At 59.6% G+C, this 55,790-nt stretch carries 54 protein-coding genes and 1 pseudogene (1 of these 55 running past the window's edge); 35 read left to right on the plus strand and 20 right to left on the minus strand.

The genetic code is table 11. The features are described from left to right. Positions 1–189, plus strand: a 189-nt coding sequence (locus tag BLEFHOIH_RS27000) for a hypothetical protein (protein WP_210191843.1), incomplete at its 5' end; no start/stop codon positions are given. 27 nt (positions 190–216) lie between these two features. Here the strand turns inward: BLEFHOIH_RS27000 and BLEFHOIH_RS06820 are convergent. From BLEFHOIH_RS06820 to dndA, 5 genes are all read right to left on the minus strand, one after another. Continuing rightward, the gene (locus BLEFHOIH_RS06820) at positions 217–708 is read right to left on the minus strand and encodes a hypothetical protein (RefSeq protein ID WP_245296896.1); all 492 of its coding nucleotides are present in this window, start codon (positions 706–708) and stop codon (positions 217–219) included. Further along, complete coding sequence (locus tag BLEFHOIH_RS06825; protein WP_088343783.1) at positions 708–2,711, minus strand: AAA family ATPase; 2,004 nt, start codon at positions 2,709–2,711, stop codon at positions 708–710. The genes BLEFHOIH_RS06820 and BLEFHOIH_RS06825 overlap by 1 nt, the downstream gene beginning before the upstream one ends. After that, positions 2,711–2,956, minus strand: a complete 246-nt coding sequence (locus BLEFHOIH_RS06830) for a CxC ATPase DNA modification system associated small protein (protein ID WP_088343784.1) — start codon at positions 2,954–2,956, stop codon at positions 2,711–2,713. Before BLEFHOIH_RS06830 ends, BLEFHOIH_RS06825 begins: the two co-directional genes overlap by 1 nt. Positions 2,957–2,960: 4 nt before the next feature. Continuing rightward, entirely contained in the window at positions 2,961–4,847 is a 1,887-nt protein-coding gene (locus BLEFHOIH_RS06835) for a DEAD/DEAH box helicase family protein (protein ID WP_088343785.1), read from the minus strand. Positions 4,848–5,062: 215 nt separating this feature from the next. Next, the gene (dndA, locus tag BLEFHOIH_RS06840) at positions 5,063–6,232 is read right to left on the minus strand and encodes a cysteine desulfurase DndA (protein ID WP_245296897.1); all 1,170 of its coding nucleotides are present in this window, start codon (positions 6,230–6,232) and stop codon (positions 5,063–5,065) included. Between the two features lie 70 nt (positions 6,233–6,302). Here dndA and dndB point away from each other — a divergent pair, with 70 nt between their 5' ends. Genes dndB through dndE form a run of 4 tightly spaced genes read left to right on the plus strand, consistent with a single transcriptional unit; the run spans position 6,303 to position 11,305 of the window. Then, a complete protein-coding gene (dndB, locus tag BLEFHOIH_RS06845; RefSeq protein ID WP_088343787.1) occupies positions 6,303–7,400 on the plus strand; it encodes a DNA sulfur modification protein DndB in 1,098 nt (365 codons plus the stop codon). Then, positions 7,390–8,937: a DNA phosphorothioation system sulfurtransferase DndC gene (gene dndC, locus BLEFHOIH_RS06850; protein WP_088343788.1), complete on the plus strand. Its 1,548-nt coding sequence runs from the start codon at positions 7,390–7,392 to the stop codon at positions 8,935–8,937. Before dndB ends, dndC begins: the two co-directional genes overlap by 11 nt. Continuing rightward, complete coding sequence (gene dndD / locus BLEFHOIH_RS06855) at positions 8,934–10,922, plus strand: DNA sulfur modification protein DndD (protein ID WP_088343789.1); 1,989 nt, start codon at positions 8,934–8,936, stop codon at positions 10,920–10,922. Before dndC ends, dndD begins: the two co-directional genes overlap by 4 nt. After that, positions 10,922–11,305 (plus strand): DNA sulfur modification protein DndE, encoded by a 384-nt coding sequence (gene dndE / locus BLEFHOIH_RS06860; RefSeq protein ID WP_088343790.1) that lies wholly within the window; start codon positions 10,922–10,924, stop codon positions 11,303–11,305. The genes dndD and dndE overlap by 1 nt, the downstream gene beginning before the upstream one ends. 515 nt (positions 11,306–11,820) lie before the next feature. On the opposite strand, the gene BLEFHOIH_RS06865 is transcribed toward dndE, so the two are convergent. After that, the gene (locus BLEFHOIH_RS06865) at positions 11,821–12,051 is read right to left on the minus strand and encodes a helix-turn-helix transcriptional regulator (protein WP_245296898.1); all 231 of its coding nucleotides are present in this window, start codon (positions 12,049–12,051) and stop codon (positions 11,821–11,823) included. 169 nt (positions 12,052–12,220) lie between these two features. Here BLEFHOIH_RS06865 and BLEFHOIH_RS06870 point away from each other — a divergent pair, with 169 nt between their 5' ends. Next, positions 12,221–12,475: a hypothetical protein gene (locus BLEFHOIH_RS06870; protein ID WP_088343791.1), complete on the plus strand. Its 255-nt coding sequence runs from the start codon at positions 12,221–12,223 to the stop codon at positions 12,473–12,475. A 101-nt stretch (positions 12,476–12,576) separates the two neighbouring features. On the opposite strand, the gene BLEFHOIH_RS06875 is transcribed toward BLEFHOIH_RS06870, so the two are convergent. Both BLEFHOIH_RS06875 and BLEFHOIH_RS06880 read right to left on the minus strand, forming a co-directional pair. After that, the gene (locus BLEFHOIH_RS06875; RefSeq protein ID WP_088343792.1) at positions 12,577–14,319 is read right to left on the minus strand and encodes a DUF3363 domain-containing protein; all 1,743 of its coding nucleotides are present in this window, start codon (positions 14,317–14,319) and stop codon (positions 12,577–12,579) included. A gap of 290 nt (positions 14,320–14,609) precedes the next feature. Next, the gene (locus BLEFHOIH_RS06880) at positions 14,610–14,900 is read right to left on the minus strand and encodes a helix-turn-helix transcriptional regulator (protein ID WP_088343793.1); all 291 of its coding nucleotides are present in this window, start codon (positions 14,898–14,900) and stop codon (positions 14,610–14,612) included. 132 nt (positions 14,901–15,032) lie between these two features. Here BLEFHOIH_RS06880 and BLEFHOIH_RS26140 point away from each other — a divergent pair, with 132 nt between their 5' ends. Continuing rightward, positions 15,033–15,461: a hypothetical protein gene (locus tag BLEFHOIH_RS26140; protein ID WP_125461615.1), complete on the plus strand. Its 429-nt coding sequence runs from the start codon at positions 15,033–15,035 to the stop codon at positions 15,459–15,461. A gap of 566 nt (positions 15,462–16,027) precedes the next feature. After that, entirely contained in the window at positions 16,028–16,321 is a 294-nt protein-coding gene (locus BLEFHOIH_RS06890; RefSeq protein ID WP_088343795.1) for a hypothetical protein, read from the plus strand. 200 nt (positions 16,322–16,521) lie between these two features. On the opposite strand, the gene BLEFHOIH_RS06895 is transcribed toward BLEFHOIH_RS06890, so the two are convergent. The 4 genes from BLEFHOIH_RS06895 to BLEFHOIH_RS06915 all read right to left on the minus strand — a co-directional run bounded on the left by BLEFHOIH_RS06895 (position 16,522) and on the right by BLEFHOIH_RS06915 (position 21,237). Beyond that, positions 16,522–17,751: a cytochrome P450 gene (locus BLEFHOIH_RS06895; RefSeq protein ID WP_088343796.1), complete on the minus strand. Its 1,230-nt coding sequence runs from the start codon at positions 17,749–17,751 to the stop codon at positions 16,522–16,524. Between the two features lie 246 nt (positions 17,752–17,997). Beyond that, positions 17,998–19,314: an MFS transporter gene (locus BLEFHOIH_RS06900; protein WP_170937039.1), complete on the minus strand. Its 1,317-nt coding sequence runs from the start codon at positions 19,312–19,314 to the stop codon at positions 17,998–18,000. A gap of 391 nt (positions 19,315–19,705) precedes the next feature. Continuing rightward, positions 19,706–20,407, minus strand: coding sequence for an SDR family NAD(P)-dependent oxidoreductase (locus tag BLEFHOIH_RS06910; RefSeq protein ID WP_088343799.1), 702 nt, complete (start codon positions 20,405–20,407; stop codon positions 19,706–19,708). Between the two features lie 80 nt (positions 20,408–20,487). Next, positions 20,488–21,237, minus strand: coding sequence for a glucose 1-dehydrogenase (locus tag BLEFHOIH_RS06915; RefSeq protein WP_088343800.1), 750 nt, complete (start codon positions 21,235–21,237; stop codon positions 20,488–20,490). A gap of 418 nt (positions 21,238–21,655) precedes the next feature. On the opposite strand from BLEFHOIH_RS06915, the gene traG reads away from it, so the two are divergent. The 19 genes and pseudogenes from traG (at position 21,656) to BLEFHOIH_RS07010 (ending at position 40,917) form a co-directional block, all read left to right on the plus strand. Beyond that, entirely contained in the window at positions 21,656–23,614 is a 1,959-nt protein-coding gene (gene traG, locus BLEFHOIH_RS06920; protein ID WP_245296915.1) for an IncP-type conjugal transfer protein TraG, read from the plus strand. Positions 23,615–23,676: 62 nt separating this feature from the next. Further along, on the plus strand, positions 23,677–24,144 hold the full coding sequence (locus tag BLEFHOIH_RS06925; RefSeq protein WP_140421901.1) for a CopG family transcriptional regulator: 468 nt from the start codon (positions 23,677–23,679) through the stop codon (positions 24,142–24,144). Further along, positions 24,137–25,129 (plus strand): P-type conjugative transfer ATPase TrbB, encoded by a 993-nt coding sequence (gene trbB, locus BLEFHOIH_RS06930; protein WP_088344293.1) that lies wholly within the window; start codon positions 24,137–24,139, stop codon positions 25,127–25,129. Before BLEFHOIH_RS06925 ends, trbB begins: the two co-directional genes overlap by 8 nt. Then, entirely contained in the window at positions 25,126–25,545 is a 420-nt protein-coding gene (locus BLEFHOIH_RS06935; RefSeq protein ID WP_245296899.1) for a TrbC/VirB2 family protein, read from the plus strand. Before trbB ends, BLEFHOIH_RS06935 begins: the two co-directional genes overlap by 4 nt. An 11-nt stretch (positions 25,546–25,556) precedes the next feature. Further along, complete coding sequence (locus BLEFHOIH_RS06940) at positions 25,557–25,829, plus strand: VirB3 family type IV secretion system protein (RefSeq protein WP_088343802.1); 273 nt, start codon at positions 25,557–25,559, stop codon at positions 25,827–25,829. Next, positions 25,823–28,219: pseudogene (trbE, locus tag BLEFHOIH_RS06945) on the plus strand (conjugal transfer protein TrbE); the annotation flags it as partial. The gene BLEFHOIH_RS06940 and the pseudogene trbE, both read left to right, overlap by 7 nt. A gap of 150 nt (positions 28,220–28,369) precedes the next feature. Then, entirely contained in the window at positions 28,370–29,176 is an 807-nt protein-coding gene (gene trbJ, locus BLEFHOIH_RS27175; RefSeq protein ID WP_245296916.1) for a P-type conjugative transfer protein TrbJ, read from the plus strand. A 173-nt stretch (positions 29,177–29,349) separates the two neighbouring features. Continuing rightward, complete coding sequence (gene trbL / locus BLEFHOIH_RS06950; protein WP_088343803.1) at positions 29,350–30,624, plus strand: P-type conjugative transfer protein TrbL; 1,275 nt, start codon at positions 29,350–29,352, stop codon at positions 30,622–30,624. 13 nt (positions 30,625–30,637) lie between these two features. Next, positions 30,638–31,336: a conjugal transfer protein TrbF gene (gene trbF / locus BLEFHOIH_RS06955; RefSeq protein WP_088343804.1), complete on the plus strand. Its 699-nt coding sequence runs from the start codon at positions 30,638–30,640 to the stop codon at positions 31,334–31,336. Further along, the gene (gene trbG, locus BLEFHOIH_RS06960) at positions 31,333–32,340 is read left to right on the plus strand and encodes a P-type conjugative transfer protein TrbG (RefSeq protein WP_088343805.1); all 1,008 of its coding nucleotides are present in this window, start codon (positions 31,333–31,335) and stop codon (positions 32,338–32,340) included. The genes trbF (BLEFHOIH_RS06955) and trbG (BLEFHOIH_RS06960) overlap by 4 nt, the downstream gene beginning before the upstream one ends. Continuing rightward, positions 32,337–33,530, plus strand: a complete 1,194-nt coding sequence (locus BLEFHOIH_RS06965) for a TrbI/VirB10 family protein (protein ID WP_088343806.1) — start codon at positions 32,337–32,339, stop codon at positions 33,528–33,530. Before trbG (BLEFHOIH_RS06960) ends, BLEFHOIH_RS06965 begins: the two co-directional genes overlap by 4 nt. A gap of 15 nt (positions 33,531–33,545) precedes the next feature. Next, the gene (locus tag BLEFHOIH_RS06970; protein WP_088343807.1) at positions 33,546–33,866 is read left to right on the plus strand and encodes a DUF736 family protein; all 321 of its coding nucleotides are present in this window, start codon (positions 33,546–33,548) and stop codon (positions 33,864–33,866) included. Next, entirely contained in the window at positions 33,866–35,542 is a 1,677-nt protein-coding gene (locus BLEFHOIH_RS06975; RefSeq protein ID WP_088360656.1) for an MFS transporter, read from the plus strand. The genes BLEFHOIH_RS06970 and BLEFHOIH_RS06975 overlap by 1 nt, the downstream gene beginning before the upstream one ends. Next, positions 35,539–35,778 (plus strand): AlpA family phage regulatory protein, encoded by a 240-nt coding sequence (locus BLEFHOIH_RS27485; protein ID WP_088343809.1) that lies wholly within the window; start codon positions 35,539–35,541, stop codon positions 35,776–35,778. The genes BLEFHOIH_RS06975 and BLEFHOIH_RS27485 overlap by 4 nt, the downstream gene beginning before the upstream one ends. Before the next feature lie 1,147 nt (positions 35,779–36,925). Further along, the gene (locus BLEFHOIH_RS27490; RefSeq protein ID WP_088343811.1) at positions 36,926–37,165 is read left to right on the plus strand and encodes a helix-turn-helix domain-containing protein; all 240 of its coding nucleotides are present in this window, start codon (positions 36,926–36,928) and stop codon (positions 37,163–37,165) included. After that, the gene (locus tag BLEFHOIH_RS06995) at positions 37,162–37,665 is read left to right on the plus strand and encodes a S26 family signal peptidase (RefSeq protein ID WP_088343812.1); all 504 of its coding nucleotides are present in this window, start codon (positions 37,162–37,164) and stop codon (positions 37,663–37,665) included. Before BLEFHOIH_RS27490 ends, BLEFHOIH_RS06995 begins: the two co-directional genes overlap by 4 nt. 749 nt (positions 37,666–38,414) lie before the next feature. After that, complete coding sequence (locus BLEFHOIH_RS07000; protein ID WP_088343813.1) at positions 38,415–38,855, plus strand: ester cyclase; 441 nt, start codon at positions 38,415–38,417, stop codon at positions 38,853–38,855. 118 nt (positions 38,856–38,973) lie between these two features. Further along, positions 38,974–39,738: a response regulator transcription factor gene (locus BLEFHOIH_RS07005; RefSeq protein ID WP_088343814.1), complete on the plus strand. Its 765-nt coding sequence runs from the start codon at positions 38,974–38,976 to the stop codon at positions 39,736–39,738. A gap of 372 nt (positions 39,739–40,110) precedes the next feature. Beyond that, complete coding sequence (locus tag BLEFHOIH_RS07010) at positions 40,111–40,917, plus strand: metallophosphoesterase (RefSeq protein ID WP_210191577.1); 807 nt, start codon at positions 40,111–40,113, stop codon at positions 40,915–40,917. Positions 40,918–41,036: 119 nt separating this feature from the next. On the opposite strand, the gene BLEFHOIH_RS07015 is transcribed toward BLEFHOIH_RS07010, so the two are convergent. Next, positions 41,037–41,933, minus strand: a complete 897-nt coding sequence (locus tag BLEFHOIH_RS07015; RefSeq protein WP_088343815.1) for a LysR family transcriptional regulator — start codon at positions 41,931–41,933, stop codon at positions 41,037–41,039. Positions 41,934–42,035: 102 nt separating this feature from the next. On the opposite strand from BLEFHOIH_RS07015, the gene BLEFHOIH_RS07020 reads away from it, so the two are divergent. Together BLEFHOIH_RS07020 and BLEFHOIH_RS07025 are read left to right on the plus strand one after the other, a co-directional pair. Then, positions 42,036–42,713 (plus strand): peroxiredoxin-like family protein, encoded by a 678-nt coding sequence (locus BLEFHOIH_RS07020; RefSeq protein ID WP_088343816.1) that lies wholly within the window; start codon positions 42,036–42,038, stop codon positions 42,711–42,713. Positions 42,714–42,809: 96 nt separating this feature from the next. Next, on the plus strand, positions 42,810–43,556 hold the full coding sequence (locus BLEFHOIH_RS07025; RefSeq protein ID WP_348626029.1) for a class I SAM-dependent methyltransferase: 747 nt from the start codon (positions 42,810–42,812) through the stop codon (positions 43,554–43,556). 725 nt (positions 43,557–44,281) lie between these two features. On the opposite strand, the gene BLEFHOIH_RS07030 is transcribed toward BLEFHOIH_RS07025, so the two are convergent. The 3 genes from BLEFHOIH_RS07030 to BLEFHOIH_RS07040 form a co-directional block, all read right to left on the minus strand. Next, positions 44,282–45,577, minus strand: a complete 1,296-nt coding sequence (locus tag BLEFHOIH_RS07030; protein WP_088343818.1) for an epoxide hydrolase — start codon at positions 45,575–45,577, stop codon at positions 44,282–44,284. A 31-nt stretch (positions 45,578–45,608) separates the two neighbouring features. After that, a complete protein-coding gene (locus tag BLEFHOIH_RS07035; RefSeq protein ID WP_348626030.1) occupies positions 45,609–47,006 on the minus strand; it encodes an epoxide hydrolase in 1,398 nt (465 codons plus the stop codon). A gap of 184 nt (positions 47,007–47,190) precedes the next feature. Then, positions 47,191–47,997, minus strand: coding sequence for a mycofactocin-coupled SDR family oxidoreductase (locus BLEFHOIH_RS07040; protein ID WP_088343820.1), 807 nt, complete (start codon positions 47,995–47,997; stop codon positions 47,191–47,193). A 919-nt stretch (positions 47,998–48,916) separates the two neighbouring features. Here BLEFHOIH_RS07040 and BLEFHOIH_RS26145 point away from each other — a divergent pair. From BLEFHOIH_RS26145 to BLEFHOIH_RS07050, 3 genes are all read left to right on the plus strand, one after another. Continuing rightward, positions 48,917–49,132: a hypothetical protein gene (locus BLEFHOIH_RS26145; RefSeq protein ID WP_125461616.1), complete on the plus strand. Its 216-nt coding sequence runs from the start codon at positions 48,917–48,919 to the stop codon at positions 49,130–49,132. 58 nt (positions 49,133–49,190) lie between these two features. Further along, positions 49,191–50,789, plus strand: a complete 1,599-nt coding sequence (locus BLEFHOIH_RS07045) for a recombinase family protein (RefSeq protein ID WP_088343822.1) — start codon at positions 49,191–49,193, stop codon at positions 50,787–50,789. A 202-nt stretch (positions 50,790–50,991) separates the two neighbouring features. Next, positions 50,992–52,131: a site-specific integrase gene (locus tag BLEFHOIH_RS07050; RefSeq protein ID WP_088343824.1), complete on the plus strand. Its 1,140-nt coding sequence runs from the start codon at positions 50,992–50,994 to the stop codon at positions 52,129–52,131. A gap of 16 nt (positions 52,132–52,147) precedes the next feature. Here the strand turns inward: BLEFHOIH_RS07050 and BLEFHOIH_RS07055 are convergent, their stop codons facing one another. Then, entirely contained in the window at positions 52,148–52,405 is a 258-nt protein-coding gene (locus BLEFHOIH_RS07055; protein ID WP_088343826.1) for a DUF2285 domain-containing protein, read from the minus strand. Between the two features lie 123 nt (positions 52,406–52,528). Between BLEFHOIH_RS07055 and BLEFHOIH_RS07060 the strand changes: the two genes are divergently transcribed. The 3 genes from BLEFHOIH_RS07060 to BLEFHOIH_RS07070 are packed head-to-tail and all read left to right on the plus strand — an operon-like array spanning position 52,529 to position 53,472. Next, positions 52,529–52,786 carry a helix-turn-helix transcriptional regulator gene (locus tag BLEFHOIH_RS07060; protein ID WP_245296900.1) on the plus strand — a complete coding sequence of 86 codons (258 nt, stop codon included), beginning with the start codon at positions 52,529–52,531 and terminating at the stop codon, positions 52,784–52,786. A gap of 58 nt (positions 52,787–52,844) precedes the next feature. Further along, a complete protein-coding gene (locus tag BLEFHOIH_RS07065; protein ID WP_088343830.1) occupies positions 52,845–53,078 on the plus strand; it encodes an AbrB/MazE/SpoVT family DNA-binding domain-containing protein in 234 nt (77 codons plus the stop codon). Then, positions 53,065–53,472 (plus strand): PIN domain-containing protein, encoded by a 408-nt coding sequence (locus BLEFHOIH_RS07070; RefSeq protein ID WP_088343832.1) that lies wholly within the window; start codon positions 53,065–53,067, stop codon positions 53,470–53,472. The genes BLEFHOIH_RS07065 and BLEFHOIH_RS07070 overlap by 14 nt, the downstream gene beginning before the upstream one ends. Before the next feature lie 37 nt (positions 53,473–53,509). Here BLEFHOIH_RS07070 and BLEFHOIH_RS07075 read toward each other — a convergent pair whose 3' ends face one another. The 3 genes in view from BLEFHOIH_RS07075 to trbF (BLEFHOIH_RS07085) are tightly spaced (each overlapping or abutting the next) and all read right to left on the minus strand, a layout consistent with a single transcriptional unit that may run on beyond the window. After that, positions 53,510–54,730 carry a TrbI/VirB10 family protein gene (locus BLEFHOIH_RS07075; protein ID WP_088343834.1) on the minus strand — a complete coding sequence of 407 codons (1,221 nt, stop codon included), beginning with the start codon at positions 54,728–54,730 and terminating at the stop codon, positions 53,510–53,512. Continuing rightward, entirely contained in the window at positions 54,727–55,725 is a 999-nt protein-coding gene (gene trbG, locus BLEFHOIH_RS07080) for a P-type conjugative transfer protein TrbG (protein ID WP_088343836.1), read from the minus strand. Before trbG (BLEFHOIH_RS07080) ends, BLEFHOIH_RS07075 begins: the two co-directional genes overlap by 4 nt. Beyond that, a protein-coding gene (gene trbF, locus BLEFHOIH_RS07085) for a conjugal transfer protein TrbF (protein WP_088343838.1) crosses the window boundary here: on the minus strand, positions 55,722–55,790 show its 3' end. The gene runs 624 nt beyond the window's last position; the window shows 69 of its 693 coding nt (coding positions 625–693); the start codon falls outside the window, past its right edge; it ends in the stop codon at positions 55,722–55,724. The genes trbG (BLEFHOIH_RS07080) and trbF (BLEFHOIH_RS07085) overlap by 4 nt, the downstream gene beginning before the upstream one ends.

Below are 55,790 nucleotides of genomic sequence, written 5' to 3' on the forward strand. Positions count from 1 at the left end.
GTCAAAACCATCGCTCATGGACCGGCATTACGCCACCGCCTGAGCCCGGCCGATAGGTGGGAAAGAAGGCCCGCTTACGACAGACCGGGCTTCGATAAAGTCGCCGATGCCGTCGTCATCCCATGCATAATCCGAGCTAATATTTCGGCACCTGAAAAGTGTGATTTGTTCGAGTACCAGCTTGATTGAAGTGAGTTGACTTGATCGACCCGAGAATCAGGCTGCCTTTCCAAGTGAAAGCGCACCATCCAATTTGACCTTAAATGCACGGAGAAACGTTTCCAGGGATCGTGGGCGATCATCGAACCAATCGAGTAATACGTCATAGCCGCCGTGTGCATATTTGTTGAATTCGCGCACTCCGTCATCGCTAAGATGATTGGGCGCGCCCGGATCAACGAGCCTCGAAATCGCGGCATGGACTGCTTTCTTTTCTGTTATTTCCACGCCGAGATAGTCCAGCTCCCGGCTTAGGAACATAGCGATCAGAAGATTTCCACGGTTCCTGTATGGACCGGGAAAGTTCTCGACCAGCGTGGCGGTTTCCGCTGCAAGGACATCCTTTTTGCGTATGGCTGCGATGCCGGCGATGAAACAAAAATAGAAAGCATCGAAGTCCGGCGCGGAAGCTGTGCCAGGCAAAGCCGCGAAATCCGGCCTGATGTCCTTAAACCAGTCGCGAGCATCCTTTCTTATGGCGAAATCCATCAGACCTCCTCGGCGTCGAGTTGAAACTCGTTGAAGAATTGTTCGCCTGTAACCCGAAAACCGTCATTCGTGGTCACGCATAGGGGAGTGTCCATGGCTTTCGATTCGAGGTGGCTGGCCCCTTTTCTAAACAATGTGACGTACTGAATATCGCCATTGCTGGCCTTCTTTAGGCTTGCCAGGAATTTTTCCCGTTCCGAGGAGATCATGAAGGCAATGAACTGGCCCGTCAGCTTGGGCACCAGCTCGCCTATATTCGTCCGGATGTCGAAATCAATCGGGTTGGCGGGGCTATCAACGACGAACGGGAGCCGGTGCTCATCCGTCCGGTCAAACAAGGTTGACAAGAATGCGTAACCGACAGAAAGGGTTTCGCCGACACTTCCTCCCGACTGCCCTCGCAGGACCAAACAACGGTCGATTTCGTCGATGCGGATGTTATTATGCGGCATCAGGGTTTCTATCCGGGCATTCGCCTCGTCCCGGATTTCGGCCATGATTGCCTTCTTGGCTCTTTCGTGGGCGCTCTTGATAATTCTCGTTAGGATATCGCGCTTCTGACGCAGCGTACGTGTATTCGTGACTTCATCGACTTGGTCTTCTAGCACATTTATACCGGCCTCGATTGTCTCGATCGCAAATACGCGCTCCGGATCAACAGTGCTGATGCGGTCCAGCCGCACTCTATCGTCTTTTCCCTTAAATCGCCGCAGTTCTTTCTCAATATTATCTTTGTCCGCTTTTAAACGGTCAATTTCATCCTTCGCTTTGGCCACGTCCGGATCAGTTTGCTCCGCCGCATGCTTAAGTTCGTCCAGATCGTTTTGAGCCGATTGGAGGTTGGTTACCAAGCCTGCTACATGCCTGATATTTTCCGACAGCGCTGCGGCCGCTTGGGTTCTCGATTGTCCGACCGCGTCCGAAATCGCGGATTTCATCTGGTTCAGCACATTCACATCATCTGAACCCAGATATTTTTTGGCGCGCGTTCTGATGACTGTCCGGATTTCGTCATCGATAATGCGTCCACATACACACTCATCTTCCTTGGCTAAATCTTCGAAAAATTCCCGTGCCGCGCTTTCGGGTAGCTTGGCTCGGTCGAGACCGGACTTAAGTTCGAACATGGCAGCGGCGAATGCCGGTGACAGGGCCTGCGGATCTCTCATTTCGTCGAGCAGCGATAGCGCACCTTCCCGGACCTCGCCCCGCAGGCTGTCCGCTATGCTCTCGGCTCTGCCAATCTTCTTCGCCCGGTCCTCTTCCTTCGTGATTTCGCGCTTGTATCGCTCCTCCTGGCGTATCAGCTGCCCGCTGGTTTCCGCCAGCCGCTTGTCAAGCGCCGACCTTTCCGCCACCAGCTCTGAATGACGCTTGCGCCATGCTTCCAGTCTGTTCTTCCGACGCGTGTATCCAGTCTCGTCCTTGGCAGTCACGCTGCGGGTCTGTTCATCCCAATAAGCCGAAACCTTGTCGGCCATCCGATTTAGCAGATGGACCTGAAATAGGCTTTCCACCGCCTGTTCGGCGTCAGTGTGTCGCTTGTTGAGAAGATTCTCGGCCAGCTCCCCATCGAAGACATAGAAGTTAACGAAATCCTCATTCATGAACCGGCGGAGCTCAAAAGGCGGATTGAACCCTTCCTCCTGTCCTGATCCCCACGTAGTTTTATATTCGACGCGACCGGTTTCGAAATCGAACTCCATCTTGACGGTGATGCGCTTGTCGTTGAGCGTAAGCTTGAGTTCGAATAGGCCCTCAGCGGCATCCCCGCCCTTCTTGCGCAGTTCTCGAACGCGCCCTCGGTCCCAGGTGCCGTTCGCGGCTGCGCCCGAAAGCGCTGCGCGAAGCAGAGACAGTGTCGTGGTCTTTCCGGTGCCATTTGGCATCTGAATTAGGGATATGCCGTGTGGCTGGCCATTGGCGTCGCAGCAGTCAATCTCGTGATCCGGACATCGCAGTCCTTCCGCCTTCCACCCAAGAATGCGCATGGTTGCGGGCATCAGGTCAGTTCCTCCGAGGACGATTCCCCGACCAGCTCTTCCAGCAATTTCTCCAATGAGGGGGGCTGTGTTTCGTCATACAACAGCTCCAGATGCCGGTTGGCCGACTGCGTTGCATTGATATTCTCGTTGCCGGAAGCGATTGCCTCAAACCAACGCGCGAGTTTTCGCGCCAGTCCTTCTGGCTGGCCAGCCTTCGTGACGGCTAGTTCGATCGCTTCTATTATTTTCGGGTCCACACTCATACCCTCATTCCGCCGGCCTGAGTGTGGACAGGTCCGTCAGCCAGTCCCGGCGCTGCTCGTCGGCATTCGGATCATCGTGTTCTCCGCCCTCGCGTATGAAATCAACGATATTCGCTATCTTTTGCGGGTTATCGGGGTTCGTTCGCAGGCACCGACCAATACGCTGGATTGTCTCAAGGCGCGCTCTTTCCGAAGAAAATAAAATCACAGTGCTAAGAGACTTGATGTCAATGCCTTCAGACAGGCGATGGCAGGTTATCAGGCATTCAAGGTCTCCTCTGGCGAATTTTCGTAAGGTTTCCGCTTGCTCACCGGAGTAATAGGTATGGAAATCGGGGCGGTATTTATGAACTATATCGAGAACGGCGTCGCCGTATTCCATCGTTTCCGTAAAGATGATGCAACGCCTTAGAAGGTCTTCGTGATTCTTAATGAAATTTGTGAAAACCGGCAGCTTCGCTTCAGATGTCTTATACACCCGTGCGATCTCTATCCACAGTTCGGTGTCGCTCATGGGATTGCCGGCTGCTTCACGTGCTTTACGTCGGCGGTAGATGGCAGCAATGCGCTCGCGATCAGCGTCGGTGAGGGCGAAGTGCAGCGGGTAGTAATTGAACGGAGCAAGAATACCCCGTGCGATGGCTTCACGCAGGCCGAACGTCATTAAGACTGGGCCGATGTGATCCTCGATAAAAGCATTGCCTTCATGATCATACTCACGCTCGGGTGTCGCACTTAATCCCAGCCGGAAACGCACATTGTCTGAAAGGCTCGCGAGCCGCGTGCGATTGCCGGGACTTCCCAGCCCATGAACCTCGTCGTGTATCAGGAGCGCCCGTCGAGCCTGGTTCCTGCCGAGTTGACGGAGCGCGGAAGCCACAGGCTCCCGTGAAACAAGCAGGATGGCATTGCGCGGATCGAGCACAAAGCCCTGTGTTTCCTTCATATCTCTGTAGTGTCGGAAAACCCGAAGATCGCGCCCGATCGTCTTACGGACCGCTAAAAGCTCGCTATACCACTGATCGAGCAGATCGTTACCGTCCGTGCACACGATAACGGTGTCGATTTCGTCCCGCTCAACAAGCGCCTGCAAAATCTTCATTGCAGTGCGAGTTTTGCCTGTGCCGGTCGCCATGTTGAGCACGCCCCGCTCTGCAGCGAGAAACGTCGCGACAGCCTCGTCCTGGTGCCGCCATTTTTGGCTCTGTTGCTGTGTCTGCCGCCGCCCGGCTTCCCATTCACCGCATACGCGCAGCAGTTTTTTTTGCGCTGCTTCGGGGAAGCTATATACTTCTACGCCCTTATCAGCGCGGTTCCAGAGCGCTTCAAAATGCTCGCGTTTGCGGGCCGCTCGTATGGTGCTGCCCCACGACGAATATACATCGACGCATTCCCGGTTGTTCTCGAAGGCGTTGCGGCTTTCATTCGACGATCCGGTAAAGGCAACGTAATCCTCGCCGTCAATGAAAAGTCCGATCTTTTCATGATAGATGCCAGCGCCTGTTTTGGGGATTGCGATCTGGACTTCCAACCGCCCCATCTCAAGCAACCGCGCGAGGCGTGCAACTCCGTCACCGACACCGTCGGCGAAGTCCGTCTCGATAATCTGTTCAAGGCGTCGCGCGCAGATATCCTGCCTAACCGCCCCGTTTTCGATGGCCCTGAGATCGCCCTCCGAAAGCTCGACGGACGTGACAAGCCTGATCAGCCCGCCCTTCTTTATGAACTCGCCCAGCGGAGCGCCGAACGCCTCAAGCGCAGAGCTGGAAAAATATCCGACAGCTCGCCAGTATAGTTCTGCTTCGCGCAACGACGGTCGAAAAAAATCCTCAACGATATTATCGTAACCAGACCGGTAATCGTCTTGGTATAGAATATCTCGTAAACTCATTGATTGTATGCATCCCCCCGGATACTTGAGAAACGCTCCCTCTTATAGCACTGCAAACGCTACTCACCACGATATGCGCCTCATATACCAGCGTTTTCGTGCCGAATTGGCTAATTTATTAACTTACGGGGGAGAGTCTGCTTTACAAAAGCTCAGTTATCAACAGGAAAGTTTTCAGGGTTACGCTGCCCAGCCGTGCTGATTGTCTACCCTAACTATCGCAGCGATTCGACTCGCTGCGCAATCGCCTGCCAGTCCACATCCGGGGTCATGTGACACCAGGATAGGCGCACGGCACCGGCAATTGCCATTTCCGGCAGCCCCATAGCGGTAAGGACGTGGCTTGGTTCGTAACTTTGGGACGTGCAGGCCGAGCCGTTTGACACTGCAACAAGGTCCTTGAGCGCGACCATGAGTGCTTCCGAGTCAATTCCCTCGACAGAGAAGTTCAGCACATGCGGGAGTGTGTATTCCGGATCGCCATGCAGGCGAATTTCTAGTGATTGCAGCGCGGCGACGGCCTTCGTGCGAATTGCCACGCAGCGCTCCCGCCGCTCCTTCGCGTTCTTGCGGGCGAGTTCTGCCGCCAGTCCGAAACCTATGATTAACGGGACCGGCAATGTGCCGGGACGAAGCCCGCGCTCTTGTCCGCCACCGTAGGAGAGCGGTGCGAGAGGCGGCTTCTTGAAGCCGCGCCGTCTGGCGACAAGCGCGCCTACTCCGACCGGACCGTAGACTTTGTGCGAGCTAATGCTGATCAGATCAATTCGCGGACGGTCCAGCCCGTCCAGGTCCTTGCCGAACCCCTGCGCAGCATCGACGTGGAAATACGCAGCATGGCCATCTAGGGCGCCAGCAATTTCTTCAATCGGCTGCCGTGTGCCCGTCTCGTTGTTCACATGCATGACCGACACAAGCGAGGTGTCGGGGCGAAGCGCGGCGCGTATTGCGTCTGGGTTCACCACACCGCTTAGGTTCGGCTTGATAAGCGTGACGGCGAATCCTCTTGCCGCGAGCGCTTCCAGCGGCTCCAGCACGGCTTTATGCTCGATCGCCGTGGAGACGATGTGGCGACGACCTGTCGTCTCGGCGTGCGGCGCCATGCCGAGAATGGCCAAATTGTTGCTTTCCGTCGCGCCGCTTGTGAACACGATCTCGTCCGTGCTTGCCTCGACGACCGCCGCGACTTGCTCGCGCGCGGTCTGCACAGCCCGTTTGGCCCGCACGCCGTATTCGTGAGTACGGCTCCCAGCGTTTCCAACCTCCTCCAGCAGCCAGCTAACAATCGCGTCCCGAACAGCGGGCTCGATCGGGGCGGTCGCGTTGCAGTCGAGATATATCGGCGCCGCTTTGTGTATGTCTACTGACCCAAACGTACGTTTCATGTTTGACAAACGAGTCCCAAAATGATTCATTATGTTTGTATCGCATAATTGGTTAGCCGCAGGCAAGTAGATGAGCAACGGATTTGAATATGTATTCCCAGCCATAAGAGGCATCCAGGCACAAAGGGAATACTATGTATCCATGTGTCCCATGCGGCTTTTACCAAAGTTGTTTCTTTTTGATGAGGAAGAGCTGGTTCCAGAACTCAGGGCGCAGCGCCAACTTAACAAGGCAAGGCTTCCAGAGCTGTCCCGTTATATTACTGAGAACCCCAACGACTATGTTTTCTCGGCAATTACCGTTTCCATCGACGCCGCCGTGAATTTCGAGCGGCTTGCAATGGAGGGGGACGCCGGCCGCATCGGTTTGCTGCACATACCAATGTCGGCCCGCTTCATCATCAATGACGGTCAGCATCGCCGCGCAGCTATAGACCGGGCGCTGCGCGAAAAACCGGAACTGGGCGATGAAAGTATCGCTGTTGTATTCTTTCTCGATATCGGCCTTGCCCGCTGCCAGCAGATGTTTGCTGACCTGAACCGCTACGCGATTAGGCCTTCTTCATCATTGAGCATTCTTTATGATTACCGCGACGAGACGGCTCGGCTCGCTAAGGCGCTTATTGCAAAATCCTCCGTCTTTCGGGATGTCATCGAGCTCGAAAAGACGAGCTTGTCGCCGCGTTCGGGGCGGCTTTTCACACTGAGCGCCATCTATCATGCGACAGACGAGCTGTTGAGCGGAATGCAAGAGACAGCGCCGAGGGAATCGGCTGAACTGGCGCTTAGCTTCTGGGAGGCGGTGGCTGGCCATATTGGTGAATGGGGGCGTGTGCGGCGAGGCGAGCTTTCGGCTGGCGAGGTTCGCGCTGACTTTATTCACACCCATGGCGTTGTATTGCAAGCCCTGGCCCGCGCGGGACGCAGTTTAATTCAGCGCCACCCGAAGCAATGGCAAGCTAAACTTGCCAATATTGAAGCTGTAAACTGGCGTCGATCCAACAGCAACCTGTGGGAAGGTCGCGCTTTATTGGGCGGGCGGGTTTCAAAAGCGCACCAGAATGTTATTCTGACCGCTAATGCTATAAAGAATCATCTGGGCCTTGCGTTGTCGCCCGAGGAGCAACGCGTTGAAGATGCACTGAGTCGGGGGAACAATGGCTCGTAAAAGCGATAACAACAAACCATTTTCGGCCTTTGCCAAAAGTGGGTTTAAGAAAACGATCGCCGTTGCGATGCAGGAAGTTGCCGATCTGTACGCCAGCGACGAAATTCCATGGGTTATTGGCTACAGTGGCGGGAAGGATTCAACTGCCGCCCTGCAGCTTGTCTGGCGCGCGCTTGAAACTCTCCCTGAGCAACAGCGCAAGAAACCTGTTTATGTCATCAGCACGGATACTCTTGTCGAAAACCCGATTGTTGCGCTCTGGGTCTCCAAGTCTCTTGAAAAGATGAGCGCCGAGGCCAGCCGGCAACGCTTGCCTCTCACAGCACATCGGCTCACGCCCCCGCCGGGAAATACCTTTTGGGTCAATTTGATCGGACGAGGCTATCCCGCTCCCCGGCCCAAGTTTCGGTGGTGTACGGAACGACTGAAGATTACCCCCTCAACACAATTCATCAGTTCCGTCGTTCAAAAACACGGCGAAGCCATTCTTGTTCTCGGTTCGCGTAAGGCTGAGAGTACAGCGCGCGCACGCGTCATGGACAGGTTCGAGGAAAGGCGCGTGCGGGAGCGTCTAAGTCCCAACGGGAGCCTGCCAAACTCATTCGTTTACACGCCGCTAGAAGACTGGACGAATGACGATGTCTGGATGTACCTGATGCAGGTTGTGAACCCTTGGGGCTACAACAATAAGGATCTGCTGACGATGTACCAGGGCGCGACGGCCGGCGGCGAATGCCCGCTCGTCGTTGACACCAGCACGCCAAGCTGCGGCGACAGTCGCTTCGGCTGCTGGGTATGCACGCTTGTCGAGAAGGACAAGTCAATGCACGCCATGATCCAGAACGATGAAGAGAAAGAATGGATGCTGCCGCTCCTTGAGTTGCGTAACGAACTGGACCCGCCAAAGACGCCGGATGCAGACCGGCCGCTACGGGATTTTCGCCGCATGAACGGGGCCGTTCAGCTCTTCAATGACCGTCCTATTCCTGGCCCCTATAAGCAGAAGGTCCGCGAAGACTGGCTACGCAAGGTGTTATGGTCGCAAAGGCACATCCGCGAGAATGGCCCTGCCGAAGTGCGCGATATCGAACTGATCACACTTGAAGAACTTGACGAAATTCGCCGCATATGGGTTGTCGAGAAGCACGAGATTGAGGACAGTCTTCCTCGCGTCTATGAGGAAGCGACAGAGCGGCCCTATCCGGGCGGGCGCCTTGATGACAACCTGGTTATGGGTGCGACCGAAATGGTGCTTTTGCGCGATTTATGCGGCGACGACGATTTGCATTTCCAGCTTACCCGCGAACTGCTTTCCATTGAGAAGCGTCACAAATCCATGCTGCGTCGGGCCGGTCTGTTCGAGGCGCTTGAACAAGCCTTCCATCGTGGATTCTATGACGGCGAAGACGACGCGGTCGCTCGGGCCCGGCAACGCCGCGACGCGCTTGACATGGCGCAAGAGCGTGTCTTCGACGAAACATTGCCGATGGTTCAAGAAGCACCGGACCTGTTTGACCGCGATGAGGTTCGGCGATGATTCTCGACGATATTACGCTGCACAATTTCGGACTTTATGCCGGCTCTCAAACCATTTCACTCACGCCGCCCTCGCCGGACAAACCTATCATCCTGATCGGCGGTCTTAACGGGGGCGGGAAGACCACCTTTCTGGATGCCCTGCAGCTCTGCCTCTTCGGGCCGCACGCCCGAATTTCAAATCGTGGCACGCTCGCTTATTCGGAATATCTTTCGCGTTCGATCCACAGAGGGGCCGCGAATGGGGCCTCAATCGAAATCAACTTCCGACACACCGTCGAAGGGCGTGAGGAACGTTACAGATTGCACAGGTCATGGCGGCGCAACGGCGGCGGCTGCAAGGAGCATTTCGAGGTTTTGAAAAACGGCGCGCCGGAGCCGGCACTTTCTGATAACTGGGCGAGCCAGGTCGAGGAGTTTTTCCCTGCGAACATCGCCCACCTGTTCCTATTCGACGGAGAACAGGTTGAAGCCTATGCCTCGCAGCAGGACTCCTCCGCGCTGATTGGCGCCGCCATTCAGAATCTTCTCGGCCTGGATATGGTCGATCAGCTTGAGAAGGATCTTCAGGTCTATGAGCGCCGCAAGCGTACCGAGAACAAGGATGATGCGCTTCATGCCGAGATCGCCGCGGCTCAGGATACGCTGCGGGATTTGCGCAGGCGCGTTGAAGCATTGAAGCAAGAGCGCGCCGCGCTGCGAACTCATCGGATCGGCCGAACGCAGCGTGCGTTCCACGAGGTTGAGGACAATTATCGCAAGCTGGGCGGCACTCTCTATGACCAAAGAGAGGACGTCGAACGAAGGTGGGCGGAAGCCCAGCAAGCCCTCAAGGATGGAGAGGCTACCTTGCGTGACCTTGCAGCAGGACCGCTGCCTTTGTTGCTTGTCCGTGTGCTGCTGGAATCAACCGAATCCCGTGATCGCCACGAAGAAGAATGCCGGCGCGCCCGCGATTTGTTCGAAGTCCTCAAAGCCCGAGACCGCGCAGCACTAAAGCATATGCGCACAAAGTCCGCTGATCAAACCGCCATCGACGTGTTGAAGGAATTCTTCGACGCGGACCGAACCGCACGGCAGGCGCTTGGCAAGAAAGAAACTGTTCTGGACATTGCGCCCGAAGTTCGCAGTGATCTTCATGCCTTGCTACGGGGCGATCTCGATGAAATCGCTGCTGATACTGCGCGCCTTCTCAAGCGTCAGAAAAAGCTGGAAGCGGCGGCGGCCCAGGCACGGATCGAATATGAAAATGTTCCGAGCGCCGATACCATTGCCCGAGTTGCCACGGCTCGCGAGACGCTAAAGCAAGAACTGGCGGAGCTGGACACTACGTATGCGGCTATGGGGCAAGATATAGAGCGTCAGGAGCGCGAGTTGGAGCGCAAGGAACAAGCGCTTGCGCGCCTGATAGAGGCTGATGCAAACGAAAAAGGCGCCCGCGACGATCGCTCCCGCATACTCCGCCATTCAGAAAAGGTGCGGGTCACGCTTGGCGCGTTCCGCCGCGCCGTTATTGATCGACATGTTCGCCGAATAGAGCAGCTCGTTCTTGAAAGTTACCAGCAGCTTCTGCGCAAGGGGGCACTCGTAACCCGTCTATCTATCGATCCCGAGAGCTACGCCCTAACGCTCTTTGGCCGGGACGGTGATGTGCTGAGCGCAGAAAGATTGTCGGCTGGCGAGCGTCAGCTCCTTGCAATTGCCTTGCTGTGGGGGCTCGCCAAGGCTTCGGGGCGGCCCTTGCCGACTGCGATCGACACGCCACTGGGGCGGCTTGATTCCGTTCATCGCATGCATCTAGTTGAACGTTATCTGCCATATGCTAGCCACCAGGTTTTACTTCTTTCCACAGATGAGGAGATTGCAGGCGAATATCTTGCGCGTTTGACCCCATGGATCGGACGAACATATTGGCTTTCCTACGACGATGAGGCGGGCGAGACGTGCGTTAGGTCCGGTTATCTCGAAGCGCGGGAGGCGGCGTAATGGCGGTAGACCACATCAGATTGTCGCAACAGGCCAAGGACCAGCTTGTAAAGCTCAAGCGAGTGACAGGAATTGAGCACTGGAACGTCCTGTGCCGCTGGGCGTATTGCGTGTCCTTATCAGAGCAGAGTGTGCCGTCTATTGCGAAAATACCGGCGGACAGCAATGTTGAAATGAGCTGGAAGGTGTTCGGTGGCCGCTATGCCGATCTTTATATGGCAATTTTGAAAGAGCGCTGCGTCCGCGACGGACTCGGTACTGATGCTGAAACGCTCGCACAGCAGTTTAGGCTCCACCTGCATCGCGGGATCGCGTACTTGGCTGGAAATAAGGATCTGCGCAAGATTGATGCCTTTGCTTCGTTAGTGTTGCAGGCGGCGTAAAGGTGAATGCATGAGAGGATCGCCTGTCCGATCAAACTTGCAATTACCCGATATTGTTCTGACGCCCGACCTGCCGCTTTTCGATTACGGATGCGATCGAGGCGATGATTTGCGGATGTGGACGGAACTCAGCTTCCAGGGGACAGGCTGGGACCTGGTTCACCGCCCTGACCAGGACCTTCGTCGCGCGCCGATTGACATCAATCTCGGCTAGTCATCAATGTCATCGAGAACCCGCACGAAGGCGTGAGGCGCTCCATCGTGCATGGACGCTCGCCGAAAAGATCCTCGTCGTCAGCGCACGCTTGTCACTTGATGACCGGTCCCTCCGGAGCAGTAACGATTCAAGGATGGTTGCTTTACGAGCTGTCGGACATTCCAGAAATCTTCGAGCAGCCGGCGACCCGCTGTAGGGCCGGTGTCCCGTGCCTGTCATTCAAGTCGCCCGCGACGATGAAGCTCCTCGCCGCTTATAGTAGCCAATAAGGTCAGCTGAAGGATGATCGAAGCCTGCCTCAGGAGGACCGTCTCATTCGCACACCTGGTTGATCGCCATTTGTGAATTCAACGCCGGCCTTTTCTAGCGCATTCCGGATGGCTTCCAAAGTGCGCGGCTTTAACTCTTCACCATTTTCAAGTCGTGTCAGCGTGTTTGTCGAGACGTTGGCCATGGTGGCCACATCGCGGACGCTCAATTTTAATGCGGCGCGCGCCATACGATATTGCTCGGATGTAATTATCGCCATGGAGTATCGAAATCGAGTTGACAGAGCGAATTAAGGGCAGCATCATCAAGCTGCAGTATCGATTTCGCTACCGTATGGCAGAATCGCTTTCCTGCAAACGAAAAAGGCCCGACGAGGTGCTGGTAACACCATCGCCGGACCTGACCAGCAACCTGTTGAAGAGGTAAGCATGGCTGAAAATGAGAATACCCCGCCCAATGGCGAGGGCAATATGCGTGTGGAAATCGTCACGCTGGTCTATGAAATCCAGATCCTGTTTGAGACCGTCGTGATGGCGCTTGAGAGTCTCAAAGCTCTGCCTGAGGCAAAGTCGATCACCGAGCAGCTTGGCGTCATCCAAAAGCTCGCATCCCAGGCCGGAGAAGCACTGGAGACCTTGGGCAACGCCATCCAACGGGTTTTCCAGCCGCGTCTAGCGAACTGAGGCGATCCCCAGACATGGCGGCGAATACCGCCATGTCCACAGACCTGGCTTCACGCCGGACGGGTTCTTGGCCGCGATATGCGCCCACTCCACAGCTCCATTCATGCACGTCCCGGAAGCCCACGCCCGCGGTCCAGAGACCAGCTGACTCGGCTTGGCGTCGTGATGCCGGTAACAGCGCGACCACGGAATGGCTCCAGTGATGGCCGCCATGGCGCAAGCGTAAACGTATCCTCCCGGCGAATGATCGCCAGCCGCTCGGTTGGCGTTGAGATCGATCTCTCGTAAATGCCGGAGATCCGTGCTCCAGGCTCAGGCGGAAGGTGGGTGGCCTTCAGCTCTCGGGCCAGCATGCCAACCAGACGCTGGGTTTCGCGCTGGCGCAAGGCTGCGATCAGTTGCGGCTTGATCTCAATCTCACCTGTCGAGGTTCGACGGGCGCCCCCTTTGCTTGCCAACCACTCAGCGCGGACAGCGATGGCTTCTTTCAGGTCGGCGGCGAACCCGCGGGAATGGTCATCCAGACGTTGGCGCGCCAACAGCGCCTGATCCAGCCAGGTCGGACCGTCATAGGCAGGAAGCTTGTTGAGCTCGACCGTCGATAGGACTTCAAGGCGCGGTGTTCCGGTCGGCTTGCCGTTCAGCCGGTTGCCGGTGAGTGCGACAACCATGCCATGAGATGGCACTTCGGAAGGCGCGACGCGCCCGAGCTCGGCATAGTGGGCGCGGCCATCGAGGGCGTCGATCACCACCCAGCTGCGATCGGTGATTTCATCGACCCTGCCGACGCCGGCGACTTTGCCAATGACCGGCGTCTTGCGTGTGCCGCGCTCGAAGACCGCAAGGTCGGCGGCGCCGCGCTCGATGCCGGCCTCGCGCAATGCGCGTTGCATCATCTTAAAGGTGTCAGCCCGCTCACCGAGTGCGCGCAGCTTCGTCTCGAGCGCCGGATCGAGACGCCAGACGCCTGACTGCAGCTCGGTGGCAAGGCCAAGCCGGCTGAGCGTCTGTAGGCGGCCGATCTGCAAGCTCTGCTGCTGCTCGTCGGAGGCATGCGCGGCCGTGACAGTGAGAATGCCATCCACCGCCCGTCCGACGATCTTGCGGTCAAGACGCGTCAAGCGCTCCTGCTCGACCTCTTTGGTCAATTTCCGCAGGCGCTCGATTTCAGTCTCGGGACCAAGCTCCAGTGTAACCAGTGCCTGGGCACGTGCACGGATGCCGTAGGCAATATAGTCGCGCGCCATCACCAGCTCCCGGCCGTCTTTGTCGCGGCCCCGGATCACGAGATGGGTGTGGGGATGCCCGGTATTGAAGTGATCGACGGCAACCCAGTCGAGGCGGGCATCGAGATCATGCTCCATCTGCGCAACCAGATCGCGGATGAACGGCTTCAGATCGGCGATGCGATCACTATCCTCGGGAGCGATGATGAAGCGGAATTGATGCGGGTCGTTCTCGGAGCGCTGAAGGAATGCCGCCGCGTCGGCAGGGTCACCGCCGGTGGTGTAGAGCTGCCCGGCCTCGCCGTCGCGTGTGACGCCATCGCGCAGGATGTAATGGAGATGCGCACGAGCGGTTCCGAGATCACCGGCTTTGATGACCGCATAGCGCGCCTTGACGATGACACGGCGTCCGCCCGGGGCGATCAGTCCATTGGCGGCGCGCAGGCCCGCGCCCGTCCCGCGTCGTATGCTGCTCGGCTTGAGGTGGCCGTATCGGCGCAAGGCGCGCGCGCCTGTGCGCCCGGCAATGCGAAGCGCCTTGGTGCTATGGCTTTGCAGACGGCCACGACCGGCATCGCCGATCCGGCCGAGCTTGAGTTCCAGGTCATCGTCCGCCATTGGTGCAGCTCCATTGCCGGTGAATGGCACTGAGGTGACCCCAGGCGCCGAGACGTCAAGATGGAGTCGCTATAGGCGTTTGATTCCCGGGGACATTCAGCAATGATCACGCCGCCAGGTTCCATATGGAGTCGCGCCAAGTCTTGAATACTCAAGGATTTTCCGTCTGCTCAGCGCTCTGTCTTTATCTTGATCTCCCCGCCAGTCCCATTTGCATTCAAAATCCTCGTCAATCGGTTGCATTCGGCTATGCTTATTCAGTCGGTGCGTAGCGGCGGGAACGCAACGGCTCACCCTGTTTTTGTGTCTTTGCGGGTGGGTGGTTGTTGCCGTTCTGAGGATTTGAGGATGTCATGCAATTCATCGAGGAGATCGGAGGGGCGGATCTGCAGTGCTACGGCGATGTCGATGAATTCGATGACGCTCAGGCGCCGCTCCCCGCCCTCATATTTGGCGACGAAGGATTGCGGCTTGTCCAGGCGCTTCGCCAGCTCGGCCTGGGTCAGGCCATGGTCGGTGCGCCGCCTGAGCAGCAGCTTGCGCAGCTCGAGCTGTCGCGGCGAACGCAAGGTGTCGCGCATGGAAGAGGCCAGCCTGGATGTAAAGCGGCCTCAGCAAATAATCCCATTTCCGGATTATCCCATTTTAGGATAATTCGGTGAGGGCAACGTAATGCGCGCCACCTGCCCGGTCGGCGCGAGCGGAGGAAGCGCATGGGCAAGACAATGACGCTGTGCGCCTATATTGAGCGCACAGCCTCGACGGATGGTTCGGATGGATATGTGGCCGGGTTGAGGAGCGCCGATGGCGGCGAGGTCTGGCTCCGGCTCCTGCTTCCCGCAGAGGCTGTCGAGCTTGCCGTCCTGAAAAACGCCCGTCTCTCGGTCATGCTGTCACCCAGCGGCCGGCTTGTCCTCGATGCCGAGGGGCTGAGCGAAGAAGCCCTCGAGGTCGCCAGCGCGGATGCGCCTTGGCGGGATCTGACCCTGGAGAGGCTGGTGCGCCTGTGCTTGGAGCCAGCGCTCCTGAAGGGTGAAGACAACCTGCCACAGGATCTTGACGCCCTCCATGATCAACTGCAGCGGGCTCTGCAGCTTGTCGATGAGACTCGCAGCAGGCTGGGTCGGCCACGGCAATGCTGATCGCGCAGCGAGGGGCGCAAAGCGGAGTCTTGGCAACGCTCTAAGCTGCCTTCGCAGCAGGAGTGGCAATATCGGCGTCACAATGCCGCCTCATAACGCCGTCGTCGCCCTGAAGAAGTAGCCCCGATAGCGCCGTTCCACATGTAAATGTCGCATCATGCGTTAGAATAGGAACTATTCCACCTGTCACACTTCGACGAGCCATCAGGGCGCTGTAGCTTCCTTCGTGAAGCGAGTGTCCCGCTCGCTCCGTCTGATAGAGGGGTATGATGAAGAAGATTGGACTAGTGGCACTGTTGGCCGCCGCTGCTACTCTTGCCGCTTGCGCGCCGACGCGGGCTCAGCATTGGTGGTTTGTGGACGCGCCGCTTGAGAGTTCTTTGCCCGGGCCGATCAGCGCGGCGCGGCTTTGAAGGGCACAGTCTATCTCGAAAACGGGGGTGTGCCTGAGCGAGCGCGAGTCACGGACGCGCACGCAAGCCGTGGACAGCGAGGCTTTATAATCGCTGACCAGATGCCTAGCTTGATCAAGCTATAGCGGAAGCGAGAAAGGAACTCCGAGTTACATGACGTACTCGGGGTTCCTGAACCTGCGACTCTGCTATCTGCTGCATTGCCTGAGAGGCTCCATCGCCGAGAAGGCCATCCCGTTTGACCATCGGTCCCATCCTGGGGCCCGGCGCTGGCGTGCTGACACTACCGTTGTGCAAGGGAAGGTCCGGCGTGCAAGGCCGGCGCAGGTGCTCCTGGATTTCTACAATCACAGAAGTCTGTTCTCGAACAGCGAAGATACGGTCGACAATCTCGATGCGGCTTTGCGAAAGCGCTTCAGCTACGTGAACATCGAGCTCAAGGGTTGAGTGGCCCTTGACGCCCACAATGGTTACCCTTCCCCCGGCCCAGGACACGGAAGAGCGCCAGGCATCCGATCGAGCGGTCTGAAGACGCTGGCCGCCGTTGATGGCAGCTCAGCGCTAATATCATAGGTAGGTGAGAAGAAAACAGGTGCCTTACCTATTTCCTCGGGGGCGTGAGCCCGGACCTTCGAAGGTCGCTGGTGTCATTGCGGCCAGGATACATGCAGTGCGCCGATCCTGCGGATGCCCGCATGCCCCTGCAAGCTCGGCGGCTCGCCACTAAGCTGAAGCCGCGGCAACCGTGCTGCGAGCGCCGCCAACCCCTCCTCCAGTTCTGCCCTCGCCAATGCCTCTCCAAGACAGCGATGAGCGCCGCCGCCGAACACCTGATGCCACCGCGGATGATCGGAACGGCGGATGTCGAAACGGTCGGGGTCGGCATAAAGCGCAGTATCGCGCATGGCCGACATCGTGGATAGGCGCAGCACTCGCCCTGCCGGGATCACATATCCGTCGATCGCAATATCGGCCGTGGTGAAGCGCGGTACCGAGCCGATGGCCGGCTCATAGCGCAACGCCTCCGAAACTGTCCCAGGGATTAATGGCGGGTTGGAGCAGACGGCTTCCCACTGCGGCCGGTCCTGAAGAAGCAGAGCGACCTGAATTGCCATAGCAGCCCGGGTAGTGTCGCTGCCGGCAACGATGACCGTGACGAGTTGGGACAAGATCTCACCTAGGGAAAGCTCGCCGGCCTCTTCGGCCGCCTTCACGAAGCTTGTGCTGAAGTCGTCGCGGGACGCGTGGCGGCGATCCGCTACGAGGCGCTCCACGTAATCAAGCAGCTCTGCCGCAGCGCGGGTTATGTCCGGTACCTCGTCAGGGGTGAAGGAGGGGTTAAGAACACGAGTGAAGGAATAGACGGAGCGGGTGAAGCTCGGCAGGTCCTCGTCGGGAAGACCGAGGATGCTAGCAATGGTGAGGGCTGGGATAAGCGCGGCATAGTCGTCGAGGAGATTCATCCGGCCCTCGGAGAGCCGCGCCTCGATCAGCCCCTCCGCGACGGCACGAATCCGTGGCCTGATGCCGGCGACTGTGCGGAAGGCGAAGGCGCGCGACATCGGCGCGCGCCGACTGCGGTGGGGGACTTCGTTCGAGAACACCATCGACTGCCCGATGATCTCGAAGATCGGCCCCGACGTGATACCGCGCAACTTCAGAAACTCGGTTTCGAGCTGGCGCGTGCGTGGATCTGTAATCAGCGTTTCGACGTCGGCCGCACGGATTGCGAGATAGGCGCCGTCGTCGCCCTGAAGGAAAGGGGTTTCGCCTCGATAGCGCCGGAAGGCGCCGTGCGGATCGGCATCAAGGTCGGCGATCGCTACGATCGGAATGGTGCGCGATCCCGTTTCTGCCGAAGTATGGGGTTGGCTCACGATGTCGTCTCCGTAGTTGGAATTTTACTGGCCGCAAGTGGGCGGCGGCCTCGCCATCCCGCAAAAACAAGAGGGCGCTATTCGCGAGGAGGCATAGCGCCATGCTGATGAGTAATTCGCCTTTTGGACGGGCGGCCATCATGGCGCACCGCGGTTCAGCACCGGTATAATTCGGTCAGGTGGGCCCCGTTGAGCCCGGCAGCTCGCCGCAGCTGTGGAAGTCACCCACCAAGGCAACAACGTCCGTCATTGTTCGGCTTTTGCGCTCTCGCTGCGATGGTGGCAAATCGCTATCGCGATCGACGTGAGCGCGGTCATCACGATGATCGTCCAAAGCACGGTGCGGAACGCGACGGCATAGACATCGCCATGCCCGCCATTGCCAGCAGCAACCCTGGCCGCAAGCGCCGGATTGTCCACGACACCGCCGATGACCCAGTGGATCGCGGCGGCGTAGATGCCGATTGCGATGGCTTCGCTTCCAAGCCGCAGAAAGTTCAGCATGCCGGCGGCCGTCCCGGCGCTTTGAGGCGGTACCGCACCAATCGCGGCTCCATCGACAAGTCCAGCCGGCAGCCCCCACCCGAAGCCGAGGAGGATCATTGGGACGACGATCCAGCCGATCGGAAGCGACGGCCCGAGCAGGAACATGCCGAAATCACCGATTATCAACACGGCGAGCGACACGTAAATGACGGCCATCGCGGTCACTGAGGGGAAGCGCTTCATGATCATCGCGACCAGGATCGGGCTGACGAAGATCGGGACAGTCATCAGGAGCAGAAGTGAACCTGCGGCGGGTGCGTCCATGTTGTGTTGCGCGCTCAATGCCACCGGCAGGTAAGTGAAGAGGGTCATGAAGCCGATCGCGTCAGCGACGGGCACCAGGGCGAATCCGAGGAAGGTCGGATTCTTCAGCAGCGAGAAATCGACCGCCTTGGTTGCCCGCGTGTTCAAACGGGGTGCATGAGGAACATGGCGGCTCAAGCAGAAGGCAACAGCCGCGACAATGCCGTAGAGGAGAAAGACTCCGCGCCAGTCGATGATCGGGATAAGCCAGCCGGCAAGCGTCGGCCCGACGGTGCCACCGAGACCGAGAGTCGATCCAAAGATTGCGAAGTTCCGACCACGGACTTCGGGCGGGAAGGCGTTAGAGAGCGTCGCCGAAGCCCCGGCGAATATCGCCGCGCCGGCGATACCGCATACCACGCGGCCGACATCGAGCATCAGCAGCGATGGGGCTGCTGCACTGATCACCGAGCCGACGACCATGAGCACGGTTCCGATCACAAACGTGATCTTGTAGCCGATCCTATCCGACAGAACGCCCCACACCAGCATGAAAACGGCGAAAGACGCATTGAAGCCGTTCACCACGCCTTGCAGCAGTGCGGGGTTCGCGCCCAGATCGCGTGCAATTCCCGGCAACGCGACCGCCGTTCCGGAAATCCCGATCGGCATGACGAAAACGGCGAGAAGAATGACAGGCAGTGCCAACCTGGACGTGGTCGCTAGCGCCGCAACACCAGCCCCCTTCACATTGACGCCAGCGACGGCGCCCATCGGATCTGCGGACCTGGCGGATGATGAAACCCCAGTTTCCATCATCTTAATGAAGCCCCGATCCGTGCTCTGGGTTGGCTGAAATCGCCGTCGACCAGCAGGTCGACGCGAGGGCGATGTCTTCCGAGCGCTCGCTGCGGGTGTGAGGCACTAGCTGGCCTATCCGCTTCTTCAATTCGCCGAGCTGCGCCGAACTAATGCCGCTGCTTTCGCCGATGGTGCCTGTGATCCTTCCTTCCGACCTCGACATTCAAATCCCTTCATGTCCCGCGGTGATCATTCAATGCCGATCGCCCAAAGATGTGACGGGCAAAAATCCCTTGGAAGGTCGCAGCTCAGAATACATTCTATTCTCCCGCGGAATTGGGGCGCGGCATCGCCGCCACTTTTCCTAGAACCGCTCAACCCACGGCCTGAGCACCAATTCGTCCGTCCATGCGCTTCTTGGCTGGCACAGGAGATCCACGTAGCTTTGCGCGATGTGATGCGGGTCGAGCGTGCTGTCAGGCTTATCCTCTGGATCGAGGTGAAGACCCGAACGGACGAAGCCATCGACGACAACATGCGCGACGTGGATACCCTTGGGACCCAGTTCGCGTGCGGCGCTCTGAGCCAGTCCGCGAAGGGCGAACTTGCCCATGGCGAACGCGGCAGAGTTGGCGAAGCCTTTTATGCTCGCAGTGTTCCCTGTCAGCAGAATCGCGCCGCGTCCCAGAGGCACCATTCGCCTTGCTGCGTGATGCACGGTGAGAAGGCCGCCGAACGCGGTCGCTGCGATCGACTTCTGCGCGGCCCGTGGGTCGAGTTGGTCGAGCGAGCCGCGAAGAGGGGCGGCGGCGTTGAAGACGACGACATCGGGGTCGCCTGTCTCAGCTTCTAACGTCTCGAATAAACTCGCCATGGCGTCGGGTTCCGCAGCATCGACCTGATAGGCCCGCGCTCCCGTTTCCTCAACAAGCGGCTGCAGCTTCTCGATATTGCGCGCCCCGAGGCTAACCAACACACCAAGTGAGGTCAGGCACCGCGCAAGAGCGGCGCTGATGCCAGGGCCCGCTCCGATAATAAGGGCCCGGTTGAACGGGAGATCCTTCATTTGTTTCCTCAGCTAACGCGGGTTTGTGCCAACGCGCCGGTCGCATCGACGTCGACGCGGCCGGCCGCCTGTTGCGAGGGTCAGATCTGCGTCTGGCCGCCGTCTACCACGAGGTCACTGCCCGTGACGAAGCTGCTCTCGGCCGAAGCGAGGAAAAACACACCGGACGCGATTTCTTCAGGCCGGGCCAAGCGGCCGAGCGGGACCATATCGACTAGGCCTGCGACGAGGGCGTCCTTCGCTTCCTTGCTGTCCACTTGGAGGTCGATAATGGGGGTGTCCGTTGGGCCCGGGCTAATCGTGTTAACGCGGATGCTCCGCCCCTTGAGCTCCGCTGCCCAGCTGCGCGCGAAGGAGCGTTCTGCTGCCTTCGTGGCGCAGTAGGCGCCATAGAGCGGCGCCCCAATCAGATGGCCTGAGGAGGAGACGAGGACGATGGACGCGCCCTCGTTCAGATGCGGTAGCGCCTTTTGCACGGTGAAGAACGTGCCGCGCACATTTGTCCTGAACGTCTTGTCGAAATGCTCAGGGGTCGCGTCAGCGAGCGTAACAAGTTCCGCGAAGCCGGCGCTTGCAACGACGATGTCGATCGATCCTTTCTCGGTCTTGATCATTTCGTAGAGCCGATCGAGATCGTCGAGATTGGTGACGTCACCCTGGACAGTTGCTACGTTTCGGCCGATTTCGGCTTTCGCTTTTTCCAGCTCCGACGCACGCCTGCCTGTAATGAATACGTAGGCGCCTTCCTCCACGAACCGCTTGGCTGATGCGAGGCCAATACCACTGCTGCCGCCGGTAATGACCGCCACCTTTCCTTCAAGTTTGGACATGCCCCAGATCCTTCTCGTCTTGTTGATCGGACCAACGCGGCCCAGCGAGGTTTACATGAGCACGCAGAAATCATTCTGAAGATCACATTGAAGAATACATCCTATTCTGTCGCGGCATTCACAACAGAACCCGCTGTTAGCGCAGGCACTCCCAGTATAATATTGCCGTGGTGCCCCGCAGGACTTCGATGCATGGGCGACCGTGGCGGTCCCCATCGGTCGAAAGCCCACAGCAGCTCCGAAGGAGCAGGACGACATGTGTAGGCGTGCCTCGAGATTGCCAAAAAGGGATCCCTGTGCTTCACAGATCTTCACAAGATTGCGCAATTTACTCCATTGAGAGTTGGCTTCTGCTCGGCCAACCTTTTCAGACAGTTACACACTTGGCTGAAAAGGATTGTCCGAGGTGTCGAGATCCCTGGCCCACAGTCTTCGAGGGATTTGCTGTTTTCTGATCGCGCTCCTCTGTCTCTGGGGCGCGACGGAATGGGCGGCAAGCGCACTCGGTTTTCAGCTGGCGCTCGGTCGCCCGTGGATCACGCTGTTCGGTGTACCTCTTTATGCGCCGTGGTCACTGTTTGGCTGGTGGCTGGCCTTCGAGGACCAGGCGCCGCATGTCTTTGCCCGAGCCGGAGCACTGGCGGCTCTCGGCGGGGTCCTCAGCGCGTCGATCGCGATCGGCGGAGGGATCCGGCGTGGCCGGGCCGGTAAGGTCCCCAGCACTTACGGCTCGGCCCGCTGGGCATCCGGACATGACATCCGCGAGGCGGGCCTTCACGCCGACCAAGGCGCTGTCCTTGGCTGCGTCCGGAACCGCTACCTTCGCCATGACGGGCCTGAGCATATCCTGGCGGTGGCGCCGACACGGTCCGGCAAAGGCGTCGGTCTCGTCATCCCGACGCTGCTCACCTGGTCCGGCTCGGCGGTCATCCATGATCTCAAGGGCGAGAACTGGGCGCTGACGGCTGGCTGGCGCGCCCGGTTCTCCGACTGCCTGCGCTTCGATCCGGTGAGCCCGCAGTCGGTGCGGTTCAATCCCCTCTTCGAGGTGCGCCGCGGCGTCAATGAAGTCCGCGATGTGCAGAACATCGCCGACATCCTCGTCGATCCGGAAGGCGCAAGGGAGCGTCGCGATCACTGGGAGAAAACCGCCCATGCCCTGCTCGTCGGCGCCATCCTCCATGTGCTCTATGCCGAGGAGGAAAAGACCCTCGCGCGCGTCGCCCATTTCCTTGCCGATCCGGCCCGCTCGATCCGCCGCACCCTGTGGGTGATGCTGACGACCAACCATATCGGCAGCGAGGATGCACCACGAGCGCATCCGGCAATTGCCTCGATCGCACGCGAGCTGCTCAACAAGTCCGAGAACGAACGCTCGGGCGTCGTTTCGACCGCGATGAGCTTTCTCGGACTTTACCGCGACCCGATCATTGCCGCGACCACCTCTTGGTCGGACTTCCGGATTGCCGATCTGATGGGTGGTCCGCGGCCGATCTCGCTCTATCTTGTCGTGCCGCCATCCGACCTGTCGCGCACCCGTCCGTTGATCCGGATGCTGCTCAATCAGATCGGCCGCAGGCTCACCGAACGGTATGAGCCCGAGGAGCACAGAGATGAGAGCGCAAGCCTCCTGCTGATGCTCGACGAGTTCCCCGCGCTCGGCCGGCTCGATTTCTTCGAAAGCGCGCTCGCCTTTCTCGCCGGCTATGGGATCAGGGCATTTCTGGTGGCCCAGTCTCTCAACCAGATCGACAAGGCCTATGGCCCCAACCATGCCATCCTCGACAATTGCCATGTGCGCGTTGCCTTTGCGCCCAATGATGAGCGCACGGCCAAGCGTCTGTCCGACGCGCTGGGCACCGCAACGGAGGAGCGCAACCAGCGGAATTTTTCCGGACGCCGTTTTTCGGCCTGGCTGTCGCATACGACGATCTCGCATCAGGAGACGGCGCGTCCGCTGTTGACGCCGGGCGAGATCCTGCAGCTCCCCCAGGATGAAGCCCTGATCTTTCTCTCCGGCATTCCGCCGATCCGCGCACGGAAACTGCATTATTACCGCGACCGCAATTTCCTGAAGCGTCGCCTGCCAGCGCCGGCTTTGAAGGCAAGTAAGGCCGGAGAGGCAGCATCCCATGACTGGGCCGGGTTCATCCGTGCTCCCCATCCCGCCCTAGACCGTGGATGGTCCGAGCTCGGCGCGGCCAGCGGCGTGCCAGATGAAGAAGCGCCCCATGACCGGCATGCTGGCACGGTCCCATCCGCCCTCACTCGCGAAGACATGCCGGTCCTCTTCGAGGATTGGGCCGAGCCAGCCTCCTCTGTAGTGGATGACGACGGCGCCATCGTCGAGCTGCCGGGAGGCGTGACGCTGTCATGAGGAAGAAGCGCTATTGCCTCTATCTCTCCCGCCCGCTCGCGAACAAGTTCGAGCTTGTCGCGATGCGGCGGAAGCGCTCCAAATCCGCCTTTCTCGAGGACGCGCTGCGCCAGGCGCTGGAGCCCGAGACGCATCCCGGCATTGAGGACGTCTTGTTGCGACGGCTCGATGCGATGAGCCGGTCGACCGGCACGCTCGAGCGCGAGGTCTTCGTCATCGGCGAAACGCTGGCCCTGCTGGTCCGCTATTTTCTGACCATTACGCCGCCACTCGCATCGAGCGAGCAGGAAGCTGCGCGCCTACTCGGCAAGGAACGCTATCAGGCATTTCTCATTCAGATCGGCCGCCGGCTCGGCGCCAATCGCCGCTTTGCCGCTGAGGTGCTCGAAACGGTGCGCATGTCTCCATCGGATGTCTTCGCGAATCCCGCGGAGGAGCAGCCCGAAGCGCGCGCCAATGGTGCTGCGGCTCACCAAGCCAGCGACCCCGCACTGACCGCCAAAAGCCAGGGAGATGACCATCATGGTTGACCTGATCAGACTGACAGGGAGCCAGGAAGCCACCAATCGCCGCCGCCAGATGCTGCAAACGGCGTTTGGCGCCGAGATCGCGCAGGCCCTCGCCGATCCCTCCGTCATCGAGGTGATGGTCAACCCGGATGGCAGGCTATGGGTCGATCAGGTCCCGGAGGGGCGCAGTGATACCGGCGAGACCATGAGTAGCGCGGAGACGGAGCGGATCATTCGGCTCGTCGCCACCCATACACGCCGGGAGGTGCATGCCGGCGCACCGATCCTCTCGGCAGAACTCCCCGATACAGGCGAGCGCTTCGAGGGACTGATCCCGCCGGTTGCCCCTGCTCCCTGCTTCGCGATCCGCAAGCCGGCGCAGAGCGTCTTCCGGCTCGGCGACTATGTTGCCAGCCGGATCCTGACGGCAGCCCAGGCCGAGATGCTGATCAAGGCCGTCCGTACGCGCTGGAACATCGTCATCGTTGGCGGCACCTCGTCAGGCAAGACGACCCTGGTCAACGCCCTGCTGGCCGAGGTTGCGACGATGGATGAGCGAGTCGTCATCCTCGAAGATACGCGCGAACTGCAGTGCGCGGCGCCCGATTGCGTCAGGCTGCGCACCAAGCCGGGGGTGGCATCGCTTGCCGATCTGGTTCGCTCGACGCTTCGCCTACGGCCCGATCGCATCGTCGTCGGCGAGGTGCGCGGCGCCGAGGCGCTCGACATGCTCAAGGCGTGGAATACCGGACATCCCGGCGGCATCACCACGCTGCATGCCAATTCGGCGGCCAGCGCCCTCATCCGCCTCGAGCAGCTCGTGCAGGAGGCCGTCATCACCGTGCCGCGCGCCCTGATCGCCGAGGCGATTGATCTCATCGTGTTCTTGAGCGGACGCGGCGCCGCTCGCCGGGTGGAAAGCCTGCTCCATCTCAAAGGTCTGGACGCCCAAGATGGCTATCGCCTCGAGCCGCTCGATCACGCTCCAAATCCGGAGAGCGCATGATGACCCGTTCCGTTCAAATTGATCCCGGTACGGCCGGCCATATCGATCAGAGATGTGGCCTAGCTGCCAAACGCCCTGCTGCGCCGAGGTACCTGCGTCTTCCTATTCAATGCAGCGTCGCGATCGTGCTGACCCTGATCGTGCTCGCCGCAATGGGTCAGGAGGCGCACGCCGCCGGATCCGGCCTGCCGTGGGAAGCACCACTTGAGCGCATTCTGGAATCCATCGAAGGCCCGGTCGCCAAGGTCATCGCCGTGCTGAGCATCATCGTCACCGGCCTCAGCCTCGCCTTCGGCGACATGTCGGGTGGTTTCCGGCGGCTGATCCAGATCGTCTTCGGGCTGACCATTGCCTTTGCCGCCACCTCCTTCTTCCTCACCTTTTTCTCCTTCGCCGGCGGCGCGCTGATCAACTGAAAGGCATCATCATGCGACACCAGCCTGACACCATTCCCGGCTTTGTCGTGCCCCTGCATCGCTCTCTGACCGAGCCGGTCTTGCTCGCCGGCGCCCCGCGGGGCTTTGCCATCCTGGTCGGCACGCTCGCCGCGGCGATCGGCCTGGGGCTCCGGCTCTGGTTCGCCGGGCTGATCATTGCCGTTGCCGGTCATGCTCTTGCGGTTTGGGTCACCAAACGCGACCCGGCCTTTCTCACCGTCCTCTCCCGGCACAGCCGCCACAAAGGATTCCTGTCATGCTGAACCTTGCCGAATATCGCCGCAAAAGCGCGAGCCTTGCAGACTACCTGCCCTGGGCCTGCCTCGTCGCACCCGGCGTCGTCCTCAACAAGGACGGATCGCTGCAACGGACGATTGCCTATCGCGGCCCCGACCTCGACAGCGCCACGCCGGCCGAGCTTGTCGCCATCACCGCGCGGCTCAATCTGATCCTGAAGCGGTTCGGCGAGGGCTGGGCGCTGTTTTTTGAGGCCGACCGCATTCCAGCGCAAAGCTATCCGGGCGAGCGTTTTGCCGATCCGGTCTCCTGGCTCGTCGATCGCGAACGACAGGCCGTCTTCAGCGCCAGGGATGCCTATTATGAGAGCCAGTATTATCTGACGCTGCTCTATCTGCCACCGGCCGAGCATGAACGCCGCGCGGAACGGATTCTCATCGAGCGCGCCGCCGAAAGTGCGCCGGCTCCCGACGGCATGGCGCAGCTCGAATGGTTTACTACAGAAACCCGGCGCATCATTGACCAGCTCAGCGCCCTCTTCCCCGAACTCTACCCGCTCGGCGATGCCGAGACGTTGACCTATCTGCATGGCACGATCTCGGACAAGCGCCATGTCGTCGCCGCGCCGCGCGTGCCCGCGCATCTCGATGCCCTGCTCTCCGACACACCGTTCCTCGGCGGGCTCGAACCCAAGCTCGGCGAGAAACATCTGCGGGTGCTGACAGTGACCGGCTTCCCCAACATGACCGCGCCCGGCCTTCTCGATGCGCTTAACGATCTCGGCTTTGCCTATCGCTGGTCGACCCGTTGGATCGCACTCGACAAGCTCCAGGCGGGCAAGCAACTGCGAACGCTTCGCCGCCAATGGTTCGCCAAGCGCAAATCGATGCTCGCCGTGCTGCGCGAGGTGATGTTCAACCGGGAGACGGCGCTGGTCGATGCCGACGCCGAGAACAAGGCCTCCGATGCCGACGCTGCCCTGCAGGAGCTCGGCGCCGACGATGTCGCCTTCGGCTATCTGACGAAGACGGTCGTGGTTGCCGATGACGACGCAACCCGCGTCAACGAGCACCTGCTTGCCGTCGAGCGGGTCCTCAACGGCCACGGGCTCGTCACCATCCGCGAGACCCTCAATGCCGTCGAGGCCTGGCTCGGCAGCCTGCCCGGCAATCCATACGCCAATATCCGGCAGCCGATCGTGCATACGCTTAATCTGGCTCATCTGATGCCAGTCTCGGCGGTCTGGGCCGGCCCGCCGCGAAACCATCACCTCAACGCCCCGCCGCTGATGCTCACCGAGACGCGCGGCACGACGCCGTTCCGCTTCGATCTCCATGTTGGCGATGTCGGCCATGCTTTCATTGTCGGTCCGACCGGATCCGGCAAATCGGTCTTCCTCGCCTTCCTGGCGCTGCAGTTCCGCCGGTTCATTGACGCGCAGATCGTGATTTTCGACCGCGGGCGCTCGGCACGGGCCGCTAGCCTCGCCATGGGCGGGGAGAGCATCGAGATCGGCCTCGAAGGCGCGCTGGCGCTGCAGCCGCTCGCCAGGATCGACGAGCCCGGCGAGATCAGCTTTGCCCTTGAATGGGTGATGGGGCTGCTTGCCAATGAGGGCGTCGCGATCACGCCCGACGTCAAGGATCTGATTTGGAGCGCGCTGCAAAATCTCGCCACCGCCCCGCGCTCCGAGCGGACGCTGACGGGGCTTGCCGTGCTCGTCCAGTCGAGCGCGCTCGCCCAGGCGCTCATTCCCTACACGCTGGATGGGCCCTATGGGCAGCTCCTCGACGGCGCAAACGAGACACTCAGTCTCGCATCGATCCTGCATTTCGAGATGGAGCCGCTCATGGTGCACAAGCCGCTCGTCCCGCCGGTGCTGACCTATCTATTCCACCGGCTCGAGGCCCGCTTCGATGGCCGGCCGACGCTGCTCATCCTCGATGAGGCCTGGACGTTTCTGGACAACGAGATGTTCGCCGCGCAGCTCCGGGAATGGCTGAAGACGCTGCGCAAGCGCAATGTCGCGGTGGTGTTCGCGACCCAGTCGCTCGCCGATATCGAGCGCTCGGCCATTGCACCGGCCCTGATCGAAAGCTGCCCGACGCGGCTCTTCCTGCCCAACGACCGCGCCATCGAGCCGCAGAGCCGGGCGATCTATGAGCGCTTCGGCCTCAATGTCCGCCAGATCGAGATCCTCAGCCAGGCAACGCCAAAGCATGACTACTATGTGCAGACCGCACGCGGCAACCGCCTGTTCGCCTTGGGCCTGCAGCCGATCGCTCTTGCCCTGACCGCGGCGGGATCGCCCAAGGATCAGGAGCTGATCGATCGCCTGCTTGCAAGCGAAGCCGAGGAGAGCTTTGCCGCCCGGTTCCTCAGGGCCAAGGATCTCCCCTGGGCCGCAGATCTCCTTAAGCCCACTTCAGGAAAACAGGGTGCCGAGACCGTACCGATAGCTCCCGACGCGGCAAACACGCTGGCACAATCGAGCGTCACGGTGGACAAGGCCGAAGAGCCGGCGAATACCGATGACAACGTCTCGCGGGAAAATGAAACCCTCAGCGTGCGGCTCCATGACATTCCACTGACCATTCCGCCGATTGCTGCCGCCGTTAGTCACAAAAATAGCAGGCACTCGCGCCGCGGCCGCCGTGTTGCCAACGGCATCGGTGCCGCTGTCTTCCTGGCGGCATTAGCCTGTTCCGCCAAGCTGCCGCCGGCCCGTGCCGTCACCGTCTTCGATCCGGCCAATTTTCAGCAGAACCTGCTCTCCGCCGTGCGATCCCTGGAGCAGATCAACAATCAGATCAGTCAGCTGCAGAACGAAGCGCAGACGCTGTCGCGCCTCGATCAGAACCTGCAGCGGCTGGGAGGGACGCTGTCGCCCGACCTGCAGCGTGCGATGACGGCGATCGAGGCTCGCTTGGCGAAAGGGGAAGGCCTCGCCCTCAGCCTCAAGGAGACCGAAGCGGCCTACGCCAAGCTGTTTCCGCAGGAATTATCGGCTGGCCTCTCGAATGATGAGGCGCTTCGGAGTGCTAAGACCCGCTGGGATGAAGCCTATCACAGCCTCAAACGCGCCGCGCTCCTCCAGGGCCAGATTGCCGAAAACCTCGGCCTCGACCGGCAATTGCTGGAGCAGGCGCTTGCCCGATCCAGCAACGCCTCCGGCGCTCTCGATGTGACGCAGGCGGGGAACGAGCTCACCGCTCTCGGCGTCAAGCAAAGCCTGCAGCTGCAAAGCTTGCTCGTGGCGCAGGAACGGGCCGAGACGCTCCAGCATGCCCGAGACCTTGCCATCGAGGATGAGGCAAGGGCGCGCCTTAAGCGCTTCCTCGGTGGCCGGCAGGCCGGTGCGGGGAGGCGGTGAGATGCTAATGACCCGCCATTCTCGCCAACAGCCGGATGAGCCCGAGCACCGCCGCTATGCCCGCGCCGGCCCTTAACCGGCTGCCGCCGCCCGAACGCCGGGGCTGATCTCCAACTGACGACTTTCACCTTCTCGATAAGTGCAGCCTTTGCGCCGACGGCGGAGCTTTGCCGATGGATGAGCTCGGAATTATCGACCGCTTCACTGAGACCTTCAGCCGCTTCATCGACAGCGGCTTCGGGCTGCTCGCCGGCGATGTCGCGTTCCTGACCTCGACGCTGGTTGCGATTGACATCACCCTTGCCGGCCTGATGTGGGCGCTCGCCGGCGAGAACAACGTGCTGGCGCAGCTGATCAGGAAGATCCTCTATGTCGGTTTCTTTGCGCTCCTCCTCAACAACTTCAAGAGCCTTGCCGATGTGGTGTTCAGCTCGTTTGCCGGGCTCGGCCTGAAGGCGACCGGTGCGTCGCTCACGGCCGATGATCTGATGCGTCCCGGCTTTGTCGCTGAGGCTGGTTTCACCGCCTCCCGACCGCTCCTCGAAAAGGCCGGCGAGCTGATCGGCATTACCAGCTTCTTCGCCAATTTCGTCACCATCGCGGTGCTGATGCTCGCCTGGCTGATCGTGCTGATGGCCTTCTTCATCCTCGCTGTCCAGCTGTTCATCGCTATCATTGAATTCAAGCTGACGGCCCTCGCCGGCTTCGTCCTGGTCCCCTTCGCGCTCTTCGGCCACACGGCGTTCCTCGCCGAGCGGGTGCTCGGCAATGTCGTCAGCTCCGGCATCAAGCTGATGGTGCTGGCCATCGTCGTCGGCATCGGATCAGGGATTTTCAGCGATCTGACGCAAACAGCCGCCGACATCACGCTGGCGCAGGCGGCGGCGACGATTCTGGGCGCCATCGCCGTGTTCGGCCTGGCGATCTTCATCCCCGCCATCGCCGCCGGGCTGATATCGGGCGCGCCGCAGCTCGGGGCCGGCTCTGCGGTTGCCACTGCTGTCGGCGCCGGCGGCGCCCTGGTCGCGGGCGGCATGCTGGCCGGCGGTGCCGCCCGCATGGCCGGACGCACCTCCGCGAGCGCGGTTACGGCTGCTGCGTCGCTCACCGGCCGGGTCGGGGCAGCCTATAGCGAAGGCGGCTCGCTTGGCGTGGCCCGCGCCACGTTGGCGGCGCCCGCGGCCCAGATGCTGCGCTCGGCGGTCGCTCCGGTGCAGGACGCCTATCGCGAGGGTGCCGCGGCCGGCTACCGCGCCACCTCCTCCTCAGGCGATGACTCAGGCGCCAGTGGATCCGGTCTGACGGCCTCTGGCGGTCCGCCCGGCTGGGCCCGCGATATGGCCCGCCGCCAGCGGCTGACGCAGGCGGGGATGATCACCGCCCAGGCGCTGCGTGAGGGCGACCGCCCCGCGGGGAGCAGCGGCCCCAATCTCAAACCCGACAACTGAGGGATGACCTGCAATGGCGTTCAAACGATCGATGCTGCGCTATGGCGATACGCCGGCCCCCGTGACACCATTCCAGAAGGCGGCGCAACGCTGGGACGAGCGGATCGGCTCGGCCCGCATCCAGGCCCGCAACTGGCGGTTGCTCGCCTTCGGCAGTCTGCTGCTCTCGCTCGCGCTGGCCACGGTGCTCGTCTTTGCGGTAGGCGTCGGCACTGTCGTGCCCTATGTCGTCGAGGTCGGCCCGAATGGCGAGGCGAGAGCCACCGGACCGGCTGGCAAAGCCTATTCGCCGACCGATGCCCAGATCGCCTATCACCTCGCCCGGTTCGTGGAAAATGTCCGCTCGCTCTCCATCGATCCGATCGTCGTCAGGCAGAACTGGCTGGCCGCCTATGACTTTGTTTCCGACCGCGCGGCGGTCACGCTGAGTGACTATGCCCGCGAGAAGGACCCGTTCTCCCGGATCGGCAGGGAGACCATTGCCGTGCAGGTGGTGAGCGTCGTCCGCGCCACCGAAAGCTCGTTCCAGGTGCGCTGGATCGAGCGCAGTTATGAGGGCGGCGCGGTCAAGGACACGAGGCGGATGACCGGACTGTTCTCGACGGTGGTGAAGCCGCCGCGCACGCCGGAGCAAATCGCCAAGAACCCGCTCGGCATCTATGTGCACGCCTTCAACTGGACGTCCGACCTGGCCCAGGAGAAACCGGAATGACCGGATGCCGCCCCTCGCCCGTGCTTCCAGCCGCCCTCCTGCTTTCCCTTGCCGGCTGCTCGGTGCCGGTCAAGGTGCCCGAGATCCCGGTCCTGGAAAAACAGGATTTTGCGCCCGCCAGGGTCGAGAAGGAGCCGGCAGGGCCGCCGCGCGCACCGGTCGAGATCCCCGTGCCGCTGCCGCTTCCCGGACAGCTGAAGCCGGTTGAGACGCCGGCCGATCCGCCGAAGGATGCGACGTCTCCGACGACTCGTATCGACCAGGCGAATGAGACGGCTCGCGTCGAGCCGGTGAAGGATGGCTACATCAATGCCATCCAGAACTATCCCTATACGCAAGGGGCGCTTTATCAGGTCTATGCCGCCGTCAGCCAGGTGACCGAGATCGCGCTTCAGCCCGGCGAAAAGCTGGTCTCATTCTCCTCCGGCGACACGCTGCGCTGGGTGGTCGGTGATACCACGAGCGGCGAAGGCGCCGGCGGTCGTGTGCATCTGCTGATCAAGCCGGTCCATCCCGGTCTGCGCACCAACGGCCTGATCACCACCGACCGGCGCAGCTATCACCTCGAGCTACACTCCACGGAAAAGACCTATATGGCCTCCGTTTCGTGGACTTATCCGGCGGGCGAGCTGCTCGCCTTGCGCAGGCAGGCAGAGGCTGCCGGAGCTTCGGCAAACGCCGTCGCGGCGCCGGATATCGACCTCAGCCGGCTGAACTTCCGCTATCGCATCGAAGGCGATGCGCCCTGGCGACCGGGACAGGTCTTCGACGACGGATCGAAGGTCTACATCCAATTTCCGTCCGGGCTTTCAAAGGGCGAGGCGCCGCCGCTCTTCGTCGTCGGTCCCGACGCCAAACCGGCGCTCGTCAATTATCGCGTCCGTGGCACGACCTATATCGTCGACCGGCTGTTCGCGGCTGCCGAATTGCGGCACGGCACGGCGCCACAACGGATCGTCCGCATCGTTCGCACCGATGCGGTGTGGCGGGAGGCAAGGCCATGAGCCCGAGCACGCAAGCGCCGCCGGACGACCTGCAGCTGAAGGCCGGGCCGCGGCAGGTGACCCGCATCAACCGCCGCCTGCTCATTCTCATCGCGGCCATCGGTCTCGCTGGCATTGCCTTGCTGGTCCTCATCGCCTTGCAGCCGCCCTCCTGGCGGAATGTCCCGCCACCGGAGCTGGTGACGGTCGAGGCGAGGCCGGTGACCGACAGGCTGTCCGAGCTGCCCCCGAGCTATGATGCCGCCGGCTCGCCCCTCAAACCGCCGCCTGGAGCTGCCGTCGTCCCGAAGCCGGAGGTGCTGCCGCTCGGCGACCCGACAGGTCTGGATGGCGACGCGTTGAAATCGCCGGTCTTTTTCCGCCTGCAGCTCAAGGAGCCAGCCAACAGAGCCGATACAGGACCGCAAAATGCCACCGGGCTTTCCAGTCCGTCTGGAGGCATTGCGACCTATGATCCGATAAGCGCCGCCCGGCGCGCTACCGAGCGGGCCCAAGCGCTCGCTGCGGGTGATACGGCGCCTCCCGATAACGGCGCCGCCAGCCAGGACCGCAAGCTCTCCTTCCTGAAGCAAGACTCGGCCCGCGAGATCTACAATCCGCATCAACTGGAGAAGCCGGTATCACCCTATCAGCTGCTCGCCGGCTCGATCATTCCGGCGAGCCTCTTGTCGGGGCTCAATTCCGACCTGCCGGGATTCGTGATCGCCCAGGTCACCGAGCATGTGTTCGACAGCGTCACCGGCCGTCACCTGCTCATCCCGCAAGGGTCGCGCCTGATCGGCCGCTATGACAGCGTCGTCGCCTTCGGCCAGGAACGCGCCCTCGTCATCTGGCAGCGCATCATCAGGCCGGACGGCGCCTCGATCGTCATCGACAATCTGCCGGCAACCGATACCGGCGGTTATGCCGGGTTGGCCGATCAGATCGATCTGCATAGCTGGAAGCTCCTCAAGGGCGTCGCCCTGGCAACCGTGCTCGGCATCGGCTCCAGCCTCGCCTTTGGCGCCGGGAGCGGGGACAGCGACATTATTTCCGCCCTTCGCGAAGCCACCGGCCAGACCACCAATCGTGCCGGCCAGGCGCTCGTCGAGCGCAATCTGAGTGTCCAGCCGACTATCACCGTCCGTCCCGGATGGCCCTTGAGGGTCGTCGTTCACAAGGACCTGCTTCTCGCTCCCTATCGTGAATAAATCCAGGAGATCTTCATGCCTGTCATTGGGACATTTGCTGCCGTTCGTGATGGTTATGCCGGGCGCATCCGCACCCTGACCATCAACAGCCGCGTCCGGATCATCGCCACTCACCGGGGAGGAAAAAGCGGCGCTCCGGATTTCCGGGTGATCGCAAGCGAGGCTGAAATCGGCGTTGCCTGGCGGGTCGTAAAACCAAACTCGGACAGCAGCTATTTGCGGGTCCGGCTCGATGACCCGGCACTCCCGCAGCCGATCTGGGCTGCGCTCCTTGAGTTCCCCACCGACGGCAGCATCCGCCTGGTCTGGTGGCGCAACAAGCGGGAGGCGGTGTGATGTCCGTTACCGCCGCGGCCGCTGCGCTGCCATTAAGAGCCCATGAGGGGCCGCACGATCCTGGGAACGAGGAAGACGATATACCGAGTTTTTTCAGGCGCCCGGCCTCGGCTGAGCCACCAAAGCCAGATGCCCCGTCTCGCAAGAACGCTGCAAACCTCGTGCTCCTCGCCTTCGCCAGCGGCTATTGCCTGGCTTATCTCTTCCGGTCTCTCCCGGCGCTCATTGCCGAGCCGCTCACCAAGGAGCTCAAACTGACCCCTGGCGATCTCGGCATCTTGAGCGCGGCATTCTTTCTGGCAACCGCCGCGCTGCAACTGCCGATCGGGGTTTGGTTCGACCGCTATGGACCGCGCCGTGTGCAGGGGCTGCTCATGTTCGGTACGGTCGTCGGCGCAGTTCTCTTTGCGTCGACAGACAATATCGTCCTCCTCACCATTGCCCGTATGCTGATCGGTGTCGGGGCGGCAGGCGGTTTTATGGCCGGGCTGAAAGCCATAGTCCTGTGGTATCCGCCAGACCGTATTGCGGTCGCCAACAGCTGGCTGGTGATGCTCGGCTCGCTCGGCGCCTGCCTCGCAACCTGGCCAGCGGCAATGATGATGGTGGAGATCGGCTGGCGCGGTCTGTTTCTGCTGCTGGCTGGGTGTACCGCTGCTTCGGCGCTAGCCATCCTGATGCTCGTGCCAGAAAGACGCCAGCCGCAAAACGCAACCAAGCCAGCATCCGGCATCTCCATTGTCTCGATCTATCGCGATGCCCGGTTCTGGCGTCTGGCGCCACTGTCAGCACTGTCGGTAGGATCAGCCTGGGCTTTCCAAGGCCTGTGGGCCGCTCCCTGGCTCAGGGCCGTCGAGGGCCTGGGCCAGGATGTAATCGTGACATATCTCTTTGCCATGGCGGCGATCCTCGCCCCGAGCGCCTTGCTGCTTGGGATGGGAGTGCAGCAATTGCGCCGCCGCGGCATCTCTCCGGCCGGCCTGTTCGCTTTCGTGACCGCGCTCGGCATGAGCGCGGAGCTTGCTCTCATCCTGCGGCTTCCCCTTCCACCACTCCTGCCGTTGCTGATCGTCGCCGGCATCGGGACCGTCACCGTGCTGAGCTTTACCATCCTGGGCGAGATGTATCCTGCCTCGGGGCGGGCCAATGCCGCTCTCAATCTCCTTCATATGAGCGCGACCTTCGTGATCCAGTCCGGCGTCGGTTTGTTCATCGAGCAATGGAAGGCGGAAAATGGACAATTCCCGCCGATCGCATACCAATCGGCATTGGCGGTCGTGCTCGCCGCGCAATTGGCGGCCTGGATCGTCTTTGTCTGGCCAAAACGCATCAGGCGCGCCGCGCATCTCCGTGCGCATCGGGTCCATGCGTTGGCCCAGGAACTGGGGCTCACCGCTGCAGCGACAATGCCTTATCTGCAGGCTCGCCAGGTCTGGACGGCCCGGCTCCTTGATGCCCGCAGACAAGGTCACAACTGGCGTCGGGCCGGGCTGGTTTCGCTCGCGGTCAACAGTAGCCTTGCGCTTTGGATGATCTGGGGATCGAGGCAAGCGATGGTTGTTCCGCATGTCATCGAGGTCAGCGAACTGCACGAGCCGGGTGAGATTTGGCGCATTCCATCGAGCACGTTGCTAATTGCGCCTTCGCCGCAAGCCGCATCTGCAAGCGCACCATGACAGACAGGCCGACAACCCCGCTTCCGCCTGACGCTGTCAGCGCTCCCGATCGATCGGAAATTTTCTGGGATCTCCGCACCGTGACGCAAAAGACGGGTCTCTCCCGCGCAACCATCTACCGCTATATGGCGCGCGGTGCCTTTCCGCCGCGCCGCAAAGTTGGTCCGGGCCGCGTGGCCTGGCTCGCGTCGGAGGTGATCGCCTGGAGTTTAAGTCGTCCAATCATTACACAATAAATTCAATTCAACTGCTCGCAACGCATATGATAGTCATCATGTCCAAGATGATTTCAAATTCAATGCGACAATATAACGGAACCGATTTATGCATTACGTAACATATTACTTCAAAAAAACTTTGCAATGGCGCGATTTTTATTGATAATTTATTCCTAGATCAAATGTTGCATTCTCCGACCGGGGCGTTATCGCTTTCGTTTGGCGGAATTAAAGCTCTGGAGCCAGCAATGCCCATTCACACTTGGCCGCCATCGCTTGACAGCTATGATTACCTTGTTGGTCAGCCCCAATCCGCCTGGGCCTGGGAATTCCTTCGCCGCAACAGCCATTATCGCGCTCAAGCGGAACAAGCCTTGCAAGGCGCGAAGAACCCATCTCAAACCCGGACGGGACTGCGCATCACACGTCTGTTGAGCCCACAACTCGAAGCGAATGCGTGGGCGCTCTGCTCCTTTCGCCGATCCAAACCAGGCGTCGCATGAAGCCCGCCCGATTTGGTCGGCGGAGGCAGGAGCTCCAGTCTTAATTGCCAGAGCCGCTGCCATCGCAGGTCCAGACACTTCAGAAGCTGCGCTCTTTGCGCCGGATTTGCCTGGCGCCGTTCACCTTCTCATCGACGACCGTAAACGCAGCCACCTCCTCCTCGTTTGCGGACCTCTCGCGTTGCAACTCCTCATCGAGGGAGCAGATCTGCTAAGTGGACCCGTGTCCCTAAACTTTATCACTCGCGGCATCGCGGAACTCGCGCCTGCGATCGACAAGCTTTCCATGCTGCGGCGGATTTTGGCGTGTTCCTCCCAATTTCGGCATGCACAGCGGAGTTGGAGCACGCAAACCCTTCGTCTTCGGAACGCCCTCATTGCTCTTGACGGCCATGCCGCCGGAGCGAGCTATCGCGAGATTGCTACTGTCATTTTTGGCAAGGAGCGCGTTGCCAGAGATTGGCCAGATCCCTCACTCAAAGACCGCGTTCGCCGCAGCCTCAGTCGCGGTCAAGCCTACATAAATGGTAGATATCGCACGCTCATTTTCTAAGCTGACTGAGACAAGTGTGGCGTTCTCTTCAAGGTATCTCTGAGCCACTTCTGCCGACCCCTTTTTGTAATCAAAATTTAACGCTCCAAGAGAAGGAGTCAGATTTGCCATGAGCTCGGTCCGATCAATCCGAAAGAGTGAGTCGATTCAGGCATCCGCGCCGGCGGACTTCCTCACCATTGACGAGGCCGCCGAGTTGCTTCGCGTTCACCGGCGCACGCTCGATAACATGCGCTGGAGAGGTACAGGTCCTATCTTCCGGCGCCATGGCGGCCGCATCGTCTATCAGCGCGATGAGTTGCTCGCCTGGTCTACCGAACGGAAAGCAAACAATACCCGGCCACGATGAGACCTCGCCTGATACTCCTTACGACCGCATCAGTTGTTATGGCGCTCATCATCAGCGCCGCTACTTCGCCGCGCTACGTCCTCAATCTCAGCCCCAGCGTCCCGGTGGGGCTTTATCGGCTTGAAGGGAGAAGCCTGCAGCGCGGCGACCTTGCCGTCATTCATTTGGGTGAGCCTTGGCGTAACCTGGCGCAGTCGCGAGGATACCTTTTGTCGAAAGCCTGGTTGATCAAGCCAGTCGCTGCCCTTCCTGGTGACCGCGTCTGCCGGCTGGGCTGGGTGATCACTATCAATGGGAGCATCTCCGCTGTCGCTCAGTCGGCGGACCCAATGGGTCGCTTTCTTCCCAAATGGGATGGTTGCAGAAGCCTTGGGCAAGATGAGATGTTCCTGCTCTCGAACACGGATAACAGTTTTGACGGGCGTTACTTCGATGTTACTCCGCGATCGGCATTGATTGCAAAAGCTCTTCCCTTTTTGATACTCGTAATGCACCAATAATCTCCGCTTAAGAGCGACCAGAGCAAGTGGCGTACGTTGCGCGGCGGGTTGCACCATGGATCTTCCCCCGCCAATCTGCCATGACCTGCCACGCGGTTGAGGAAACGGCGCCACTGGGTCGATCAGAGCTGAGCAGGCGCTCGGCACCGCACTGCACGGGCAGCGAGTATCCACGAGGGAGGCTCGGCTGAAATATGTACGGGTCGCATCGCCCGCGCGAAAATTTACCGCTCTCGGCGCCCCCGACTGAGCAATGGCCAATTCCTGCCCGCATCACTGATTTAACTGTCTTTGAATGAACTCGTGCCGAGCCGCAGCAATTTGGAATTAGCGGGAGCGACGGCGAATTGTACCTGCCGAAGCGCGATACGGAATACTGCGCCTGAGAATACATTCCATTCTTCTGCGGAATGTTGAGCTTGCGGGACCTCAAAGGCCGCTCGCTTCACCCCGGGCATTTCCTCTCGCAGGGCTGATGTCGATGACGAGTGCTGCGGCCGACCGAGCATTTTCGATAAGATCTCTCTGGAACATTAACGGATACAACCAACCTAGCGTTCGTTCTCGATCGGGCGCCATCAATAATTTGGACGACAGCGGATGATAGTATTCCGCATCGGAATAGTTCCTATTCCATCCCCTACTCTTCCCAAATACTTCGGCCCTTACGATCTTGGCGTTGGGCCGTCCTCGTGCCTTTATTCGGGGCGTGAGCGACTCTTTTCAACTGCTACCTCACATAACCAACCATGACAAACTCCTCCATATCCGAAGCAGCGAAGGCCGTGGTCCGCCGAAATACCGAGGAGGTCCAGGGGGGCGGTGACTGGGCGCTCTACGACGAGCTTTTCTCTGACGATTTTGTCGACCATACCCCCCAGCCAGGCGTCACTGCCGATAAAGACGGGGTGCGATTTTTATACAAAGGTCTGAGGACTGCTTTTCCGGACTTTCATGCGGACATCCACTGGCAGAGCGCCGAAGGCGATCTTGTGACGACCTATAAAGTTTATCACGGGACACATCGCGGGACGTTCCTTGGAATCCCGCCGACCGGCCGCAAAATTCAGTTCGAGACTGTCGACGCGATGCGAGTCCGCGATGGCAAGATCACAGACCACTGGGGTGTCGGCAACCTTTACTCGCTCGTCCAGCAACTCAAAGGCGAGGATGGACCGGGAATCAGCTGACCCAGCTATCCAGGCCCCCCATCTGGGGATACGCCTAGCTCCGATCGAGGCTGGACCGCTCAGGGGCTTGAGACCAGGGGCCATCCGCTTGACATTGCCGGAACAGCGATCCCGAACTATGAAGCAGAGTCGCATTCTCGTCGCAAACGACAATCCTGCGATCTGCTCCAGGCTCCGCGATTACTTCCAGCAGCATGGTCTGTTGGCAGAATGCACGTCCACCCCGCGAGGTTGTCTGTGGGCACTCGACAAAGGTGACATCAGCCTCATCATACTCAATGCCCGGCTAGGCGAGGGGGACGGATTTGGTCTGCTGCGCGAGATCCGAGCACGCTCAGACGTGCCGATCATCGTCGTTACAACACACGAAGGCGATGAAACGGATAGAGTTGGGGGTCTCGAGGCGGGAGCCGACGATTACGTTGCCGAACCGTTCAGCCTCAGGGAATTGCTGGCGCGAGTGGGCGCGGTGCTACGCCGGCATGAAATCGCTCGCGCAAGGCTCATCCGTGAGCCCAAGGACGGCGGATTTACATTCCAGGGCTGGGCGCTTTATCGGCGTGACCGGAGGCTGATCGATCCAAGCGGAAAGCCAGTGCCGCTCACGAAAGGCGAATATGCCCTACTGCTGGCGTTCCTGAGTTCACCGCACGTGGTGCTGAGCCGCGATCAGCTCGTCCAAGCAACCCGTGTTCATGGCGATCTCTTCGACAAAAGCATTGACGTCAAAGTGCTGCGCCTGCGGCGGAAATTGGAGTGCGCTCCGACCAAGGGACACCTCATCCAGACCAAACGGGGGTTGGGTTATGCATTCGTCGCCGACGTTAAGGAATTGCAGTCTACGTTCGCTACTCCCACGACGCTCAGGTCAGCAAAAAAGTGAGGATGCCAATATAACGCCACCCGCAGGGTGTTACTGAGGATACCGGCCAGCCCTGCGCTTCAGCCGCTTGCTCGAGTTTGACGACGAAGTCTTCCCCTGCGATCAACTGATGTCGGTGTGAACTGGAGGTCCAGTGCGGATGGCGCCTCAGCCAGCGTATTTCCGGATTGCTTGTGGATCTGGGTTTCGGAGGGGCGCTGATCATTGGCTAAACAGCGATGAATGCGTGAATCTGAGCAAGATTTTTATCCCTCGAAACAAGTGGTAATATGTCTCTGCGAAAAAGCTGACGCAAAGAAGCAGAAATGAGTAACCTGGAGGCCATTAAAATAAGTCACTACTAATTTTCCGGACGACTCCATCGGAACGGCGGTGAGTACGACACAAGGGCATATTCAGGTGCGGATATTTGCGATTTCCGATGTACATTGTGATTATGAAGAAAATCTTCGTTGGCTCCAAAATTTATCGCTGCAGGATTTCAAGAACGATCTCCTGATCCTTGCTGGTGATATTTCGCATTCTTTGCTACTCGTTGCCGGAGTCCTGGAAGAATTGGCGCGCCGCTTTGCCCATGTGCTTTTTGTTCCAGGCAATCATGATTTGTGGACAATAAAGGATTCTGATCTAACATCTATTAGTAAATTTCATGCAATCTGCAGCATTGCAAACGAAAGTGGAGTAATAACTGCACCTTATCGGCATCACGATCTCGTAGTTATACCTCTGTTCAGTTGGTACGATTATTCGTTTGGTGAGCCAAGTGATCGCCTACGGAAGGTTTGGGCTGATTATCGTTACTGCAGATGGCCCGCTCACTGTACGGAAGAGTCAATTACGACATATTTTCTTGATTTAAATCAGAAAAATATTGCCACCTCCAGTGAACATGTCGTGACATTTTCACATTTTGTTCCCAGGGTCGATATTTTGCCGAGATTTATCACCCCGACACACCGCAGACTTTACCCCGTTCTCGGTTCTAGTCGTATCGATCAGCAGATAAGGCAGGTAGGGGCCAAAATGCATGTGTACGGCCATTCGCATGTGAATAGGCGGGTGAACAAGGACGGTGTGACCTATATCAACAACGCTTATGGCTATCCGCATGAGACGATGATTTCCGCAAAGTCCTTGTTGTGCGTCTATGAATATGACGTAAACACGCTGAAGCGTTGAGCAACTGCGAACATCTTTGGATAGTGCCTCAGGCCCCCAAGCGATTTCCGCTCCTAGTGAAGATCGTTTATTTTATTGATATGCACCTTTGTTGATGCTCAGCTTAACGCTATTAACGGCTAGCGTGACCTGCGCCGTGTCAACTCTTCTGCCAGGAATTCAACAAGGGCGCGCACCTTGGTGGATGGCCGCGGCCCTGCCGGCAGAACTGCGTAGACGTTGGCTCCCTCCATTTCATATTCCCGAAGAAGATGGACGAGTTGGCCGGACCGGAGCTCGATTTCAGCCATAACATCCGATACCATGCCTATCCCCAATCCAGCGACTGCACTGGCAAGGATTCCTGGAGCCGAATTGATCTGCAATCGAGCCTGGACGTTCACGGATATGACGGTGTCGTTTCGGCGAAACCGCCAATTCTCGCGGCCGAAGCCACCATGGCCGAGTATGCATTCGTGCTCGGCAAGGTCCGCAGGCGTCTTCGGCCTGCCGTGCTGCTCCAGATAGGCCGGCGCTGCCACAATTATCTTGTTCACCGAGGCAAGCTTGCGCGAACCGAACGTTGAGTCGTCGAGCGCGCCGACGCGAATGGCGATGTCGACACCATCTGCGACCAGATTCTGCCGCTCGTCCGACATGGTGATGTCGACACGAAGCTCCGGGTGCGCGCGCAGAAAGCCTGACAGACAAGGGATCACTGCGCGCGTTCCGTACATGACCGGCAATGCAAGCCGTACGACACCGCGCAACGAATCGACACCGCGCGCCGCATCCTCGGCATCCTCCCAGTCGGCCATGACTTGGCGCGCGCGTTCGAGGAACAGCGCGCCAGCATCAGTCAACGACAGGTTGCGGGTCGTCCTGAGCAGGAGCTTGACAGCAAGTCGGGTCTCAAGCTCGCTAATAATACGAGAAACTGACGGCTGCGACATATGCAGTTCGCGAGCGGCGCGAGAAAAGCTGCCGCACTCGGCGACGCGTGCGAATACCGTAAGTTCCTGCCAGCGATCGCTCATTTGAAATATGGATAGATGTTCTTTGAAATGGGCTTATACCCATTCCTTCGCGAATGGCCCAGTTCTTTCTTCAGGCACCGAGCCATAGCGAAAGAGAGCATCATGAAATTACAGGACCAACTCGACGCATTCCGCACGGACTTCGAATCCGGGAGGCTTTCGTTCAAGCCCACGCAGGCGCAGCTCGGCATCATACACCGCGCCACCGCCGAACTCATCGAGAGCGGTCAGGCCGGCCGCGCACTCAAGGCTGCTGATATCGCACCCCAATTCCAGCTGAAAGATGCCAATGAGCGCCTCGTCAGCTCGAGTGAATTGCTCGCGGACGGTCCGCTGATCGTAAGTTTCTATCGGGGTGTTTGGTGCCCTTACTGCAACATGGACCTTAAAGCCCTCGAAGCGGCCCGGCCGGAATTCGAGACGCGCGGCGCCCAACTGGTCGCGATCTCGCCGCAAACCCCGTCCAACAGCCGCAAGTCCCAGAGAGACAATGGCCTCAGCTTTCCGATCCTGAGCGACACCAACAGCGATGTAGCCGCCGCCTTTGGCATCCGCTTTCATTTGCCCGACTATCTGGTCGAACTCTACAAGGCTTTCGGCAATGATCTTCCCGTCATCAACGACGACGCGTCCTGGGTGCTCCCGATGCCCGCTCGGTACGTCATCGGCACGGGCGGCGTGATCGCCTACGCCGAAGTCAATCCCGACTATACGCGCCGCCCTGATCCTTCGGAGTTGCTGCCGGTTCTTGACCAGTTGCGCACCACAAAAGCGGCCTAACGCAAAGGTGAGCTGCTCAAGGACATAGCACCAAGTCTTCTCACGAGGTTGGACTAATATTTTTGAAGGCAGCGCGCCGCATTAGACGAACAGCCGATGGCTGCGACGTCATGGATCTTCCGCGTCGTCGCCGAACTCGCGCAAGAGGCTACGGGCATTGGCATCGCGAAAGAGAGAGAGAGAGCAATGCCAATGTCCAACGACCTCCACGCCGGACAAACCCTCTATACGCCAAGAGTTTTGCGAGCCTATGACTGGGTTGTGCTGGGACTGTCCAACACCTTGCTTTGGCGATGTCCCACCACGGTATTGCGGCAGCTGTACGACCGAAACGTCACCGCTAATCATCTCGACGTCGGTGTGGGCACGGGGTATTTCCTCGACAAGGCGAAATGGCCGGTCACCACCCCCTCGATCACTCTCCTCGACATCAATACCAACTGCCTGGACGCGGCATCTAGTCGAATTGCACGATATGCGCCACGGACGATTCTAGCCAACATCCTAACGCCTCTTCCGGCGCTTGGACCATTCCGCTCAGTGAGCCTCTGCTATCTACTGCACTGCTTGCCAGGCTCGATCACTGATAAGGCGGTCCTCTTTGATCATCTGCGGCCCGTGTTGGCCCCTGGTGCCCGCGTATTCGGCGCTACTCTCGTGCAGGGAACGATCCCGCGCTCTAGCCCGGCGCAGGCCCTCATGGACTTCTATAACAGCAAGGGCATATTCTCGAACAGCCGCGATACGGTCGAGGATCTGGATGTAGCTCTGCGTGACCGCTTCGCTTTCTCGAACATCAAGATCAAGGGATGTGTTGCCTTGTTTGAAGCGTATGTCGATTGATCCAAGCTGGGAGCTTCCTCATTCCCTAGCGCATTTCCACTTAGCTTGCTTGACGCATAGCCTGGATTTTTGAGGTGGTCGGCGCGCTCTGTGAGACATTAGCGCGATAATCTGGATGAGCGCACGGCTGTTTCTTGGTTCGGAGGTAGGGGTTCTTCGCTCTCTAATCGCAGGCCCGAAGGCAAGCCTTTTGGCATCTTTCTTTTGTTCGACCGCGCCGCCGGCTTTCTTTCGCCCCGACCGCGCACGCGATTGACCGGCGCGCGCAGGTGGTGTCAAGGCTGGCCGCGCGAGCGGCCACCGCCAGGCTTGGCCTTGGCGGCGCCGAGCACGCCGGCAGGCTGGATGGATTGGGCATGCCGGCCGTCTTACGGATCGTCTCGCCGAGTGTATCGCTCTCTACGCGGTCGCGGATGCGCCGCATCAGATTCGGCGTGTGAAGCAACGCGAATGAGGGGGCTCGTGCAAATAGCTTACGCGAGTATGTCAACCAAAACTGTAGCTTGGCTCGATTGAAGCTGACCGCGAGCTAGGCTTTAGCATAGTAGCTGATGCCCGGGTGTGCTGGGCAACGGATGATGGTTGGCTATATGTACGGGCCACGGTTCGAAGTACCCAACTGGGCCATCTTCGTCGACCAGCATCTCTCGCTCCAGCAAACTCATCAGCGCAAGCTAACCACCTCGCTGCAGCCGTGTGCGGAATGAAAAACAACGTGCCGGACGTTATCGGACCAATGCGAAGCAAGCGCGCATTTCGTCGACGAATATCCCTGGCTGCTCAAAAGCAGCAAAATGTCCGCCTCGCTGAGCGTCGTTCCAATAGAAGAGCCTGGAATAGAGTCGTTCGCCCCACAGCCTTGGCGGACGAAAATTCTCTCCGGGGAATATCGTCACGCCCACCGGGATATCGAGCTTCCGGGCGCTGAAGTCAGTGTAGAAGCTCTCAGCATAAAGCCTTGCCGAGGACGCGGCTGTGGCGGTGAACCAATAGAGACTGATGTTGTCGAGGATTGCGTCGCGGGTAAGCACGCTTTCTGGATCGTATCCGCTCTGGGACCATTCCGCGAGCTTCTCATAAATCCAGGCGGCTTGGCCCGCCGGCGAATCGGTCAGGGCGTAGCCAATCGTCTGCGGACGCGTCGCTTGCAACCGAGCATAGCCGGATTTCTCCAGCGCGAATGTGCGTAGCATTTCAAGCGCCGGCTTTTCCACGTCGGCGAGTTCGCCTTGCAATGGCGGCGGGAACATAACAGGCAAGTTGATATGAACGGCGGCTAGGCCGCGCGCATGCTGCGCGGCGAGCCAAGTCGTTACGCCGGAGCCCCAGTCGCCGCCCTGTGCCACCCAATGGCTGTAGCCGAGCCTCATCATCAGTTCCGTCCAGGCCGACGCGACGCGTGGCAATCCCCAGCCCCTTGTGACGGGCTTGTCGGAAAATCCGAAGCCGGGTAACGAGGGAATCACGAGGTGAAAAGCATCATTCGGACGCCCCCCATGGGATGTTGGATCTGTCAGCGGTCCGATCACCTTGAGGAACTCGAAGACGGATCCCGGCCAGCCATGGGTCAGGACCATCGGCAAGGCATCAGCGTGCCTTGAGCGAATGTGCAGGAAGTGGATGCCCAGGCCATCGATGCGCATACGATACTGCGGAAAGGTATTGATTGCCGCTTCTGCGCGCCGCCAGTCATGAGACTTCCGCCAATATTCGACCAAAGACTGGATTCTCTCGAGCGGCAGGCCCTGCGACCAGTCCGACACGAGTTCTCTTTCAGGCCAGCGGGTCATCTCCAGCCGGCGGCGTAGCCCATCGATTGCGGCCTGCGGCACGTCCACCTTGAACGGTACGATGTCCGTCGTCGCGGGGGGCAGGTGAGACGATAGCACATCATTGGCGCTGCCCCGTTGCGTCAAGCCAGCTGTGGCTGCCAACCCGAATAGCAACGCGCGCCGACCAATTAGCGGAGTGGGGCTATCCTGAATTGTAGCGTCGTGTTCTCTGGGTGCTTTGGCAGTCATGATCGTTTCATAACGTGTGACGAGATGGTGGTCAGCGCAGCTTGGCGAAACAACTGCGCAGTTCGTTCACAAACACTGCAGGTTGCTCAAGTGCCGCGAAATGGCCGCCCTTGGACAATTCATTGAAATGGATGAGCTGTGGGTAGGAGGCCATTGCCCAGCTGCGGGGCACCCGAAAGAGTTCCTTTGGAAAGACACTGATGCCAACGGGAATCTCGATCGTGCCGCCCGCGAAGCTTGCGGGATAATTCTCCCAATATATTCGGGCTGAGGACGCCGCTGTATTGGTCAGCCAATAGAGTGTGATGTTGTCTAAAATCTCATCGCGGCTGATGGCGCTTTCGACCACACCATCATTGTCTGTCCACGCTTGGAATTTTTCATAGATCCACGCAGCGTGCCCCACCGGCGAATCGGCCAGCGGATAGCCGACGGTCTGCGGCCGCGTGCCTTGTTGCTGAAAATAGCCGAAACCATCCGTCCGGAAATGTTCGGCAGCATCAATGGCGCGTTGCTCTTCGGTCGACAATCCTTCGCCGGGAAGCGCGGCGGGAAAAACGAAGGCCCAGTTAAGATGTATTCCGGCTAGGCCCTGCGGTTTCATATGGCCTAGCGCAGAGGTAACCCCCGCTCCCCAATCCCCGCCCTGAGCGACCCACCGGTCATAGCCAAGCCGCTGCATCAACGCCGCCCACGCCCGAGCGATGCGCGGAACTTTCCACCCGGCTTGCTTCGGCTTGTCGGAGAAGGCGAAACCGGGCAGCGAAGGCGCGATGACATGGAACGCATCCGAAGCCGCGCCACCATAAGCGGTCGGGTCGATCAACGGTCCGATGATGTTTAGGAATTCGACGATTGATCCCGGCCAGCCATGGGTAATGAGCAATGGCAAGGCGCTTTTGTGGTGCGAGCGAGCATGAATGAAATGGATGCCTAGTTCATCGATCTCTGTCCGAAACTGCCGAAAGGCGTTGATCCGTCGCTCAAGGCGGCCGAAGTCGTATCGACTACCCCAATATTCGACTAGTTCGCGCATGCGCGCCAACGGTACCCCCTGGGACCAATCGGCTACTGTCTCGCGCTCGGGCCAGCGGGTGAGCATCAACCGTTCGTGTAGATCGGCAATTGCGTCTGGGGGAAATTCCACGCGAAACGGAGCCAAGCCAGCGTCGCTGTCAGCCGGGCCTAAATCCATCTGAGCTGCGCTCCGTGCCGCGTCGGATCCAACCATCACACCTGCCAAAGCGGCCAGCGCCCCCGCGCCTTTGAGGACCGATCGGCGCGAGAGAGGCGCTACGTTCGTTGGCGGATAAATTGTCATCATCTTGGACCCCGGCTTCCTAGGAGCGTCGATATCGAGTTCGGCAGTTGAGGCCGTCGGTATGGAGCGCGATGTCACGCCCGTGGTCGAAGGAGACTGGTTGCTCATGATTCTCTTCGGTAGGCTGTAAGCAGCAGCGGCCCTTGTCTGACGCTAGCCGGAAATAAAGATTGGTTTGACCGGCGCCGGTCGCCACTCAAGACCATATGATCGTGACGACGCAGTGGACGGAACCGACGGCGGCCAAGATCACGCCGAGCACCGTCAGGATCCCACGCGCCATGCGCCGACACTAGAGGTTGACCAACCCTGCATCGACTGCCAGCGTGGTCCCCGTGATGAAACGGCTCCTGTCGGAAGCAAGAAAGAGCACGGCTTCGGAGACATCGGCTGGCTCGACGGCGGGGATGGCAAGCGCATTGTTATAGGCGGATCGCAGCCGTTCGCTGATGCTTTCCAATAGTTCCTGCCGGATCGAGCTCATCATTCCCGTTCCCGATACGGCCGTCGGACAAATTGCGTTAACCCGGATCTTGTGGTCAGCCAACTCGAGGGCGAGTGAACGAACAAGACCAATGATCCCATGCTTGGAAACGCTGTAGGGTTCGAGGAATGGGAGTCCTACGAGGCCGGCAACTGATGCGATGCCTATAATCGATCCTCCGCCGCGCGCGATCAGATGTGGGACTGCGATCTGCATCGTATTCCACGTCCCGGTGAGATTGACGCTGATCGTAGCGTCCCACTGCTGAGGCGTGAAGTCGGCGAGGCGGCCATCCGTCACCACGCCAGCATTGGCCACCACGATGTCCAATCCGCCGAGTTTGTAGACCAAACGATCGACGGTGTCCTTGAAGGTCTGAAAATCCCGAATATCGAGCTGGGCGGTGACAATCGTTCCGCCAGCTTCCCGAACCAAAGACGCGGTAAACTCCAGGTCTTCCGGCGTCGCCATTGGATAACTGATGCCGTCGATTGGCGCGCATATGTCAATTGCGATCACGGCGGCGCCCATCTGCACCAACCTGACAGCATGGCTGCGCCCCTGTCCTCTGGCCGCACCGGTAACCAACGCTATTTTGCCTTCAAGGTCGCTCATGGCCTTCTCCTATTTTCCAGGCGTACCGTTGCCGCCGCTAACGGAAAGAAGAGGGGCGCAGGTGCCATTTGCAAAATTAGCTAAACGGCGCAGTTGATCCGCGGCGAAGGGTTTCTATCGAAACACCTTGATGAGTAGGTGGCCTCTATAAGCGCCCCAAGCCCCCCTCAAGAGGAATGATCTGACCAAAGTGTTCTTACGAAGTATCTTCGTCTAAAGAGGTGTTGATGGGAACACGTTCAGAAGGATGGGACGCGGAATACCAGGTATTCTCGTGTAGAATATTTCGTTCTCTGGGATGGACTTCCCCTACGAGGCGGGTCTCAGTTTGAATCAAGACTAACAGGGCATTGATGCCATCAGGAGCGACCGTCCCACAGCTTACATCGGCCCTGGTGCCGAGATGGTTTTCTCGATGGCCCTTGCGATGATCGGGGGAATGCGCCAACCGGTGCGACCACCTTTCTCACAGCTGCGACTGCGCGCCACCGCAACCCGGACCGTAATGCCGGGCGAACTTGAGCAACCAGTCCTCGATGATCTGCACGGGGCGTGTGAGCGGAGGTGGTCCAACCGGCCAGCTTCGCCGGCTAGGGATGTCTCTTACCTAGAACAAATTATGAGCTCATGCCAACCGTCATCGCTGCGCCCGGGCTTGAGGATCCTGCGTCTGCGGCGGAATGCTTGCCGCGAATTCGCCAAAAACTCACGCCTTTCCTTCAGTAATCTTCACAAATCTGCACAATTTACTTGATTGAGGTCCTGCCCGATCGTGCGTCACCTTATCAAAGCGCTAGGTATCTCGCCCGGAAGGTTCGCCGACCATGTCGCAGCTCAGCATATCCCCTCTTTCAGGTCTGTCACCGCTTCGGCTGAACCCTGTAAACGCCGAACCTCCGCTGCAGCTTGAGTAACGGCCATGAGTGAGAAGGACACAAGGGGAGCCAAGCTGTCACCTCAAGTACCTGTCAACGACAGTAAGACTGCGTCTGCCGAAAGTATTACCGCGCGAATCCTCACCATCGCTCGCGTCATTGGCAGACAGATCGCGCGGGAGCAGCTCAAGGCATCTGAGGCAGCCAATGACAGAGAAACCAACAGGGTAAAAAAGCGGGATGGCTGCCCAAAATACTAGGATGGCCCCAATTTCCTGTCATTCTTGTCGAGATAGCAGGTAACAGAGGAGCTGCGGTATGCACGCGGCTATCTACGCTCGTTTTTCAAGTGATCTCCAGGACGCACGGTCATTGACGGATCAGATTTCATTGGCAAAGAACTATGCCTCGGCTCGCCAACTCCCAGTCGTGTCGATCTATGAGGATGCCGCCCTATCAGGGGCAACGATCATCAATCGTCCAGGCATGCAGCAATTGCTGGAAGACGCAGCAGCGGGGCGGTTCGACCTCCTCATCACGGAGAGCATTGACCGCCTTTCGCGCGGGCAGGCCGACATTGCCTGGCTCTATGAGCGGCTGACATTCTTTGGCGTGCGGATCGAGACTTTGGCCGATGGTCAGATTTCCGAGATCCATATTGGCCTGAAAGGCACGATGGCGGCGTTGTTCTTGAAGGATCTGGCTCAGAAGACCCGTCGCGGCCAGATCGGTCGCGTGAAGGCTGGCCGGATCCCGGGCGGGAAGAGCTACGGCTATGACGTGGTCCGCGCCGGAGGCGAGAGAGGCGAGCGCACCATCAATGAAAACGAAGCCGCCATTGTGCGGGGGATCTACCGGGACTACGCGGCTGGGAAGAGCCCACTGGCCATCGTCTCTGAACTGAACCAAGAGGGCATTCCTGGGCCGAGTGGGGGCCGCTGGAACGCCTCCGCCTTGCTGGGCTCCCGCAAGCGTCGCAATGGCATCCTCAACAATGAGCTCTATCGCGGTGTCATCGTCTATAATCGACAACGCTTCGTGAAGGATCCGACCACGGGTAAGCGCCTTGCGCGGGAAAATCCGGAAAGCGAGTGGCACCGTCAGGATGTGCCCGAATTGCGCATCGTCGACGATACGGTCTGGAACAAGGTCCATGCCGTTCGCGGCGCACGAGGCGGACCACATCTCTATCAGCGCCGACGACCAAAGCGCCTGCTTTCGGGGTTGCTCCGATGCGCCGAGTGCGGAGGCAGCTTCAGCGTGGTCAAAGACGAACGAATGCGCTGCTCGACTCTGACCAATTCAAGGGGCTGCTCGAACACCCGCACGGTCAAAGTCAGCGAGGTCGAGGAGAGGGTGCTTGCCGCCCTCCAAAACTACCTCCTCGCACCGGAAATGGTGGCCGCGGCGGTCCAGGCCTATCGCGAGGAACGGCGGCGGATTTCCGAAGACCGGCGCAAGCGCCGCCACGTCTTGCTAAAGGATGCGACAGCGGTCGAGCGACAGCTCGATTTCCTCATGAAGATGGTGGGAGAGGGGGCAACTGACCTCGAAAAGAGCAGGCAGCGTTATATCGAGCTTACGGCCGAGCAAAGCCGGATCGCCGAAGAGCTTGCCGATGCTGGCAATCCCGACGCGATCGAGTTCCATCCCGAAGCGGCCGAACTTTACCGGGCCAAGGTCGCCGATATTCATAACGTGTTGAAGAATTCCGAGGCTGCCTGTCGGGAAGCGATCGTGGTTGTGCGTGACCTAATTGACCATATTCTCGTCACGCCTGCAGAAAAGCCGACTCCTGTCGGGCTTACCGTGGTTGGGAATCTGGCGGCTTTATTGTCGGAGAACCCTTCCGGAACAAGGGTGGCTGAATCGTTGGTTGCGGGGGCAGGATTTGAACCTGCGACCTTCAGGTTATGAGTTTGTCGACTTCGGTTCGCGGGGATGCACGACTATTCTCCGAATTTCACTAACTCACTGTTTTGTATTTGATATTTGACCAGGCGGGTTACCTCGCTTACTATCGTTTTCACAGAAATTCTGATCCATTTGTAACCCATGTGTAACCCAGGAAGTTTCGGTGCTACACAAATGGGTCGCGGCGTTGTTCCGGATTTAGCGCATGTCAAAACTTTCAAAGCGCGTCGTCGAAGCTTTCCCTGTCGAGCCCCGGGATCGAGATTTTTACGATGACGAAATCAAAGGCTTCGGCGTGCGGGTGCGTAGCTCGGGCAGACGTACTTACTTCGTCATGACGCGCCTTAATGGTGTAATGCGTCGCTTTACTATCGGCTCTCATGGGCCGGTGACGGCGGAGATGGCGCGCGCGAAGGCGAAGCTGCTGCTTGCCGATGTGATCAACGGGAAAGATCCAACGCTCGGCAATAAGAGAGCGAAAGCGGGAGACAAAATCTCGGATCTTTGTTCACGGTTCCTCGCCGAGTATGTGCCCGCTCATTGTAAGGCCAGCACCGCGTTCGAGTACAAGCGTTCCGTCGAGCTTTTCGTGCTGCCCAAGCTCGGCGAACGCCCTATCGCCGAAATCGAGCGCAGGGACATTATGGCGCTCCATCACGACATGCGAAATATTCCCTACCAAGCCAATCGAACAGTCGGCGTTCTTTCCGTCATGTTCGCGCAGGCAGAACGATGGGGGTTGAGAACAGAAGCGTCCAACCCCTGCCTTGGAGTGAAGCGGTATAAAGAAGAAAAACGGGAACGGTTCTTATCACCGGACGAACTGCAACGGCTTGGTAACGCGATGAAAGACGCTGAAGTGGAGATGCCTTCGGCGGTCGCCTGTTTCCGGCTTCTGATACTGACCGGCTGCCGATTGAGCGAAATCCAGACGCTGCGTTGGGAGTATGTCCGGGATCGGATGATTTATTTGCCGGACTCAAAAACTGGCAAGAAAACCATTTATCTTGGCACGCCCGCACTCGAGGTGCTGGAAACCGTCCCGCGTGTTCCGGGTAATGCCTACGTCATCGCCGGGCGCGTGGAAGGACAGTATTTGTCGGATCTACAAAAGCCTTGGCGACGCATCCGCGCTGCCGCCGGGCTTGAGGACGTCCGCATCCACGATCTCCGCCATACATTTGCGTCTAATGGCGTCGCGCTCGGACAGGGTTTGCCAATCATCGGTAAGCTCCTCGGTCATAGCCAAGCGCAAACGACAGCTCGCTATGCTCATCTTGCGGCCGATCCCGCTCTGGCCGCCGCCGACCAAATTTCCACGCAAATCGCAGCGGCGATGAAGTGACCGATCAGGGAATGAATTATTGTTCCGCTTGCAGCAAGTACCTATAGCCCTGTCGCGTCATCCACTCGGCGCGCGAGAGATGCGCTCGCCAAATCCGCTTTGAACGCCCCGGTTGCTTCTCAGGATCAATTCCTAAGATCAGGTGCGCCGCCACACGCCAATGAACCCCTGCGGCCTTCGCATCGAGCAGCCGAAGATAGGCAGCGAAATGCGCTTCGTCGAACGACGTGATGGCATTGATCATTGGCGGTTCATCGGAACGTGTACGTGTCATGCGATCGTTTGCCTGTCGCGAAAACACCGACTGATACGGCTTGGCAACCAAACCGCCAGTGCTATTACATACTATAGTAGATAAACCTTAGAATATGTAACCGTCAGCTTAACGCGCATGGATATGCGCAAGCTGGTGGGCCGAAATTTTGCCCGAATACGCCGCGAAAAAGGGTTCACGCAGGAGCGCTTCGCGGAACTCTCCGGCTTTACGCAGCAATATCTGAGCGACCTCGAACGGGGCCTTCGCAACCCAACCATCGTCACGATTTATGAGATCGCAATTGCGCTCGGCGTGAGCCACATGGAAATTGTGATGCCTGACCAAATCGAGGAGGCGGGAAGCCCAATCACCGATGCGCCTCCAGCTCAAAAATCTTGATTAAAAGCGATTTGCGCTTAAGATATACGATGACCGTTTTGTATATCAAGGATGCATCATGCAAGTCTCTCGCTGGGGAAACAGTCTCGCGGTGCGTCTCCCCACCGCCATTGTCGAGGCCCTCGGACTGAAGGAGGGCGACGACATCGAAATCCACGTCTTGGGGGAGAAGGTGCTGGAGGTCACGAAGACACCGTCCGCGCAGGAGTTGCTCGACCGTTTGCGCAAATATCGAGGGCGCCTACCGAAGGGATTTCGTTTCGACAGGCTGGAAGCCAATGAGCGAAGTTAGGCCGTTCTTCGACACCAATATCCTGCTCTACCTGTTATCGGACGAAGACGGCCGCGCCGACACGGCGGGCGCTCTGTTGCAGTCCGGCGGCTTGGTCAGCGTTCAGGTCTTGAACGAATTCGCAAGCGTGGCGAAACGCAAGCTCGGCATGGACTGGGAGGAAATCGCCGATATCCTCGGTGTGGTGAAAGCCGTCTGCAGCGTGGTACCGGTGGCCATCGACACGCACGAACTCGGGATTTCGATCGCGAGGCGGTACGGCTTTACGGTCTATGACGGAATGATCTGGGCCGCCGCCCTTCTGACGGGGTGTCCGGTGCTTTACTCCGAGGATATGCAGCACGGCTTCGTCATTGACGGGACCGTGTTGCGAAATCCCTATGCGGAGAGTTGATGCCGCCGATCCTCTGCGTGTACGGCCTGGCCTGGGGTTATTTCTGCGGGTACGGGCTGAGTACCAAGTCCTTTTGCACGATGACGCGCAGCGGCCAGCCGGGCCGGACCTTGATTGTGGGCTGCACATTGAGTTGCCGTTCCACGATCTGGCTTGCAGCGCGATTGGTGGTCTGACCGAGGCCCTGCCGCAAGGCTTCGACGAGATCGTTCTCGTCTCCTCCGAAAGACAATTCGGTTCCAACATTCAGAAGCGTCGCCAAGGCGATGCCCTTCACCAGTTGCCAGGTGTGATTATCGACTTCGTCGGATAATCCAGCATATCCGCCCTGATCGGTCGCGGGCAGGTTCTCGATGACGATGGAAGAGCCATCGGGACGGATGATGCGTTGCCAGACGATCAAGGCGCGGTTCTGACCGAAACTGACCCGCGCGTCATATTTGCCGACAAGGCGGGCGCCTTGGGGAATGAGCAGATGCTTGCCGGAGACGGTGTCATAAACCGGCTCGGTCACCTGCGCGATAACGAAGCCCGGCAGGTCGGAATTCAGCCCCGTGATCAGGCTGGCGGCGATGACGGTGCCCGCCATCAGCTGGTATGGCGAGGCCGGTTTCTGAAGCGAGTGAGCATTGTAGATGCCGGCCTCGGGCTTGGCGTTCAGGAAGGAAAGCTTGTCGGTTTGCGCAGTATCGCTGCTGCTTCCCGCAGCGAGCGGGGTGCCAGGGGCGAGCGATTGCAGGTCCCCTTGCAGCGCCGTCAATGCATCGCGTCCCGGATCTGCCTGCGCAGTTGATGGCGAGGATTCTCTTCCCAATATGGCCTGGCCCTTGATCTGGAAAAAGACCGGCGCCGAGCGCGCCTGACGCGCGAGGCGAAGCTGGTCCTGGAGGTCCTGATCGAGCAGCGCTAATTGTGCGGCCGCGTCTGGAGACGGCTGATCCCGATCGCCGGCTGCAGGTGCGATCTCCCCAATACGCTCCGGCGGCCGGACGGCGTCATAGCGTTTCGGCAGCCCCTCCAAGCCCTCGGCATAGGGTTTGGTGTCCGTGTTCAGCAGTTCGGTCGGCCCTTGCGCCGTCCAGACAACGGGCCGCAAGGCGAGGATCACAAGTCCCGCGATTGCCGTCACGCCAAGGGCGACGCCGCCGATCACGACTCGGCGATTGATGCGCGTCACCGGCCGTGGCTTCACGCGCAGCTCGACGCTGTCGGGATCGACTTTCTCCGGGGCGATGGGCGTTTCGGCGCTGTCGCTCATTTCCAGACCTCGCGCCATTGCGCATCGCGCCGGGTGATCCGCACGATGCGCTGTGGGTCTTCGCCTTGCCGCAGCTCCGCGGCAGCGAATAGCCGATCAACGATATAGGTCGAGCCTTTGACGCGGTAGTTGACCAGCGCCGGCTTCCCGTCGGCGCCCGCGATGAACAAGGGCGGGGCTTCGCCTTGGCGAAGCGTCGATGGAAACTGGATGTAAACCTTATTGCCGTCGTCGAAAACCTGGGCGGGCCGCCACGGCGCATCGCCGTCGATGCGGTAGCGGAAGCGGATCGCGTCGAGGGCGATGCGCGTATCGACGACGGCCTCGCGCGCCGCTGCTTGGGCTTCAGCTTGGCGCTTGCGGATCACAAGCTCGGACAAGGGATAGGTCCAGGAGACGCTGGCAATATAGGTTTTCTCCGTCGAGGTCAGCTCCAGATGGTAGGTGCGCCGGTCGGTTGCGATGACAAGGTTGGTGGCAAGATCTGCGGCGATGGGCTTGACGAGGATATGGGTGCGGGCCGAGGCGCCCGCGCCGCTCTGGGTGTCACCGATCACCCAGCGCACCGTGTCGCCGGAGGAGACCGACAGCAATGTCTCCCCCGGCTCGAGGGCAATATCGGAAACCTGATTGACGGCCGCATAGAGCTGGTACAGCGCGCCTTGGGTGAAGGGGTAGACCTGCATGGCGTTGATGCTGCTATCCTTCCCCGGCACAATCTTGGCGGCGGCATTGGCATCCGCGACCCGATCCTCGGGCGGCTTTTCCGGTCCGGCGCCTTTAATCTCCGCTTTTTGCGGCAATGGTTTCAACTGACCGGGAAGCGGCAGCGGCTCCGGCACCGTGACGACGGAGGTCTCGAACCTGGATGGTGGCTCAGGCTCAGCCTTGGCAAAGACCGGCGGGTCCAACGCGATCTCCGGAATGCGAACTTTCGTGGCGCAGGCAGCAACCAACGCCGACAGAGCAAGAAGCGCGACGGTAGAGCTCTTCATTTCTCGCCTCCCAGATCCTGGCCCCAATTGAAGGCGGTTATGTAGATCCCAAGCGGGTTCTTGCG

The organism is Rhodomicrobium sp. R_RK_3, assembly GCF_002198715.1.
In the GTDB taxonomy this organism is placed as follows: Bacteria; Pseudomonadota; Alphaproteobacteria; order Rhizobiales; family Rhodomicrobiaceae; genus R-RK-3.

What these genes read in the sequence shown, in the direction of transcription:
- BLEFHOIH_RS06820 (WP_245296896.1), bottom strand. Translation starts at nt 708, where the DNA reads ATGGATTTCGCCATAAGAAAGGATGCTCGCGACTGGTTTAAGGACATC.
- BLEFHOIH_RS06825 (WP_088343783.1), bottom strand. Translation starts at nt 2,711, where the DNA reads ATGCCCGCAACCATGCGCATTCTTGGGTGGAAGGCGGAAGGACTGCGA.
- BLEFHOIH_RS06830 (WP_088343784.1), bottom strand. Translation starts at nt 2,956, where the DNA reads ATGAGTGTGGACCCGAAAATAATAGAAGCGATCGAACTAGCCGTCACG.
- BLEFHOIH_RS06835 (WP_088343785.1), bottom strand. Translation starts at nt 4,847, where the DNA reads ATGAGTTTACGAGATATTCTATACCAAGACGATTACCGGTCTGGTTAC.
- dndA (WP_245296897.1), bottom strand. Translation starts at nt 6,232, where the DNA reads ATGAAACGTACGTTTGGGTCAGTAGACATACACAAAGCGGCGCCGATA.
- dndB (WP_088343787.1), top strand. Translation starts at nt 6,303, where the DNA reads ATGAGCAACGGATTTGAATATGTATTCCCAGCCATAAGAGGCATCCAG.
- dndC (WP_088343788.1), top strand. Translation starts at nt 7,390, where the DNA reads ATGGCTCGTAAAAGCGATAACAACAAACCATTTTCGGCCTTTGCCAAA.
- dndD (WP_088343789.1), top strand. Translation starts at nt 8,934, where the DNA reads ATGATTCTCGACGATATTACGCTGCACAATTTCGGACTTTATGCCGGC.
- dndE (WP_088343790.1), top strand. Translation starts at nt 10,922, where the DNA reads ATGGCGGTAGACCACATCAGATTGTCGCAACAGGCCAAGGACCAGCTT.
- BLEFHOIH_RS06865 (WP_245296898.1), bottom strand. Translation starts at nt 12,051, where the DNA reads ATGGCGATAATTACATCCGAGCAATATCGTATGGCGCGCGCCGCATTA.
- BLEFHOIH_RS06870 (WP_088343791.1), top strand. Translation starts at nt 12,221, where the DNA reads ATGGCTGAAAATGAGAATACCCCGCCCAATGGCGAGGGCAATATGCGT.
- BLEFHOIH_RS06875 (WP_088343792.1), bottom strand. Translation starts at nt 14,319, where the DNA reads ATGGCGGACGATGACCTGGAACTCAAGCTCGGCCGGATCGGCGATGCC.
- BLEFHOIH_RS06880 (WP_088343793.1), bottom strand. Translation starts at nt 14,900, where the DNA reads ATGCGCGACACCTTGCGTTCGCCGCGACAGCTCGAGCTGCGCAAGCTG.
- BLEFHOIH_RS26140 (WP_125461615.1), top strand. Translation starts at nt 15,033, where the DNA reads ATGGGCAAGACAATGACGCTGTGCGCCTATATTGAGCGCACAGCCTCG.
- BLEFHOIH_RS06890 (WP_088343795.1), top strand. Translation starts at nt 16,028, where the DNA reads ATGACGTACTCGGGGTTCCTGAACCTGCGACTCTGCTATCTGCTGCAT.
- BLEFHOIH_RS06900 (WP_170937039.1), bottom strand. Translation starts at nt 19,314, where the DNA reads ATGGGCGCCGTCGCTGGCGTCAATGTGAAGGGGGCTGGTGTTGCGGCG.
- BLEFHOIH_RS06910 (WP_088343799.1), bottom strand. Translation starts at nt 20,407, where the DNA reads ATGAAGGATCTCCCGTTCAACCGGGCCCTTATTATCGGAGCGGGCCCT.
- BLEFHOIH_RS06915 (WP_088343800.1), bottom strand. Translation starts at nt 21,237, where the DNA reads ATGTCCAAACTTGAAGGAAAGGTGGCGGTCATTACCGGCGGCAGCAGT.
- BLEFHOIH_RS06925 (WP_140421901.1), top strand. Translation starts at nt 23,677, where the DNA reads ATGCGGCGGAAGCGCTCCAAATCCGCCTTTCTCGAGGACGCGCTGCGC.
- trbB (WP_088344293.1), top strand. Translation starts at nt 24,137, where the DNA reads ATGGTTGACCTGATCAGACTGACAGGGAGCCAGGAAGCCACCAATCGC.
- BLEFHOIH_RS06935 (WP_245296899.1), top strand. Translation starts at nt 25,126, where the DNA reads ATGATGACCCGTTCCGTTCAAATTGATCCCGGTACGGCCGGCCATATC.
- BLEFHOIH_RS06940 (WP_088343802.1), top strand. Translation starts at nt 25,557, where the DNA reads ATGCGACACCAGCCTGACACCATTCCCGGCTTTGTCGTGCCCCTGCAT.
- trbL (WP_088343803.1), top strand. Translation starts at nt 29,350, where the DNA reads ATGGATGAGCTCGGAATTATCGACCGCTTCACTGAGACCTTCAGCCGC.
- trbF (WP_088343804.1), top strand. Translation starts at nt 30,638, where the DNA reads ATGGCGTTCAAACGATCGATGCTGCGCTATGGCGATACGCCGGCCCCC.
- trbG (WP_088343805.1), top strand. Translation starts at nt 31,333, where the DNA reads ATGACCGGATGCCGCCCCTCGCCCGTGCTTCCAGCCGCCCTCCTGCTT.
- BLEFHOIH_RS06965 (WP_088343806.1), top strand. Translation starts at nt 32,337, where the DNA reads ATGAGCCCGAGCACGCAAGCGCCGCCGGACGACCTGCAGCTGAAGGCC.
- BLEFHOIH_RS06970 (WP_088343807.1), top strand. Translation starts at nt 33,546, where the DNA reads ATGCCTGTCATTGGGACATTTGCTGCCGTTCGTGATGGTTATGCCGGG.
- BLEFHOIH_RS06975 (WP_088360656.1), top strand. Translation starts at nt 33,866, where the DNA reads ATGTCCGTTACCGCCGCGGCCGCTGCGCTGCCATTAAGAGCCCATGAG.
- BLEFHOIH_RS27485 (WP_088343809.1), top strand. Translation starts at nt 35,539, where the DNA reads ATGACAGACAGGCCGACAACCCCGCTTCCGCCTGACGCTGTCAGCGCT.
- BLEFHOIH_RS27490 (WP_088343811.1), top strand. Translation starts at nt 36,926, where the DNA reads ATGAGCTCGGTCCGATCAATCCGAAAGAGTGAGTCGATTCAGGCATCC.
- BLEFHOIH_RS06995 (WP_088343812.1), top strand. Translation starts at nt 37,162, where the DNA reads ATGAGACCTCGCCTGATACTCCTTACGACCGCATCAGTTGTTATGGCG.
- BLEFHOIH_RS07000 (WP_088343813.1), top strand. Translation starts at nt 38,415, where the DNA reads ATGACAAACTCCTCCATATCCGAAGCAGCGAAGGCCGTGGTCCGCCGA.
- BLEFHOIH_RS07005 (WP_088343814.1), top strand. Translation starts at nt 38,974, where the DNA reads ATGAAGCAGAGTCGCATTCTCGTCGCAAACGACAATCCTGCGATCTGC.
- BLEFHOIH_RS07015 (WP_088343815.1), bottom strand. Translation starts at nt 41,933, where the DNA reads ATGAGCGATCGCTGGCAGGAACTTACGGTATTCGCACGCGTCGCCGAG.
- BLEFHOIH_RS07020 (WP_088343816.1), top strand. Translation starts at nt 42,036, where the DNA reads ATGAAATTACAGGACCAACTCGACGCATTCCGCACGGACTTCGAATCC.
- BLEFHOIH_RS07025 (WP_348626029.1), top strand. Translation starts at nt 42,810, where the DNA reads ATGGCTGCGACGTCATGGATCTTCCGCGTCGTCGCCGAACTCGCGCAA.
- BLEFHOIH_RS07030 (WP_088343818.1), bottom strand. Translation starts at nt 45,577, where the DNA reads ATGACTGCCAAAGCACCCAGAGAACACGACGCTACAATTCAGGATAGC.
- BLEFHOIH_RS07035 (WP_348626030.1), bottom strand. Translation starts at nt 47,006, where the DNA reads ATGAGCAACCAGTCTCCTTCGACCACGGGCGTGACATCGCGCTCCATA.
- BLEFHOIH_RS07040 (WP_088343820.1), bottom strand. Translation starts at nt 47,997, where the DNA reads ATGAGCGACCTTGAAGGCAAAATAGCGTTGGTTACCGGTGCGGCCAGA.
- BLEFHOIH_RS26145 (WP_125461616.1), top strand. Translation starts at nt 48,917, where the DNA reads ATGAGTGAGAAGGACACAAGGGGAGCCAAGCTGTCACCTCAAGTACCT.
- BLEFHOIH_RS07045 (WP_088343822.1), top strand. Translation starts at nt 49,191, where the DNA reads ATGCACGCGGCTATCTACGCTCGTTTTTCAAGTGATCTCCAGGACGCA.
- BLEFHOIH_RS07050 (WP_088343824.1), top strand. Translation starts at nt 50,992, where the DNA reads ATGTCAAAACTTTCAAAGCGCGTCGTCGAAGCTTTCCCTGTCGAGCCC.
- BLEFHOIH_RS07055 (WP_088343826.1), bottom strand. Translation starts at nt 52,405, where the DNA reads ATGACACGTACACGTTCCGATGAACCGCCAATGATCAATGCCATCACG.
- BLEFHOIH_RS07060 (WP_245296900.1), top strand. Translation starts at nt 52,529, where the DNA reads ATGCGCAAGCTGGTGGGCCGAAATTTTGCCCGAATACGCCGCGAAAAA.
- BLEFHOIH_RS07065 (WP_088343830.1), top strand. Translation starts at nt 52,845, where the DNA reads ATGCAAGTCTCTCGCTGGGGAAACAGTCTCGCGGTGCGTCTCCCCACC.
- BLEFHOIH_RS07070 (WP_088343832.1), top strand. Translation starts at nt 53,065, where the DNA reads ATGAGCGAAGTTAGGCCGTTCTTCGACACCAATATCCTGCTCTACCTG.
- BLEFHOIH_RS07075 (WP_088343834.1), bottom strand. Translation starts at nt 54,730, where the DNA reads ATGAGCGACAGCGCCGAAACGCCCATCGCCCCGGAGAAAGTCGATCCC.
- trbG (WP_088343836.1), bottom strand. Translation starts at nt 55,725, where the DNA reads ATGAAGAGCTCTACCGTCGCGCTTCTTGCTCTGTCGGCGTTGGTTGCT.